Source organism: Aquimarina sp. AU58 (genome assembly GCF_900312745.1).
GTDB lineage: Bacteria > Bacteroidota > Bacteroidia > Flavobacteriales > Flavobacteriaceae > Aquimarina > Aquimarina spinulae.
The window spans coordinates 121,866-179,536 of sequence record NZ_OMPD01000007.1 but is presented as its reverse complement, the minus strand read 5'-3'; the positions used below and the strand labels follow the sequence as shown (position 1 = coordinate 179,536).

Sequence of the window (57,671 nt, the reverse complement as noted above, 5' to 3'; positions counted from 1 at the left end):
TTTTTACATCTTCGAGGCATTCTATATCATTAGAAGAAGTGATATGTGCTACTCCTGATTTTGTAGAATGGGTACTGGCACCTCCTAATTCTTCAGAAGTTACTTCTTCGTTGGTTACTGTTTTTACCACATTAGGTCCGGTAACAAACATATAGCTGGTATCTTCTACCATCATGGTAAAATCTGTCATTGCAGGAGAATATACAGCACCACCGGCGCAGGGTCCCATAATAGCAGAGATCTGGGGGATTACCCCAGAGGCTTGTACATTTTTATAAAAAATATCGGCGTACCCACCAAGAGAGCGAACTCCTTCCTGGATTCTGGCACCACCAGAATCATTAAGTCCTATAATTGGTGCTCCCATTTTTACGGCCATATCCATAACTTTACAGATTTTCTCGGCATGAGTTTCGGATAAAGCACCACCAAAAACGGTAAAGTCTTGTGCAAAAATATAGATTAATCGCCCGTTTACGGTTCCGTATCCGGTAACTACACCATCGCCATAATAGATCTCTTTATCCATTCCAAAATCGGTAGTACGATGTGTTACCAGGATACCAATTTCTTCAAAAGAGCCTTCATCAAGCAAATATTCTACACGCTCACGGGCAGTTAATTTTTTCTTTTGATGCTGTTTTTCAATACGTTGCTCACCACCACCTAATTTTGCCTGAGCAATTTTATCTTGTAATGTTTTTATTTTTGAATCCATAATATTAGAGTGTTGGTATGCGTAACGTTTTTTGATCTTCGATGTATTGTTTCATAGCAATTAAGGCAGCAATTTTGGCTTCTTCTTCCATTGCCGATTGTATAGTTTCGGGGATAAAATATTTCTTCACAAAATGTGTGTCGAAATTACCAGATTTAAAGGCATCATGTTCAAACACGAATTTACCAAATGATAATGTAGTTTGTACTCCTTTAATATCATAATTGTCAATTGCTTTTATCATCAATTGTATCGCTTCTTCACGGGTTTTTCCGTAAGTAATTAGCTTCGAGAGCATGGGATCGTAGTAGATAGGAATATCCATTCCTTCTTCAAAACCATTATCTACTCTAATACCTTTTCCAACGGGTAATTGATAGGTTTCTAAGTTTCCTACACTGGGTAAGAAATCATTAAGCGGGTCTTCTGCATAAACTCTTAACTCCAGAGCGTGTCCTTGTATACTTAGATCTTCTTGTTGTATGGGTAGTTTTTCGCCTCGTGCTACTCTTATTTGTAATGCTACAAGGTCTGTTCCTGTTATAAGTTCGGTAACAGGATGCTCTACTTGTAGTCGGGTATTCATTTCGAGGAAGTAGAAATTGTGATTTTCATCTAAAAGAAATTCTACAGTCCCGGCACCAAGGTAGTCACAGGCTTTGGCTACTTTTACGGCTGCTTCTCCCATTTCGGATCGTAATTCTGGAGAAAGTACAGCAGAGGGAGCTTCTTCAACTACTTTTTGATGTCGTCGTTGTACACTACATTCTCTTTCGAATAAGTGTACTACATTGCCATGGCTATCTGCCATTACCTGTATTTCGATGTGTCGTGGCGAGGCAACATATTTTTCGATAAATACAGAACCATCTCCAAATGCCGAGGTAGCTTCGCTAATGGCACGATTCATTTGTGATTCGAGATCTTTTTCTTCCTCTACCACTCGCATTCCTTTTCCACCACCACCTGCAGAGGCTTTAATTAAAATAGGAAAACCTATTTCTGAAGCGATAGCTTTTGCTTTGGCAACATCGGTAATAGCTTCGTCTATACCAGGAACCATAGGGATATCATAAGCTTTAACAGCATCTTTGGCTGCTAATTTGCTTCCCATCACTTTAATGGCTTTTGATTTGGGACCTATAAAGATGATATTGTTTTTTTCTACTTCTTCTGCAAAATCTGCATTTTCACTAAGGAATCCATATCCGGGATGTATTGCATCTACATGTAGTTGTTTAGCAACTTCAATGATTTTGGATCCTAATAAGTAAGATTGGTTAGAAGGAGCTTCACCAATACAGACAGCTTCATCTGCAAATTTTACGTGTGGAGCGTTTCTGTCTACGGTAGAGTAGATTGCTACGGTTTTGATTCCCATTTTGCGAGCTGTCGTCATCACTCTAATGGCAATCTCACCTCTGTTTGCTACTAATATTTTTTTCATATTAAACTATATTAGAACATATTGTTCTGTTTAATGCCTGTGATAGGCTAAGCGAATTCGATTAATAATTGTCCTTTATCTACTGCATCACCAGTAGTGGCCGAAATGGATTTGATAACTCCATCTCTGGGAGATAGAATAATATTTTCCATTTTCATGGCTTCCAAAATAAGTAAAGGATCATCTTCTTTTACTTCCTGACCTATTTCAACCTGAACATCGAGAAGTAGTCCGGGCATAGGAGCTTTAATCGCATTTACCTGTTTAGAAGACCCAATAGAGAATCCCATTGCTGCAATCCGGGTATCTAATTCATTGGTAATGTCAACCTGGTAGCTGTTGTTATTAACCTTTACAGTATATTTTTTAGTATTGAAATCTGATTGTACAATTTCTGTATGAAAAGATTTATTGTTTTGAAGAATGTGATGGGTTGATTTAGAATTACTTACCATATCTATTTTTGAAATGTCTTCTTCGGTAAATTCAAAATCAAAAATAGTATTTACACTAACTTTATATGTACTACTCATAAATGTGAATATTTGACTTGCAATATAAAAATAGATATTAAAAAGAACCAGATAATAATTATAAGTTTATTCCTTCAGCTTTTATGGGTTTCCACAACAATTCTATTTGATATGAACTTATCTTTATGTATTCGATATATATGGTAATTAAACCATTTGTAATTATAAAAGTCTAAAGGAGAAATAGGATGAACTAAAACTACATATTCATGAAAAAGCCCCAATCAATTTCAATTTTTTTCACTCTCTTTTTACTTTTTATATTCGCATGTATTGCGTGCTCTAATGATGACGATACAACAGCAACTAATGATGGTGATGGCGAGATCGTAACCTCTACAGATTATGACATAAGTTCGATATTAACCAAATTTAATGCGGCAGGATTATCGTATGAGATTAGTGGAGATAACGTGATTTTTACAACAAATAACCTACCTGATCACAAATCTCCGTATTACCTGGATACCGAATGGGAAGCAGAATTATATGAACCTTATACAGGTAGTAATGCAAACTTTTCTCTAAACCCTAATAGAATTGCAGAACAAAATATTACGATCACCATCCCGATACGTCCAGCAGAAGCTACTACAAAAGAAGCAACAGCATTAGGTGCCATGGGTATTGCAATTAACGGAGTGGTTTTTTATAATCAATATGCAGGGCCTAATAACCAACCTTTAACTTCAGAGATTAATTCTTTTGATCAATATCTTGGGCATCCTCAACAGCAAGGAGGATATCATTATCATCAGGAACCAGAATATCTTACCAATACGTTTGGAGAGGACTCGTTTCTTGGCCTATTGGCCGATGGTTTTCCTGTGTATGGTCCTATAGAAAATGGTGAGGAAATTATCAATACGGATCTAGATGAGTATCATGGTCATACGAGTGCTACTGCTGATTTTCCTGATGGGATTTACCATTATCATATTACTTCTGAAGATCCATACATTAATGGAAATGGATTTTTTGGTACTCCCGGAAACATTACAAATTAGGAGATAAGACTAGTATTAAGAAATTTCAGCAATTACTAAAATTTGATGGTGTGAAATGAGTCATAACAATTAAAGTTGATGCCAACTGAGATGTTCAATGGTGAATTCCATCTGACAACTAAAAAACAATAAAAAAGAACAGATGAAAAAGGTATTGAGTTTTATCGTAATACTAGCAATCCTGATAAGCTGTATTTCTGAAGATACTGATCGTGTTGTTGTGACAACAGATACTAATTTGCATCTTGATAATGGCGAGTTGTTTTATAAAACCAAACTGTTTTCGGGAATGTTGATCGATTATTATAAAAATGATCAGATAAAATCAAAAGTAATTTATGTTGATGGAAGAAAAGAAGGAGAAGAACAGTCTTTTTATGAAAATGGAGAGCTTAGAACAAAACGTTTTTATAAAAAAGGAATAAAAGTGGGTACTCATCAAGGATGGTGGCCCGATAACTATCATAAATTCGTGTATCATTTTAATGAAGAAGGAAAATATCATGGTAATGTTATGGAATGGTATGCCAACGGACAGCTTTTAAAATCTTTTCGGTTTAACCACGGAAAAGAGGAAGGTAAACAACAATTGTTTAGATCCGATGGTAATATTAGAGCAAATTACGAAGTGATTAAAGGCGAACGATTTGGCCTTATTGGATTAAAAAAATGCTACACCATAAAGAAGGATTCTACAAAAATTTATTAAAAAAATGAGATTATTTTTATCATTATTTATAAGTATGATTCTTGTATTTTCATGTAAAAAACAAGAAGATAAGGCTATTGTGAAACCTACAGTAGATAAGTTGCCTTATTTTATTGCTTCTGATTTTACACCACAGTGGCTTACCACATCTGACCTTGAAGGAAAACATAAAATATCTCCATTTTCATTTATCAACCAAAATGGGGATACGATTACTAATGATACCTATAAAGGTAAGATATATGTTGCTGATTTTTTCTTTACCATTTGCCCTGGAATTTGCCCCAAGCTGACTAAAAACATGAATTTGATTCAGGAAATGTATAAAAATGATAGTGATATTAAATTATTGTCACATACAGTAATGCCGTGGCATGATTCGGTTCCTGTTTTAAAAGAGTATGCAATAAAGAATACTATAGATGATAGAAAATGGAATTTGGTAACCGGGGATAAAGATGAGATCTATACCATTGCTCGCGAAGGGTATTTTGCAGATGAAGATTTTATAAAGACTCAGGATGAGAATAGCTTTATACATACAGAAAATTTTATACTTGTCGATACACAAGGATATATTAGGGGAGTATATAATGGAACTATACCCTTAGATGTAAAGCGATTAATGCGTCATATAGAAATTTTGAAAAAAGAAAGACTATAATGTCTATCATTTAAGAGAATTTAATAATCATAGGTATTCACATATCGTTTATCGAAAGCTTTACAATAGGATGTTTTAATACGTTCTTTTTATGATTTATTTCCTAACACTCTACTAAATAATTTTTTCAGCAGGGGAGAAGCATCATCCATATTTCTTTCTCTTTCTTTAGCAGTTAGAGTACCATTATCATCATAAAATAGTTCATAGCTAAATACAAATCTATTTGCTTCTTGACCTACTCCCATTTGCCCAAACCTAAGGTCATTAAAAAATAATTTGTCATTCGTTTTTTCGATAGTATACCAACCTTCTGATAATTTAATTAATCTGGGAATAAGAGGATCATCTTTCATTTTACCCAACAAATGATGGTTTTTAGGAAATTCTGAAAAAGTAATAATATCTTCTTTTTCTAATAGAGAATAGTATGCTATTAAAAAAGAATCTTCGGTTTCTACATTAGCAGTCCATAAAATACTATTGAGAGGAGTTGGTTTTGTTTGAATCTCTTTATATCGAATATGTTGATTTTCGAGATTGGTCTGAAACACCCCATATGTATACCATTTTAATCCCAGTGTTATAAACATATAAATACTACTAATGTATAATCCAAGGGTATTGAACTTTCTTCTTTTAGGATGTGTACGCTTATAGAACATTGCCAGGATCACAAACATCAAAAAAGGTATGGTATACAATGGGTCTACGACAAAAATATTTTTAAAAGAAACTTTATAATCAAAAGGCCAGAATAGCTGAGTTCCCCATGTGGTAAATGCATCTAGTATAGGATGTGTAAAAAGGCCCAGAAACATAAGCCTTGACCAATCTTTCCAGTCTGCTTCATTATTGCGATAGAGTTTAGAGATCATCCAACCAAATATTGGAGCAGCAAGTATACTAAAGAGTATGGAGTGCGAAAACCCACGATGCAACTCATTTGCTGTAACAGGATCAACAAAAAGTTTGGATAGTACGTCCAGGTCAGGAATAGTTCCTGCAATGGCGCCCCAAAGCATAGCTTTATTACCTACTTTTCTACCCAGAACAGCTTCTCCTACAGCAGCTCCTAGTACGATTTGAGTTAATGAATCCATTAATCTAATTGAAGTTTATAAAGAATTTCTGATTTCATATTCACTGGGAAAAATCAATTCAATTAAAAGTTTATTTATAATCAGGTAAGTTCGACATCTAAAACCATCAACCGAATGTGTTTCAAATTTACATCTATTTTTAATAGTCTTTATTAAAAGTATGTCAAAACTGATATCGGATAAGGTAATTAAGATTTTTTAAGTCATATATGTGGCTCTATCGATTTTAGAATAGGGTAGAACTCCTCTGCTTTTAATACCGAGAGATTTAGATTATCATTTCAGGAGACAAAAAGTATTATGCTTATAATCAGGTTGTTATGTTTTTTTATTTAAGTGTGAAAACCCTGAAAACAGTGAAGTCTTCGTAAGAATTTCAGAGTATTTTTAAAACTCCTAAAGAATTTAGTATAACTTTTAAAACCTAAAACCATGAAAAAATTATTAGTATTAGTGATGTTATCCATCACATTTACCACATTTGCACAAAACTACCAATTGACCATAAGTGGGTATATTGGTTCGGGTCCATCTTCTTGTGGATCATTAGATGGTCTACAATCGATTAAAGCCATATTCGATGATGGTTCAGAAGATTTCTTGTTTAATAATTTACAAGGAATACGATTCATAAATAGAAATTATTTCTTTTCTCAGATATACAATGAAAGTAAGCGTTTAGTGAGAGTAGAGTTTAAATCTGTTTCTAGAACAAGAAAAGTTTTTAGATGTAGAAGTAGAAGAAGTGAAAAATTTGTAAATGTAAGTTCTCCCTCTTTTTACAAAGAATTTACAAAAAATGAAATCTACGAACAAAGAATCAATAGTGGTTATGCGACTATAACTGTTGCTCAAAGCATAGATGCTGATAAATCGAATGAGAATGTTGTTTTAATAGATAATCAAGAATCATTAAGTATGCCATTGGATAAAGAATCAAAGTTATTTGAAGCTTCAGTTTATCCTAACCCATCATCAAACGGCAGATTTAGTGTAAATGTTTCTTCTGCTAAACCATTACCTGTACTAATACAAATCTTTGATTTGATAGATAAAAGAAAAATACTTGAAGATGTAAAAGCAGGGAATACAGAATATGTTTTCGAATTCAATTCACATAAACTGAAACCAGGATTTTATTTGATTCAAGTCGAATCGGAAGGGAAAAAACAGCTTGAAAAGCTTATTGTAGAATAAAAAATACAGATAAGCTTAAATACAGCCTCTTATTTCTTAAAATAAGAGGCTGTATTTTTTTTGTTAAAATCATATACTTTAATGTATTTGGTATTCGTTTTTTTAAACCATAAATTCCTTTATTTCAGAAAAGTAATTTTAGAAAATACATTTTACCGTTAAATTTGTGTTGTTAAACGAAAACTATTTCATAAAATTTAGTTTTGTTATTGTCATATCAAATAAGTTTATTTCCTTTGAGCGTAATTGGGAAATTAAATGAATACATTGGTGAATTGTGTCTTGTTAATAGATGATGACAAGGCCACGAATTTCTTTAACGAAAGAGTTGTTACCAAACACGAAGACTTTTATCAGGTTAATACTGTGCAAAGTGGTATGGCGGCTCTAGATTATCTTAATGCTGTAGAGAATAATACAGCAACAAAACCTGACCTTATTTTTTTGGATATCAATATGCCTGCAATGAATGGGTGGGAGTTTTTGACCGAGTTTTCTAAACTGGATCAAAAAGTAACAGCTGATATTAAAGTGATTTTATTATCAACTTCTTCTAACCCAGATGATGTAAGAGCATCTGCCAAAAATCATTCGGTCGATGATTTTATCAATAAACCATTATCTATGGATTTATTGGATGATGTGCTAAAAAACCATTTTTGATAATGAAAAAATTAAAACGTTTTCTTCTCATTGATGATAGTAAAGCAACTAACTTTTTTAATAAAACAATTATTGAAAAAGTACAATGTGTAGAAGAGGTTTTTATTGCCGAAAATGGACAACAAGCACTAGATCATATTCAATCCGAAATTGTTCCCGAAATTATTTTTTTGGATATTAATATGCCTGTCATGGATGGTTGGGAGTTTATTGCCGAATACCAGAAATTAGATGATAAGTATAAGGGATCTATTATAATACTTATGTTGGGAACAGAGTTAAGTAAAGAAGATCAGGAAAAAGCAGAGCGTATTCTAGAAATAAAAGAATACGCACAAAAAATGTTAACTAAAGAGATTGTTTGTAAGATTGTGACAAAATATTTTAAATCGTCAGAGTTGGATTCTTGCTCAGAATCATATAAAAAGATACTATAACTTCAGATATTGCCCCCATATATATTTGTATTTTGAATGAACTTATGATAGTTTTGAATGCGCACAAAGCAATTTATTTAAAATCTAAATAAGTAAACATATTAAGACACAGATTAAAAAAGACCCTTCTATTTTGTTAGTTCAGTATAGGTTATGCCTTACTGGTATACTATTTCTTTGTTTTATTTTTGGGGCATTTTCTCAATCGAGAGCAGTAATATCAGGTAATGTCTCTGATCAATTTGGTAATCTGCCAGGAGCAAGAGTAGTTATAGAAGGTACAGATAAAAATACTACAACAGATGTTAATGGTAATTATAGCTTTGATGTTGATGAGGGAGAGTATATAGTTACTTCAGAATTTGTGATGTACACTTCTGTTTCTAAAACAATACTGGTTAAGGTTGGAGATACTGCAAAGGTAGATTTTATCTTAGAAACGGGATTCTCGATCGATCAACCCGTTTCTTTGGGGTCAAGGGCTAAACCAAAATCAATTTTAAAGAATACTGCAGCTGTAGATATTATTTCACCGCAACAATTAACGAATTCGTCCCAGGTAGAATTGAGTCATATTCTTCATTATTTAATTCCTTCTTTTCATTCTACACATCAAACCATAGCAGATGGTACAGATCATATAGATCCAGCCACACTTAGAGGATTAGGGCCAGATCAGGTACTTGTGTTGGTTAATGGGAAACGCAGGCATAATAGTTCTTTATTAAATGTTAATGGTACTGTGGGTAGAGGATCGGTAGGTACCGATTTTAATGCGATACCCATAGCATCTATAGAACGCATTGAAATATTACGAGATGGAGCGACTTCTCAATATGGTTCTGATGCTATTGCAGGAGTAATTAATATTATCTTAAAAAAGCAAACAGAAATTATTCAACTCGATAATAGAGTAGCAATAAACACCAAAGGAGATGGACTTAATATATATTCTTCTGCAAATTTTGGATTAAAAATAGGAAAAGAAGGATATATAAATGTTACAGCAGAATATAGAGATAGAGAGTCTATTAATAGATCTGGAGACTATACAGGTACAGTATATTCTAATGATAGTACAACCGATCAAACACTAATCGAGGAAAACAATTTTTTTGCACAGACAGGATATTCTGGTAAACGAGTAATGGAGATCGGAAGTGCAGAAACCCAAAATCTTGCATTATCATTTAATGGAGAAATAATAATGTCTGACTATGCAACATTTTATATGCATGGAGGCAGAAATTACAGAGAAGGAACCTCAAAAGGATTCTATCGTTTTCCTAAAGATGAGAATAGGGTAGTTTTAGAGTTGTTCCCAAATGGTTTTTCTCCAGAAATTCTTACCGATATTCAGGATGATGCAATTACAGGAGGAATACGAGGAATTAAAAACGAATGGAATGTAGATTTTAGCCATTCTATTGGAGTTAATAGATTAGATTATACAGTAAATAATTCTAATAATGCCTCCTTAGGAGTAACATCGCCCAGAACATTTTATGCAGGAGGGTTTATCTATAAGCAAAATACGACAAACCTTGATATCTCAAGAACATTTGATTGGCTAAGTGGTGTAAATGTAGCCTTTGGAGCAGAACTGCGAGTAGAGAATTATGAGATCGTTGCAGGAGAAGAAGCTTCTTATGTTGATGGGGGAAGTACCTATACCGATACTTCTGGGGTAGAATTACCCAGAATTGTTGGAGCGCAGGTTTTTCCTGGTTTTCAGCCAGAAAATGCATTAAATCGTTTTAGGACAAATAGTTCTGGATATCTGGATATCGAAGCAAATATAACAGACAAACTTTTAATTAGAGGAGCCGCCAGATATGAAGCATATAATGATTTTGGAGGTCAGGCGATCTGGAAACTATCAGGTAGGTATAGAGTTAGGGATGAAATTAGTATTAGAGCAGGATTTTCTACCGGGTTTAGGGCACCTTCTCTTCACCAAGTATTTTTCCAGAATATAAGTACCCAGTTTATTAATGGAGAAAGTGTACAGGTAGGTACTTTTAATAATGAAAGTGCTGTTGCTACAGAGGCTTTTGATGTCGGAAACTTAAAACCCGAACTATCAAGTCATTTTAATACTGGTTTCAGCGGAAAACTAAACGATAATATTACGTTTAGCTTCGATTATTACTTAATTAATATACGAGATAGAATTGTTCTTTCGGGAAGATTTGCAGAAGGATATGAAGAAATATTAGAACCTTTTAATGTTGGTGCCGCTCAATTTTTTACGAATGCAATAGATTCTAGAACCTCTGGCGCCGATCTATCACTATTTTTTAAAACAACTCTCGGTACAGGAGAATTTAATGCTTCTCTTGGAGGTAATTTTACAAAGACCAAAGTAAAAGGACCAATTAACGTTTCGCAAACATTAGAAGGGCAAGAGGAAGTATTGTTTAATAGAGAGGAAATTGCCAGAGTAGAATTTGCACAACCTAGTTATAAAATAAATTCACTGCTTTCTTATGACTTTGAGCAGTTTGGATTTCAGGTGGTAAATACACTTTTTGGTAAGGTTAAATTTATTCACCCAAATGATGGAAATTCTCTAAATTGGGTAGTAAATGATTTTACGGGAAATGTAGAATCCAGAGATCAGGTATTCTCTCCTAAGCTTGTAACAGATATGGCTATATCGTATCAAGTTAGCGATTATATAAAATGTACCCTTGGAGGGAATAATGTTTTTAATGTCTATCCAGATAAACATAAACATGCCGCTAATACAGAAGATGGAAATTTTATGTATAGTAGGAGAGTGCAACAGTTTGGTGTTAACGGATCGAATTATTATGTAAGACTATTACTTAGATTATGATGTATAAGCATCAATATATATCGACCGTATATACTAATGTAATAGCTATACTTTTATGCATTCTTACCACGAGTTTTTCTGTAAAAATAAAGGCTCAGGAAACAAATAATGAAGAAGTAAAAAGATTACAGCGCGCTATATTTGTTTTTAACTTTGCACAACAAATAGGTTGGTCAACTATAGAAGAACAACCAAATTTTAAAATAGGTGTACTTGGACCCGATCGAACGATACTAGACTTAAAGGCAATGTCTCTAAGGCGTATGATCCATGGTAAGCCGGTAGAGATTGTTCGATTTCAATTTGTTAAGAATGTAAAAGATATTCAGTTACTATATGTAAATCATAAGTATAACTATGATATGCATTATATTCTTAGTAAGATTTCAGGAAAAAACATAATGCTTGTTGGAGAGGATTATAACTTTAATGCTTCTATGATTAATATGGTTAATGTAGGAGATTCTTTTGAATATGAGATTAATGAAAGCCGAATAGAAAAAGAAGGGTTTACCATTGCTCCTACATTAGGAAAACATGCGATCACTTCTTCCGAAAAATGGAAACGTTTATACCGAAAAACAGAAAGAACTCTAAATAAGGTACAAGAAGATAAAGATAAGCAAGAGGCGATATTAAAAGACAAAGAAAAACAAATACAATTTCAGGAAGAAAAAATAACAGATCAATTAGAAAAAATTGATAGTAAAGAAGGAGAGATTAACAGAAGAAATAAAAAGATAGAAAGTCTTTATTCTGAGAGTGAAATACAACAAAAAAAATATAAAGAAAAGGTTGTAATCGAAAGAGAACTCGAAAAAAATATCCAGGAACAAGTTGCTTTTATAAAAAGTCAGGAAGAAAAAATTATACAAAGCAACAGGGAAATTAGTAAGCAAAATGAGTTTCTGGAAGAGCAGAAAGAAAAAATCAAAGAACAAGAGAACGTATTAAATCAACAAGCTTCAGAACTTTATACTCATAAAAAAGTAAATATATTACTTATTGCCTTGGTACTCCTTACTCTTATCATTAGCTTTTATATATATAGGAATTATCGGGCTAAGAAAAAATATAATCAAGAGCTGAAGCATAAAAACCAGGAAATATACAAGCAATCTGTAGAGCTGGAGGCAAAAAATAAAGAATTAGAACAATTTGCGTATATAGCAAGTCATGATCTTCAGGAACCTCTAAATACAATATCGAGTTTTATTGGGTTATTGGCAGAAGATTATGGAGAAAATTTTGATGAAGCCGGAAAAGAAAGTATGACTTTTATTCAGGACGCCAGTGTGCGAATGAAAAAATTGATTGATGCATTATTAGAATATTCTCGATTAGGAAGAAGTAAAGAGTATGATACTGTTGATTGTAATACCCTTATACAAGAGTTAAAAAAGGATTTAAAAGTTGTTCTTGAAAAAACAGGAACAAAAATTAGGGTAAAAGATCTACCTCTAGTTAAAGGTTCAGAAATAGAACTTCGGTTATTGTTTCAAAACCTCATTAGTAATGGTATTAAATTTAGTGCTCCAGATACTATTCCTGAGATAGATATTGCATGTGTCGAAAAAAATGATCCAGAAGACGCATCAAAAGGTTTCTGGGAATTCTCTGTAAAAGATAATGGTATTGGGATACCAAAAGAACACCAGGAACGAATATTTGCAATTTTTCAAAGGTTACATTCCAGAGATAAGTATGAAGGTACAGGTATTGGTTTGGCGCATTGTAAAAAAATTGTAGAAGCCCACGGGGGTAAAATCTGGCTTACATCTAAAGAAAAAAGTGGAAGTACGTTCTATTTCACAATTCCGTTTTAAAAATAAAAACAATACCTTTTTTATATTCAAGTAGTTAGGGGGGATTATGCCTAAATATAAAAACCCCTGAAAACCGTGAGTTTTTCTTAAACATTCCAAAGTATTTTTGAACCATATAAATAGTATGGTAAACCATCATCTAAAATAATGACTTGTTAATAAGGTATATGTTTACGCAGTTAAGTAATATATCTAATCGGGTAAAGTGTTATGCGTAATTGAATGGTTATAAGTTGGTTAATTGGTGCGTACTAAGGATATGAATAGTTTTAAGAAGTTTTACTAAAAGTATTTTAGCTTTTTGGATACCCCATTGAAAAAGGATAATGTCGTAGGTTTTTTATTAGGAAAATATTGTTATTTGGTCCCAAAAATACTCTGTTTTGCTTTTTTATTTTGCTTCTCAACTATTGTATTTGGCCAGGATTTAGGTCAAATAGGAAAAGCAAAATTATTTAAATTAACTGGAGGCGTGGCAGCAAATGCAATCTTTTATGATGGACAATCTAGTAGGGAACCATTTACATACTTCCTTACAGGTAATGTTAATTTAAATATTAGCGGAGTATACAATATCCCTTTCTCATTTTCATATTCTAATCAAAAGTTTCAAAGCAGTAACCCTTTTTCTTTTAATAGATTAAGCATACACCCATCATACAAATGGGTGACCACACATATTGGGGATGTAAGTATGACATTTTCACCATATACTTTAAGCGGACATCAATTTACAGGTTTGGGAGTAGATCTTACACCAGAAGGGCCTTTTAAGATTAGTGCAATGTATGGACGATTGCTTAAAGAATCAGAATATAATCTTGATGATCCACAATCCCAACCTGCATATAAAAGGATGGGATATGGAGTAAAAGCGTCCTATGATTTTGAAAAATTTTCTATTGGAGCAATCTTTTTCAAAGCTTCTGATGATAAAAATTCTATTGAGAAGCCCGTGCCAGTAGAATATGAGTTACAACCCAAAGATAATGTAGTTGTAAGTTTAGAAGGAAAAGTAAAGCTTTTTGGTAAAGGAGAGATTCGTGCAGAAGTGGCTTCATCTGCAATAACCGAAGATATAAATGCAAAAGGGGAAGAAGGAACCCCATTTGTATTATCTGCATTAATAGATAATAATATTACTACACAGCATTATAAAGCTTATAATGCCAATTTCTCTTACCCTGTAGGACATGGTACAGTAGGTATTGGATATGAATATATAGATCCCGAATATAAAACATTGGGAGCTTATTTTTTTAATAATGATCTCGAAAATATTACGCTAAATGCTACCCAGAATTTATTCGAAAATAAGGTTAATATCGCTTTTAACGCAGGCCTTCAAAGAGATGATCTTGATAATACAAAGAATACACAATTACAGAGAGTAGTAAGTGCCGTTACTATTGGGTACACTGCTTCAGAAAAACTAAATATAACAGGAGGGTATTCTAACTTTCAATCCTATACTAATATTAAGAATCAGTTTGATTATATCAACGAAGTCTCCCAAAACGATAATCTGGATACATTAGATTTTCAGCAAATTTCACAAAATGCAAATCTTAATGTAAATTATCTTTTAAAGGACACCGAAGACCAAAAACGAAATATTAACGTTGGACTATCTTTTCAAAATGCTACAAACAAGCAAGGTGGTCAAACTGTAGAAAATGGAGATTCTAATTTCTATAACGGAAATGCATCGTATACTCTGGGATATCCTAATACTGATTTAAATATTTCTGCTGCTGTTAATGTTAGTTATAATACAGTAGGAGTAGATAATAGCCTTACTTATGGTCCTACATTATCTGCAACCAAAAAGTATTTTGACAAAAAACTAAGAACGACAGCTTCAGCAAGTTATAATCAAAGTAATAGTAACGGAGAAAAGCAAGGAGAAGTTATCAATATAAGAATGGGAGGAAATTATACCTACCTAAAGAGACATAATTTTAACCTTAACATCTTAACTCAGTTTAGAAATGCCGCAACATCGGGCAGAGATTTTACAGTAACCTTTGGTTATAATTATACTTTTGGCAAGTTTAACCCTCAAATAAAATTACCTAAGAGAAAAAGAAAACAAAAAGCCAGTAAGTTAAAAAGGCGTAGAAAATCGAGAGGGCAGGAGATACTCGATTTCAGATACAGAGACTCTTTGTATCATGGTACTATGGATGAGATAGACATCCTTTTAGAGAATGTTCAAAATCATCCTCATTTTAACCATATCCCCGAATATAAGAAAGAAGAACTTACGGTGTTACGATTGGTAGTAGCCGATGTAAGAAAGGCAAAAGAGTATAAGCCAGAAGCAATTAATTTCCTAAAAGAATTATACAAATACGAAGACTTTCTTGCAGGGTACAATCAATTGGTTTTTGAAATCCTTACAGAATTAAGAAAGGATATGCTACGTCTTGATTATGCATTTGAAAAAGCTTTTGTAAGGGCAAAAATTGCAGTAGATAACCATAGTATGCACAAAAGAACAGAAGAACAACGCCAGAAAGCTTCACCAGAATTAAAAAATAGATACAAAGAATTGCAACAAAATTCTGAAACCGCCCTGGCTCGATTGATAGGACATCGATGGACATTGCCTATCATAAAGAGTTACAATACTATAGAAAAAGTAGAGCATCCTGATGCGTTCCTCAAAGAAGTAATGGAGCAGGAAAAAGATAATATATTCCGTATGGTAGATAAAGAGGAAGATGATCAGAAAATAAAATTATATATGATCACCCAGATCATTGATTTTTATCTGAAAAAATCTCTGAATTATACCGACCCGGATAAGTTTGATTTAAAATATATAGAAAAGAACTAACCTATGAAAAAACTGATACTTACCCTGTTTATTATATTGTATGGTTTTGGTCAAATGATGGCACAACGATTCCCTATTACTGTTGTTCCACAAGTTAATCCACCGGCTCCCGTAAATTTTTATAATTATGCAGATCAGGCTACAATCAATAGTCCGTTGCGAGTACAATTGCTACTTAGTGATATTACTATTTCTAATGAGCAAATTCGATTAAAAGTATATTTTGAAGGCAATGGTATTGCTTTCGAAAGCAGGGATGTTGTTATAGGCGCTTCCCCATTATTTATTGATGGTGGAGTTCCTTTGGTACTAACCAATACGGTATTAGCACCCTATTTCGAATTTCAAAATATAAAAGGTATCAATTCGAATATTTATGGTAGTACTATTCCCGAAGGTAGCTATCAATTTTGTTTTGAAGTTTTTGACTTTTCTACCGGTAATCGTTTATCATCAAAGACATGTGCAAGTGCTTTTATATACAATAATGAACCTCCGTTACTAAATCTGCCTTTTAAAGGGACCAATATAGAACCAACAGAAGTAGAGAATATTGTTTTTCAATGGACTCCAAGACATATTAATGTAAGTAATGTAGCGTATGAACTTAGTATCGTAGAGATTTGGGATGATCAGGTAGATCCACAAACTGCATTTTTATCTCAGGTTCCTGTTTTTGAAACTACTACCAAATCTACCTCATTTGTATATGGCCCCGCACAACCGCAGTTGTTACCAGAAAAGCGATATGCATGGCGTGTAAAAGCAAAAGCGTTACAAGGTATTGAAGAGGTTGGTCTCTTTAAGAATGAAGGAAATAGCGAGATTTTTTGGTTCTCTAAAACGTCACCATGTAGTATGCTAGATAATGTAACTGCAGCACCCAAAGGGATTTCAAAAATCAATGTTTTTTGGGGGGAAGATCCTTCAGAATATAGCGAATATACTATTGCATACAGAGAAGCCAACAGACCTAATGCCTACTGGTTTACCAAACGTACCAATAGTGGTTGGACAACCATATGGGATCTTAAACCTGGTACCACATATGAATATAAAGTAAAGGCAAAATGTAAATATCAGTACGGAGAATATTCTGATGTACAGGAGGTCACAACGGATACAACACAAGATGAAACTGCAAATTATGATTGCGGGATTACACCAGACCCTATTGCTATAGCTAATCAAGAAGGACATCCAGGTCTAAAGATTGGAGATAGAATTACTGCAGGGGATTTTATTGTTCGAATAGTAGAAATTGATAATCAGGCCAATGGCCGTATTACGGGAAGAGGTTATGTAGGGATACCATATTTGAGGTCAACCCACTATGGAGTGAAATTTAATAACATTCTGATCAATACCGAGAATCAATTGGCTGCAGGGGAGATTGTAACCTTATATGATCCGGTGTATGGAGAAAGTGAAACCATGACTGTAGATATCAATACAGATGTAGTAGAAATTATTACAGGTGATGAAGGAGAAACTAGCCAGGTAGAGGTTGGATTTGTTATAGAGAGTATCACAATCAATGAGCATGGAGCGGTAATTATTACAGGAACCAATGGTGAGGAAGCTCTGGTACCAGGGGGGAGAGATTTACAGATTTCTGGTAGTGATGGTAAAGTCTGGAAGGTAGAAGAAAACGGTACAGTAACAGCACTAGATGGCGTGATGGCAGAAGATGGGCCAGCTACAGATGATAATACAGAAGGAGTAGAAGACAATGAGATTATGCAGATCTCAGAAACAGGGGTCTTGGTTACATTTATAGAATCGGGATACTATAACTTTGATGCACTACCAGACAGTGCCAAAGATAAATTAGGTACAGAAGAATTCTATCCTTCTATTCCTGTAGTGGGAGGAGGAACGTATACTCCGGCCTTTAAAGCAATATCTAATATAAGCGGAAATGATTTTGTTAAAGCCGTAGCAGATTTTAGTGACGATTCGATTGCTAACGAAGATATTGTATTTAAAACAAAAAGCGGAGTAGAAATTCCAGCTAGTTGGGATCAAAATGTAGCGACATTAACACTTAAAAAATCATATGATTATGCAGTAACCAAAGTACTGGCAACTGTAAAAAAAGGAAAAGGTGAAAAAAGTACGATTGCAGGAGTTCTTAATGTAGTGCATTTGGGTAGCAAAGCATTTACCGATGTTAATATAGTATTGATTCCTGTAAATAAAGCTAAGGTAAACCGGGTCGAAGGAGAAATTAAAAAGATCTATAGTAAGGTTGGTGTTAATTTTAATATTACTGTAGGACAACGATTTCAGGTGCCAGAAAGTATTTGGGATAAAGAAGAACCGTATGGTGTGCTTAATGCAGGAGATAGTGGGTTGTTATCTCACTACAGTGCAGAGGAAGCGGCGATCAATGCCTATTTTAAAACGACTAGTGAGTATAGGCAAGATGCATACTATGTTTTTGTCACAGACTTAAAAGGAGTAAACTCTAATGGGAACAGAGAGATAGAAGGGTTTATGCCACTCAAAAGTCAGTTTGGGTATATATTTCAAGGTGCTACAGATGATGCCAGAACTATAGCTCATGAGCTGGGGCACGGGGTATTTGGGCTCGAACACCCGTTCGAGGAATATGGTACTACAGAAGCAACTACCCATTTTATGATGGACTATAAAGGAGGTACAGCCTTTAACCATATGGATTGGAAAAACATCTTTGCTCCAGGATTTAAATTGTATTGGTTTCAAGGAGATGAAGATGGGGAGAGTAGTAATAGTGTGGTAAAAACTAAAAATGAAAAAGTAAAAATTATACTTGATTATTTTAAGAAACGATATAATGGAGTTGATGAAAACTTAATCTGGAAATCTTTTATTGTTAAAAGAAATGGTAGGGAAGAATTGATTGCAGATTTGAAAGGTGTGTATAATTTTAATTTCCCCGATCATAAATTAAATTTTGAACTTACTAATCATCCTTCTTCTAATAGAATAACAATTAAAGTTGATACTGGAAAGGAAACTTTTGAAATTAAAGAACATACTTTTGGAGGAGTTTATTATGAATTAACCATAAAAACGGATCATGAGGATTTTGTTTTTGAGTTTGATCATCATGATGAGTTAGAAGCATTTTGTAATTATTTTAAAATTGACCGTAAAGAAAGTTTTAATCTACCTTATCTCTCCAACTATTCTAAACAAATAATAGACTATCTCAATACAAATTATTTTCCAGAAGATGGTATTTCTAAAAATACTGATTGTGATAATATCGATACATATTTTGCAGAAATGCCGGCAGGCTACTTGTCTTACATACACGATACTACATTTCTTAGTAAAGATAAGTTATGGGTAGCATTAGAAGTATTATTAAATTGTTCCGTTGATGACAAAGGAGTTTCTGAAGAGGATGCTATAATCAATATTATAGAAGCTCTTGGTAAAGGAAGTGAAACTCTTCTCCTTAAAAGCTTAAGTACTCAAAAGTTTAATGGAGAGAATGTGTTTAGAAAACTGTATGATAAGCTTGATAACTGGGGAGGTAAGGATAATTTTACTAGATTGATTAATGCTTTTTATAATATATGGAAAGAAACAGAATTTACTTCACAACCTGTACATAATATTGCATATGAAAGTAGAAAAATTGGAGTATTTTTTACAAGCCCTTATATTCTTGATTTTAAAGAAGGATCTAGTACTTCTATTACATTAAGTAAAAAAGTACATAAACTTGGAGAAGGAGTTGTTAGAAAGGATTTAGGAACGTATGATATCTATACTCCTATACGATTAACACGGTATGAAAAAATTGCAAAACCAGGTTTTAATATTCAATCGGTAGATGTACCAATATTTATTCTTAAAGCTATCGATGAGAACTATAGCACAAATAATATTGATCAAGGAATCAATCTTGCTTTTGAAGCTGCATTAACAGCTTCTGGTATTGGTAATGTTACTAAGCTAAGACATCTTAAAGACCTTGGTAAGCTTAAAAACCTTCTTGATGGATTAAAAGGAGTAGAAACCATATTAAGTACAACCAATCTAATACTTAAATATTCTGATGCTTGTGCTAAACCTAATCCAACTACGATCACTCAACCTGGTGAGAAAAAAGGAATGACATATTGCCAGATATTGGGGGCTCTTGGTGATGTATTAGGGTTAGGAACTGGATTAGGTGATTTGGCAACGAGAAGTACCCAAATAGCTGAGTTATCCCGTAAACTAGAAAAGAAAATAGTAGAAAACCCTAGGCTAATTGAAGATGGAGCAGATAAAGCAAGAATTCTTAAAGGGCTAAAGCAAATCGTTAGTGAGCTTGGTGATACTGTAAATTTAAGTGACCTTAAGAAGATTTATACTAATGGTACACTAAGAACGATACTTTATGATTTTGAGAATGTAAAACTGGGATTATCTACGATTGACGTTTTGCTAAAGCATTCAGAAAAATGTGATGCAGATGAAACATGTAAAGCGATAAAATTATATTTAGGTTTTATTCAACAAGGAATAAAAGCAAAAGACCTGGGATCAAAACTGAAGCAGCAAACAAGTGTCTTGTTAGGTAAAATAAAAAATGATCCAAAATTTCTTCAGGATAAGCCAGCAGAAAAGAAAAGATTAGTTGAAGGACTTGAGGTTGCAGAAGGTACTAGAATTTCTAAGCTTAAAACTGTTTTATCTGATTTACCAGAGAATAAACATCAAAATATTAAACAACTGTATGACAATGCATCACCTGATAAAAAGGCAAGCCTTGAGAAATCATGGGAAATATTAGAGCCTTTTAGAAATATTCGTTTTGCAAACGATGGCAAAAATCTAGAGATTCTTGCTAAAACCCATGATCGTTTTACTTATGATGATCAGGATTCATTTCTAGGGTTAAAAAAATTGATGGTAGAAGGATCTACTGCTAATAAACAAAAATTAATAGATGGGCTCGAAGAAGCAAATAAGATATTTGATTCTAAATTAGAGTTACCAATTAAGTTTTCTGGTATTAAGAAGGGAGAAGTAAAAATAGTAGATAGTGAAAATACAGAAATAGCACGTATAGATACCGAAGGAAACCTAATCAAGAAAAAATTCCTGGATGAGGCAGATGGAGCAGAAATTGTCGGCAAGTATAACGAAGATGTCATCTTAAGAAAAGGAAAAGAAGTTGGGTTTAAGAAGATTAATAAAGGACCTGTTACAACTGTGTTTTTTAAAAATGTAGATGAATTTGCTGCAACCTTTGATAAAACAGGAACAGTTAATCAAACTGTAAGAAAACAAGCATTTGATTTATATAAAAAAGGCAAATGGGGAGAGTTAGAGGATTTATTTAATAAACATAGTTTAAATGATGGTTGGCCACCTGCAAAAGGAGGGTATAATATTGTTGATAATGTTCCAATAAAAAAAGGACAAAAATTTGATAGATATGGAGGAGCATTTGGTAATACACCTAATGGAAACCCGAATTTAGGAGGAAGCTTTACCAGTCCAGTGAACAATAATAAACCATACAATTTTGGACAAAGAGCTTTAGATAAAACAAGAGACAAGTTTGATTTTTATTACGAAATAGAGGTTTTGAAGGATTTATCTTTTACTTCTCAAAATGCAGATGTAATACCTTGGTTTAGTTATATTGGAGGAGGAAAGCAAGCATTGTGGGATATTCCAAAAAATCCAAATTCTGCCGATGGTCATTCTTACACTCTATCTGAATTAGCAGAAATGGGACTAATCAAAATTACGATTAAGGACTCACCAAATGGCAAATATTCTGAACTAATTAATACAGTTATTGAAAAAAAATAAGTTCACTGTGGTTATGTGAGTATATTTTTACGCCAAAGTAGTGTGAAAAATATTTTAAGACCTTCGAGGTTTTCAAAATCTCGAAGGTCTTCATTAAAGACAGAATATATTAATAAAAAACATTTTATTTTTAAAACTCAGGATACTATTATTTTGAATAGAGATAATTTTAATTATATTTTTGATTTTTAGCTACTTTAGAGTTTTTCTATGTTATCTAAAGCCTCATTTTTTGGAAATATGGTAACTGAAATTAGAATTGAAGATTAACAAGATAGTAAAAAGAAATAATCTGATTAATGAATATAGTTGTTGACAAAAAATAGGTTTACTATGAGTATTAAAGAAGGATATATAGATTTTTTTGGAAAAAAGCTCATTGAGACGACTTTACAAATTGATAAAAAAGCAGGTCAGAAATTAGCTTTACCTTTTCAATTCAATTTTAATAGTGGGTGGAAATTTACACATTCTTGTTGTAATTGTAAATCTGATGTATATATATCAGAAAACTTTGAAACGAAAAATAAAAATTTTAAAATAATACCAAATATAGATTCTTCAAACTATGACATCTCATTTGTAAAACGGATCGCCTTATTATTTAAATCTCTAGATGCTATTAATGTTGATGGTATATTTTATCTAAATAGAAATGATTTTGATTATACTTTTGATTTTCAGAGACAATCTTCAGTACATTTAACTTGTTATTATTGTTTTGATTGTCGAACTGAGTATTTGGGAGTGATTAGAATAGGATATCCATTGATGCCTGAAAAAAATATACCTCTTGGTAAATTAGGGCAGGTACATGTTATAGAGGTTGTTTCTCTTGAAGCCAAAGATGGTTTATCAAGTGTATTAGATAAACCTGCTGGTTAGCTTACGACATACTACAAGTAACCTATTTTACATTCTTATCTGAAAAACTAATGTTCTGCAAAGTTTCTTAACTTCACAAAACCAACCTCAACAACAAAAAAGCTCTACATAAGAGCTTTTTTTGCTTTAATACAGCATGAAGTGATTTAAACTTTTTTCAATTCGCTATAAAAATGCTCTTTTTTACTCAATTTTTGTCTTTTTCTTATTTCGTAGCGCTGCTATGAAGAGCAAAAAACACTTTAATTGATCAAAAAACATCTATTTTTCGCCAGAATCAAAAAAGTTTAAACCACTTCAATATGCCACTCCTAAGTTCTGCCATTTTTTTAAGGTGAAAATGTTTTTTGTGCTGATAGTTAGGTGTTTAATTGTAGTTTTTTGTAAAAAAAGTAAGGTAAAAACGTAAAACCCCTGAAAACCGTGATATTTCCTATAAGGCTTATTAATAAACTTGCATAATGTTAATCAACTTATAAAAATAACTGTGTTTTTTAACAACGGGTTAGCAATAGAAAAACCTGTAAAACATACATTTTTTAAAAGACAATTTTGCCCCAGAGCCTATGAATAAAGTACTACGATTCGCATTAGTATTATGTCTTTGTTTATCTACAACAAGTTTGTTGGCAAATGACATGTTATATGCTACAGAGAAAAAAACAGAAGATACTAAAAAGGAAAAAGCAGAACCGGTTAAGGATAGTTTACATAACAATACCACGGTTACCCATACCAAAATAGCACCGGCACAACCAGTTAAAACCTTTAGAGAATTTAAATCTCTCGAGAAATTTGATACTCCCGTAGTAAAGGAAAAAATATCTGATTTTGGGATTGCAGAAGGCTACCAATTTAATGGGCCTAATGCCGAACAAGACAAGAATTGGCTTGAGATAGCTAATGGTGTATTTGAAACCATTGACAATACAAAGAATTACATTGAAGAACTTACTAATGATGAGTTAAAAGAACTACCTGTTGCGATAGAACCGGTTACTATTAGTAATGTAACCTATACCGTTGGGATCGCCAAAGCTGTTTTTAAACCAGAATTTACAGAACTTACCGTTTTTCTTAGGGTAGAATTACCAGAAACCACAACTACTTCAACAACCACAGCAGAAGGAACAACCACGACAACAAAAAATAAAAAAGATGTATTGATTTTAGGAGCATCTAATATCAGACTATCACACGATGGTGGGATATATAGTGATATAGCTAATGGGGAAGATGATGAGGTCAAACTACATCTGATTTCACAATATACCATGAACTTTAATAGTGGTGCTATTTTGTTTACGTTAAAAGGAAGTTTTGAAAACCCTGGCACCTATGCAGTAATCGACTGTTCTGGTTTTAAGGAATTGGGGATAGATGCTAATATCAAATTCACCGATGGATTATTGTTTCCGGTAGATAAAGATGGTAAAAAGAAAACCGGCTATGTTGATAGTGATTTTAAAATAGTAGCAAAAGATTGGAATGATATGATAGTCAACATATCATTACCCGAATTTGGGATCACAGGAGCAGCAGAAGGTACTACTTTTAAACTAAAAAATGCAGTACTGGATTTTAGTGATCTACATAATGACGAGTCGATGCCATCGGGATATCTAAATACATATTATGGCGAGAACCCCAATTTGTGGAGAGGAGTATACGTACAAGATTTAGAAGTTGTTTTACCCAAAGCATTCGAGAAACAAAATAATGATGAAAGAGTTGCTTTTGGAGCGCATAACCTGATTATCGATGGCCAGGGAGTAACCGGTAAATTTACAGGAGATAATATTCTTACACTTGATGAAGGATCAGCTTCGGGATGGGCATTTTCGTTAGATCACTTTTTACTGGATATTGAAGTAAATAAGCTAAAAGGAGGAGAATTTGAGGGACAGATCATATTACCTGTATCCGAAGTTGATAAGGTAAATTATACCGCAATAATCCAACCTGATGAATATACCCTTAGTGTATCTAATACCGAAGATATCAATTTTGATGTATGGAATGCAGAAGTAACCTTAACACCAGAATCTTATATAGAACTAAAGGTTAAAGATGACAAGTTTAGGCCCAAAGCAAGCTTAAACGGATCTATAAATATTGCATCCGGGTTAAAAAAAGAAGAAAGTACATCGACAGATACTAAAAAAGATAAGACTGTCGATTTTAAGGGAATTGTATTTAAGGAAATGGTCATACAAACCGAATCTCCAAAATTTTCGGTTGGTTATTTTGGGTATAGAGGAGAAATGAAAATTGCTAATTTCCCTTTAACAGTTAATGAAATAGGATTAGAAACCCCTTCTGATAATAAAGCAGCACTTGTTTTTAATTTTAATATCAATCTTACCTCAGAAAGAGACGGGGCTAATGGTGGAGGAGCCAAACTAAAAATTAATGCGCTCTTAGATCAAAGTGAAGGTAGAGATCGTTGGAAATATGATGGCATAGATTTAAATAGTGTCAATGTGAAAATGTCTGTGGCGGGGATAGAGCTAAAAGGAGCCATTTTTATTTTTGAAGACGACCCAACTTATGGTACCGGTTTTGCTGGTGCAGTAGGGGCCAAGTTCACTACAGGAATGGAGTTAGAGGTCGAAGCCAAAGCATTATTTGGTAGAACCGATAGTTTTAGATATTGGTATACAGATGCCAGTGTGACTTTACCGCAGGGGATTCCTATTTTTCCCGGGTTTGAGATTAATGCGTTTGGAGGAGGTTTCTATAACCGCATGCATATGGCAGGGACTACAAAGCAGAAAGATGCACAATACACTCAGATAGGAGCATCAAAATCGGGAGTTATCTACGAACCCCACAAAGAAAGTGGTTTAGGGATGAAAGCATCGGTAGGGATTATCACAGCAGGATCTCCAGACCTGTTTAATGCAACGGTAGAGTTTGGTATGACATTCCTTAAATCAGGAGGTTTAGGCGAAATCTATATGAAAGGCAAAGGTAGGCTTATCGCATCAATACCTGGTGACTTTTATGAAACAATCAATAAGCAATTAAGTGATATAGCAAATGGTTTGGAGGTAGAGGTACCATTTGTACCTGATGGGGCAATTACTGCAGATGTATATACCAAATTCGATTTTAATAATAAAATTTTTCATTCTACATCAGAGGTATATGTGAACCTTTTCGGAATCCTGGAGGGTGTTGGAAACAATGGACGAGCAGGATGGATGGATTTTTACGTAGATCCAAACGAGTGGCATATTTTGATAGGAACTCCTGATGATCCTATTGGTGTAGCATTAAATCTGGGATTTGTTAAAATGAACACAAAAAGCTACTTCATGTCGGGAGATAATATCCCGGGGCCACCATCGCCACCTGATATAGTTACAAGGCTCTTGGGAGTAGATGCGACAGAAATTGATAATCGCGATCTTGGATTACTTAGTGGTGGTAAAGGTCTGGCATTTGGATCCAGTATAAGCCATAGCTCAAAGCATAAATCTTTAATATTCTATGCGCAATTTGATTCAGGGATAGGGTTTGATGTTATGATGAAAGATTATGGAGAAGCACGTTGTAAAGGCTCTTCGGGACAAATAGGGATGAACGGTTGGTTTATCAATGGGCAATCCTATGCTTATCTGCAAGGAAAAGTAGGGTTAAAAATCAAAGTATTTGGATTTAAAAAGAAAGTATCCATTTTTCAGGGAGGAGGAGCTATATTAATGCAGTCCCGATTCCCAAATCCGGCATGGTTTAAAGGATATCTGGCAGGCCGTTACAATATATTAGGAGGCATGGTCAAAGGAAGCTTTAGATTTAAAGTAGAGTTTGGAGAGAAATGCGAAATAGAAGGCGATAGTGTACTGGATGGTATGGTGGTTATAAGCGATATGACCCCAAAAGAAAGTTCGGTAGATGTAGATGTTTTTGCTGCACCACAAGTCGTATTTAATATGCCGATCAATAAAGTGTTTGAAATTCCTGATGATGAAGGGGATCAGAAATATCGTATCCTTATGGATAAATTTGAGGTGAGTGATAATGGAAAACCACTACAAGGGGAAATAGAATGGAACAATAGTAATGATGTGGCAATGTTCTATTCTCATGAAATATTGCCGCAAAATGCCCAACTTAAAGCATTTGTACAGTTACATTTTGAAGAATATAAAAATGGACAATGGCAGATCATCAAAGAAAATGGTAATGTATCTACAGAGGCCAAAGAAGTGAATTTTACTACAGGAGAAGCCCCTAAAACGATTTCATTACAAAATATCAAATATATGTATCCGGTGATAGAGCAAAAGAACTTCTTTACCGAAGAATATAATGTTGGATATGTTAATCTAAAACGAGGACAGAAGCATCTGTTTGATCCGGTACCTAACTGGAATAAAACCATGATAATGAGTACAGATTCTGGAGAAGAACTGGTGGTGAACTTCACATATAATGAAAATAAAAAACAACTCACCTATGCTATTCCGGAAGGAATAAGTACTCAGACAGCGTATCATGTAGCGATTAAATTGATTCCTCCAAAAGAGGATAACCCGGGTAATATAACCGAATCCTATACTAAAACAGAATTAGGAGATAAAGGTTCTGGAAATGATGTTGAAATAAGAACCCGAAAAGCCGAAGGAGTGGTCACCCAGGGAGAAGAACGAGAATTGCTGACCTATGATTTTAAAACAAGTGAGTATACCACTTTTAAGAAAAAGATGAAAGCAATGAATATAAGTGATCACCTATATACCTTGGATGTAAAACCTTATGGGATAGTGCTCACATCAAAAATAAATCGTCAAGAACCTTTTGACCTGGTAGAATTAACAGGAAACCAATATTCTGGAGGGGTTCCTCTGGTAAAAGCTGTAGCAAGGCTTAATGATTCATATTATAGAAAAAAGGTTAAACCTTTACTTTATGAAAATTACCCGTTAGGAGGTCTTACAGTAAAAAGAGATATAAGCAAGGTAGGCGTTCCTCCAATAGAAGGTGTAGAAGCTAAATCATCATACTTAGCATATTTAGAAAATGATCTTGAGGATGAGATTACCGGGTTTAACCCGTATCGATATGATTTAAGTCTGTACTATTACAGAGACTATGTAGATTTAAGCTATCAATTGATCAATTCGGATCTCCCATGGGAAACAGATAAACAATATTTAAACTTAGTTACAGGCAAATTTCCAGTAATGGAAATCGACAAAACTTATCAGGCGGAGTTGAAATATATATTGCCGGGGCAGATAAGTAGGAGTAATCATGTACTATCATATGAGTATGGAAACTAATAAGGCCAAAAATATGCGTAACGTAGTATTGGGGATAGTATTGTTGTTATCGTTCCCGATATGGAGTCAAAAACCTATTGGTGAAGATCCTCCATCAGTACAAGTGATGAGTAGGGTGACCAAAGAAGCCATTATGTTGCGATGGGCAGTTACCACCCCTACGGCTTGGAAACATGCTAACAAATACGGATTTACTATAGAACGTAAAACCATTGTGAGAGCAGGAGAGATTCTTAGAGAACAAGAAATAAAAAAAATAACACCAACTCCTATACTACCAAAACCAATAGAGGCATGGGAAGAGTTTGCCAGCCAGAATGATTATGCAGCTATTGCTGCGCAGGCCATCTATGGCGATGACTTTGATGTAGAACTAAGTGAAGGAGGTACAGATATGATGAGTATTGTGAACCTGTCTCAAGCTCTGGAGCAACGCTTCTCTTTTGCACTGTATGCAGCAGATCAAAATTTTGAGGTGGCAAAGTATTCTGGATTGGCCTATGTAGATACAGATGTAAAACCTAATGAGAAATACCTATACACCATAAGAACTGCAATTCCTGAAGAAAAAATAGCTGTAGCACATGGTGGAGTATATCGTGGATTGGTAGACTATATCGAGTTGCCCACACCAAGAGATCTTGTTGGGATATTTAAAGATAAAAGTGTACTACTAAGCTGGAATTCTACCTCACTGGCAGATTATTATAATAATTATATCATAGAACGATCAGACGATAATGGTAATACGTTTACGTCTTTGAGCGATGTACCCATAATTAACATGGGAGAAAAAGAAAAGAAGACTACAGATCGTATGTTTTATATCGATAGTTTACCACAAAATAATAAAGAATATCAGTACAGGATAAAAGGGATATCGCCTTTTGGAGAAACAAGTCCATCATCAAAAGTTGTTTCCGGATCAGGAAAGAAAGCTTTGACATATAATCCGGCAATACAAGAAGCAAAGTTGCAATCTGATAATAGCACGGCAATAATCACATGGGAGTTCCCCGAAGAAGGATTAGAAACCCTTAGTCATTTCGAGTTAAACAGATCAGATGCCATCAAAGATAACTACCAGGTAGTGGTTCCTGATATTGCTAAGACCACAAGAAGTATTGAGTTCAAAAATTTAAGTGTAATTAATTACTTTACAATAACAGCAGTTGGAGTAGACGGTACAAAAAGAGCTTCGTTTCCGCAGATGGTACAACCCGTGGATGATACGCCGCCAGTAACTCCTTTTGGACTTACGGGAGTTATTGACTCTACAGGAATAGTACAATTACAGTGGAATGCCAATACTGAACCCGATTTTTTGGGATATCGTGTGTTTAGAGCAAATCTTGAGAACGAAGAGTTTACACAGATTACTTTTCGTACCATACCCCAAAATACTATGGTAGATACGGTAAACATAAAAACCCTGAACAATAAAATCTATTATAAAGTTCAGGCTTTTGATACGCGGTATAATCCCTCAGGGTTTTCTGAAGTAGTGGCGCTTAAAAAACCCGATATCATACCACCTACAAAGCCGGTTTTTAAATCATTTAGTGCAGATAATGGAGTAGTAGAATTACATTGGATAACCAGTAGCAGTGTTGATGCTTCAAAAACCCTGGTGTACCGTAAAGAAAAAGGCAAAGAATCCCCCTGGCAGTTGGTATCAGAAACCGATATCCCCCAGAATCGGTATCAAGATGCTACTGCAATACCTGCGTTAACCTATCTATATACCCTGGTAACTGTGGATGAATCTGGATTAGAATCAGAACCGGTAACTCCTTTAACGATTAGCTTACCGGATAACAAATCCAAACCAGAAATAGATAGGTTTACCGCAGTTGTAAACCGTGAAGAAAGACAAATAGGGATAAACTGGAGATATACTGCAAAAGGAGTTAAAGAATTTTTATTATATAAGGCAGAAGAAGGGAAACAACCCACACGATATAAGATATTTTCGAATACAGAAACCAAATTTACGGACCATCAACTCACCGTAAATACAAGATACACCTATCTATTACAGGCAGTATTCGATTCGAGGGCTAAATCCCCAATTAAAAAAATTGAAGTAGAATATTAAAGAAAAGATATGAAAAGGATTATATTCATCATACTATTAGTTTTAAATTTCTTTGAAATATCAGCTCAGAATACAGCAGATAATATATATACAATTACTGTATTTGGTGAAATAGGATTAGGGAAAGAAGCTTGTGGGAAGACTCATGGTTTACAAGCTATCAAACTCTTCTTTGAATCGGGAGATGAGCATTATATTTTTGGTAACGCTCCCTATCCTGGAAAGGAATGGAAGTGGTCGAATAAAATGTTTTCTTCAACTTTATATGAGTTTAAAGGAAATAATAAAGTAACTCATGTAGAATTTTATAGCCATGTTAGGAGTAACAACCTTGGTGGATGTGGTAGTATCGATAATCATGATAGGCAGAAAATTCCTATAGCCAATATAACGGGGTATTCAAGAAAGGATTATACATATAAAGAAGTTTTTCCTAGCCATACAAAAGGTAGAAAAGGTTATGCTTCTATAATTATTACACCAAAACCTAATATAAGGTTTTCTGATCCTGATGCTGATATCACTTCCAACTATACAATTTGTAAGAGTGCTGCTGTAGATATTACAGCTTCTTCAGGGTTTACACCTAAAAATGTAATATATACTTGGGACTTTTTTGATGAAGTTGGCACCAAAGAAGTGAGACCTCCAGAATTAGAAGAGTTGATTGAAAAGAGAAATACAGCATTAAATAAATTGAACACTTGTAAAGAACTGAACCCAAATGATTGGGAAAGAAGATGTTTTAGACAAAAACAAGAATATGATGAGGCTAATGCTGCATATAATAAATACATAAATGACCCCACCAAACCAGAGTGGATAACAGTACCCTATGGTTGGAGGCCAATAACAGATACTAGCATTAATGGAAAGGCTAATATTTCATTAGCATTAAAGAATTTATATCCTAATAAAGGTGATCAAGATACAGCGATAAATAAGCAAATAAAGGTAAGAGTTAATCCTAGTTGTAATATTCATGATAATGATGCCTCTAATATACTCTTCATTGTCTATATGCCAGATTTACCAAAGATGACTATGGTTACTCCAAAAAATCCTAGTTGTGCTACTACCAATGATGGACAGTTTACCATTACATTCAATAGACCATTAAATAGTAATGAGAGAATCAACCTTTCTTTAGAAAAGAAAAATTCTTTAGGAGAATATGAACCTGATGATAAAGCTGGGGTTAATAAAACCAATATGCCGGGAACAACATTTGTTTGGGAAAATATAGAAAAAGGAGACTACAGGGTTACCTTTACCGGAGGGAAGATAGGTCCAGAAGATGTGGCCTATTGTCATGATGACAATTCTGAGGAGTTTACAATAACCAGCCCACCTGCAATTAATTTTACAGCATCCCCAACTCATCAAAAATGTTATGGTATTAATAATGGTAGTATAAAAATCAATATAACCTCTGGTGGGTCAGGAAAGTATACATATTCATTAAATGGGGGAGCATGGGAAGACTTTGCCAAACCCACTAATACTGTTATCAATGGTCTATCCCCTGTAAATCATACAGTACGAATAAGAAGAAATGGTAAATGTGAGGTATCTAAATCGATAAAAATAAACCCTGCAATACAAATCCAGCATGAAGAAGGTGATATTACCCCTCCTGGAAAACCTGGAGACACAGATGCAAGTATTCGTGTAAAAAAAGTATGGGGAGGTACGCCCAAAACAGATGGTAGTGGTGCGTATTATGATGCTACTATTTTTATTAATGGGTCATCTACCAATACAAAGACACAAAGAGCTGGTGCCAAAGGTTTTGATATAATGAGTTTACCAAAAGGGACGCATGAGATCGAATATACAGATGCCAATAATTGTAAACAACGATATACGTTTACAAAAATAGAAGATCCTTTACCGATACAATTCAAAATAAAAAAACAAGATCCGAGTTGTTCTGGTGCAGCCGATGGAATACTAGAAGTGATTGATTTGATAGGAGGGTATCCATCTCGAACCATCACATGGAAGAAAAATGGTAATGCTTATGGAGTAGGTGCTTCTATTACAGGAAATCAGGGTAATTATGATGTGGTGATTACCGATAACCGATCTGGTAGGGCAGAGCAAACAGGAATTAAATTTGATAATGTTCCTTTACCAATTACTATTACCAATATTAATATTCAACCTATATTATGTAATGGAGATAAAGCCAAAGTAACCATTACAGCTACAGGTGGAGGTTCTGGATCCTATCAATATGCAGTATGGACAGGAGCAACAACTTCAGTGTGGCAAGACAGTAATGTGTTTGCATTAGATGCCAATACAATGCCGGGATATCGTTTTAGAGTAAGGGATCGAAATGCAACTGATTGTGATTCAGATATATCAGGTAGGCAGCTTATAGATCAGCCCGCTAAGATCGATATCGAGACTGTTAAAGTGGTTCATAATAAAGTTTTTAATGATAACAAGGGAGCAATAGAGATTAATGTAACAGGAGGGAAGCCAAATTACACTATAACATGGGAGAAAGACGGAACTCCTGTTTCTAATACAGGTACCTCTATTTCAGATCTGAAAGCAGGTGATTATGTGGCTATTGCAAAAGATGATAATGGTTGTGAGGTAAAATCAGTAGTTATACCAGTTGAAGAACCGGGAGAACTTATCGTTACCATAGAAGAAACAGTTCCTATACCATGTTATAATGGCGTAGGAACATTGAAAGCAGATGTTAAGGGAGGATCTTTAAGTTATACCTATCAATGGTATAAGGATGGTAAACCAATAGCAGGAGAAGAGTCTAATACGCTTTCAAGTATAGAAGCAGGTAGTTATAGTGTTCATGTAGAGGATGGATATACCAATGTAGATACTTCTACCGATTTTGAAGAGCCAAAAGAGTTAATTTTGACTATAGATAAAACAGAAAATGTTTCATGTTTTTCGGGTAAGGATGGAAAAATCTTTACCAAACCTCAAGGGGGTACTCGTCCTTATTATTTTTCTATAGATGATAAAAAGACGTATATCTCAGAGGATGATTTGACCAATCTAACCATAGAAGGATTAGAAGCAATATCATATACTATTTGGTTAAAAGATGCTAATGGTTGTGAAATAGCAACCCCTCAAACCGCTAAACTGAACTCACCCGATGAGATTATCATTACAAAAAAGACTATAGTGCATGCAACTACAGTAGACGGTACTAATGGTAGTATTACCTTGGAAGATGTTATAGGAGGAGTAGGAACATATACGTATAGCTGGAGTAAACTAGGAGATGCAAGCTTTATCAAAACAACGAGGGATATAGATAATTTATCATATGGGATGTATACGATTTCTGTACAAGACACGAATAGTTGTGTGGTCGAAAAAACCTTTGAAGTAAAACAACCTCTTCCTATGTTTGTAGAGATAAAGATAAAAAATCCTATCCTATGCCATGATGATGCTTTGGGAGAACTTGTGGCTACCGTAGAGGGGGGATATCCTATAGAATCAACCCCGGCAGATTTTGAATATCGATGGTATAAAATAGAAAGTAGTGGAGATGTTTCTATCAATACAGATCTTACACTTGATAGGTTAGAGAGATTAAAAGCAGGAAAATATAAAGTAGTAACCAATGATTCTCAGGGAGCTACTGCCGAGGCTACTATCGATCTTACTCAGCCAGAAGATCTTGTCGTTAAACTTAGCAGTGCTTCTACAAAGATTCTTTGCCATGGAGATACAACGGGAGCTATTGATATCACAGTAGAAGGAGGTCCAAAAGATCCGGGAACAGGAGCTTATCTGCCCTATACTTATAGATGGACAAAAGTTGAGGATCCGGATTTTGAAGCTACTACCGAAGACCTGCAAAACATGCCAGCCGGTACTTATGAAGTAGTTGTTATAGACGACAATTTATGTACAACATCCCTTAGTGAAGCTATTACTATCGAACAGCCGGATGCTGCATTAGAAATTTATGATGTTGTGGCTGTTAATTTAACAGGTTTTAAAGCAGGAGATGGAAGCATATCCTTAGAGGTAAAAGGAGGAACAACTCCGTATAGTTATGCATGGAAAAACCTGGATGACCCTTTATACACAGCTTCGAGCCAGGATATTAATGGGCTTCAGATTGGAAGATACGAATTAGTGGTTACCGATGCTAATGCCTGTAGTGTATCAATAACCCGGGAAATCACAGAACCTAACCAATTGATAGTTGCTATTATACCATTATCAGAAGGTGAAGGAGTTCAATGTTATGGAGAAGATACAGTAGTACCCTTATCTACAACTACGCAAGGAGGTATAGGAGACTATACATATCAATGGTATGAGCAAAAAGATCCGACAGATATTCTTTTTACAACACCACAAACCACAGTCGTTGGTGCCGGAACCTATACAGTTATCGTAACCGATGCCAATGGAAATACACATGAGGATACTTATACAGTAGAAGAACCCGAAGCTCTAGATATTGATCAAAATGTAACTCATTTGTTGTGTAGAGGAGATGCTAATGGAAGCATAGATATAACTGTTAAAGGTGGGGTACAACCATATTCATATAGATGGAGCACAGGAGAGAATAGCGAAGATTTATCTTCATTACAGGCAGGTAATTATAAAATAACGGTTACCGATGCCAATAACTGTATAATAACAAAAACAATTGAAATTAATCAACCTCCGGGATTATTTGTTAATGGAGATATTATTAGAGTGAATCCTTCATCAAGTGGAGCAAGAGATGGAAGTATAACAGTACATATAGCAGGAGGAACCCCTTCTTATCGCTACGAATGGAGAGATTCTGGTAATGTATTGCAAAGCTCTACAACAAATGTACTTAGTAACATCGGGTCGGAAAAGTACTCTTTAACGGTTATCGATGCTAATGGATGTAGTTTGCATATCCCAGATGTTGATGTATACGATCCCCCGATCTTAAAAGTAGAAGTAAAACAGGTAAATGTGATTTTATGTTATGGAGATGCTACAGGTAGTTTAAATGCCAGAGCAGAAGGAGGTACACCATTTAGCGGAGCAAAACAATATACCTATCAATGGTTTGATGCTGATGAAAATAGTGTTGTTGGTTCAGATAGTTTTTTACTAGAGGGCATTACAGAAGGAAACTACTATGTTATTGTTACCGATGCCATGGGGGTCAAAGTAACTAGTGCAGATTTTTCACTAACAGAACCCAAAGAATTAGGATTAGAGCTAGATGTAGATTTTAAAAATTGTGGAGATGGAGAGGATTGGGTAATTATAGCTCAGGTAGATGGAGGAACGGGACCATATAACTATTTGTGGAATACAGGAAATACTGGCGATAGAATAGAAAATGTTGTAGGAGGTACATATAGTGTCGAGGTTACAGATAAACGAGGATGTTACGTTACAAACCAGACTATTACGATTGCCCCAGAAGCATTAGAAGTGAATCATTCGCAAACGATTCCTACATGTTATGAAGGGTGCGATGGTACTATTATTTTAGAAACATTAGGAGGAACCGCTCCATATAATTACCAGTGGAGCAATGGCCAGACAGGAAAGAATCTAACCAATATCTGTGCTGGTACATATTCTGTTCGTATTACAGATGCTAAAGGATGTCAGATCACAAGAGAATATATTCTGGATAACCCCGCAGCACTACTAGTTGATGTAGGAGAAGATGTTACATTATGTAAAGACCAGAGTATTGTATTAGATGCAACGATAACAGATCCCGATGCAACGTATTTATGGACTTCAGAAAATGGGTATAGCAGTACAGATGCTGTTATTGAAGTAAGTGAGTCAAGTATTTACCAGGTAGTTGTTACCGATTCTAAAGGATGTGTAGGATCTGATAGTATTTTTATAGATAGTTCTACAGAAGATATCACGGCTAACTTTTTTGCCTCTACTCAGGTGTTTGTTGGAGAGAAATTTGTTATTGTAGATAATAGTGATCCAATACCAGATAATGTAGATTGGATATTCCCAGAAGAAGCCGTTGTAACTTATGAAGATGATAATTATGCAGAGGCGATTTTTGAGACTCCGGGGGAATATGAAATTACACTGCAAACTTACCGAGGGTTGTGTACTGCCATGACTACAAAAACAGTTATTGTTGTAGAAAAAGAAATTGAAAACGAGGGTGAAGGAGAAGAAAATCCAGATATCCAGAGTTTTATTGATTACCTGGTGTATCCAAACCCCACTACAGACGGAAGGTTTAAAGTAGAAGTAGATTTACAAAAATCACAACCTATCAGCGTTAAGATTTTTAATATGATTAATAATACCCTTATCGATTCGAAATCGGGAGAAGGCAATGATACCTATACATTCGACTATGATATGTCGATATTACCATCAGGAATATATTTTGTCCTATTAGAAACTTCATCTGCGAGCCAGGTGAGAAAATTGGTCATAGAATAACAAAAAAACATAATTAGGTTTGAATAGAGCTGTTTGTTTCATCGAAATAAGCGGCTTTGTTTTTTATGGTATAAATTACCGGGTATATATTATACCATTTGCACTTTGAATCTACTGGAATAAAATGTTCTTTTTTCATCTCAGTTTCAGAATAAAAATAAACCGTAGCTCTGCTATGCTTGATTTTTCTTCTTTACTGAAACAAAAAAATCTTAATTTTCTTTGCTAGTAGATTCAAAGTGCAAATAGTATTACATATTAGTTATTAAATGAGTTCATTATCTTTGGTGAAAAGATTCAAACAATAGTATACATTTATTTAAAAAATCAGGGGTATTGGAAATTTCTTTAGCATATCTTGACATCCTTAAAAAAGAAGGGAATAAAGCATTGGCAATTTGCCAAAATTTAAATACAAATAATGAATTTCGAAATACAATCACCTCTATTGTAGATGATAGTTTTCAGAGTGTAGATTATAAAGCAGAACATATACTTTTACATGATATTGTTAAGGTATTTGATGATTTTGAAGATATACATGCTAATGCTGCTAAAGTATCAGCAAAAGTGAAATTTATTCTGGTGTATTTTTATGAAAAATTACAAGGAAAGGATTTAAGTAAGACTTATGACTTAAAAAAGCTAAATGAACTTCCTTCATCATCTCAGTTTAGTAAAAATGTAGCTACAATCAGAAATACTTCCTTTTTTGAACCTATTGATGAGGTTAAAACCGAATTTGCCTTACCTGTTATTTTGGCAAAATTCAAAAATAACCATTCACTAAGTATAGGTTCATTTCTAAGTAGAATAGCCTCACTGGTTGTTAATGCAGATCGAATAATTACAGAAAAAGAACGAGATTTTTTAAAACGAGTATCGCATAAGATAAATCATCCAAAAATAGTTGTAAAAGAAGCCAGGTATAATGAAGTACCAGAAAATGATACTCTCGAGATTGTACTTCAGGAACTCAATGAACTTATAGGTCTTAATGATATCAAAAAGAATATTGATGATCTTACTAATTTTCTAAAGGTTCAAAAGATAAGAAAAGAAAAAGGCTTGAAGACTTCTTCTAATTCATTGCATGCAGTTTTTATGGGGCCTCCGGGTACTGGTAAGACTACAATTGCGCGTATGCTAGGAAGAATGTATAAACACCTTGGTTATCTGGAGAAAGGACATTTGGTAGAAACAGATAGAGCAGGTATGGTGGCAGGCTACGTAGGGCAAACGGCAATCAAAGCAGATGAGATTATAAAATCAGCTATTGGCGGTGTTTTGTTTATTGATGAGGCATATTCACTTACTTCTGGAGGATTTAATGACTTTGGAAATGAAGCGATAGAAGTTCTACTAAAACGGATGGAAGATCAACGGGATGATTTAGTTATTGTTGTAGCAGGATACCCAGACGAAATGCAGGAATTTATACAAGCTAATCCAGGGCTTCAATCTCGATTTAACCGATATTTTGAATTTGATCATTTTACCGCAGAAGCACTGTTAAGCATTTTCAAACTTTTTGCAAAAAAAGCTGATTTTATTCTTACCGAAGATGCAGAAGAAAAACTAATGGAAATTCTAGATAGAATATATGAAAAGAGACACAGAGGTTTTGGAAATGCAAGAACAATACGAAATCTGTTTGAAAAAATTATAGAACGCCAGGCTAATAGGATTGTTTCGATAACTCCGATTACTGAAGAAATATTGATGACGTTAACCGAAGAGGATATCCCAGAAATATTAAAAACAGTAAAAGAAATTATTCTTTTTGAAGAAGACTAAAAGTGCTCATCTTATTATTTTCTAAGTTTTTAAACTCTTCTTTTTGCTTTAATTTTTCTTCACGAGTCGTCGTTCATGATTTTTTCGAGATCATTCATTGCTTCAGAATAAATAATCTTGGGGACATTCTGTAATGCGATAAGACGATGATCTGCTTCATTTCGAGGTTCTGAAAACCAAAAACAATCAGTTTGAACAAATCCCAGGGGAGTGAAAAAGCATTTTCCTAAAACCATCTCTTCATCAAACACCCCTTGAATTTGTAAATTATTAGTTTCTACAAAAACTTCTATTCTCCCCTCCTTAAACGCTTTTTTATATGATAATATACTTCCGCCACCTCCGATACTACCTCTTCTCCAGCCTCTTTTTTGTGCCCTGGTTTTAAACTTTCCTGCCGTTAAGGTTCTGCCTTTAAAATTTGTAGATAATGTTATCTTATATAACTTCCTGGGAAGTTGGATTATATTTCTGTCTAGTTGTTGAATAACTGGAATTATTTTTTGATTTTCTAAATATTTCTTCCATTTTATTTTTATTTTAGAATTCAGGAAAATAGGGTGTGCCAGTCGTATTTGATCATCATGATTAATATCTACTGATTCTTGTTTATAGTTTTTTAATTCACCACTTGCAGTTATGATGAAGGTGTCTTCATCATTTTGTTGCCAAATCAGAGTTTGTCCGCAGGCAAAAGCAATGGGGTGATTGAGAAATAATTTTTTCCAATCTTTTGTTTTCCAAAACTTCTGTATAACCAGGTAATTTTCTAAGCTATTCTTAAAATGGTGTATGGTATGTTTACGTATAGCATTTAAGTTTTTTAGCGTTTTCTTAATATCTTCAGATGTTTCGATAATTGATTTTACCTGTTTTCCCTGTTTATTTTTAAAACTAAACTTAAGCTGTGGGCCTATACATATTACATATCCGTTACTTAATACTTTTTTCTGATTTATAAAATTGAAATCAGGAATCATACTATCTTTCAATTCGAAATAAGTAAGTCCCAATTGCTCTGCTATAGATTCAAGCGCTTCTTCTGCTGCACAGCGAATATTAGGATGCTTCTCATAAAAGTGCTGAATGATTTGATTTAATGCTAATGCAGCTCTTCGTGTTCCTATAACTCCCAGAATAATACAGGCGTTTACATTTTTATCATGTATAGCAATATTTTGCAGAGGCACGACCAATCGGTGATCTCCCAATTTCCCTAAAATAGCAAAACCAGGTTTTGCAGCTACTTTCATACTTGTGTCTTCTGCCATATTTTGAAACAAAGTATAAGCAAAGTCAGCACCTTTTTTCTGATCGAGTAACGCATACATGGGTTCTGCTTCTATATCTACATCAATTTTTTTAGAGCTGATTTGTCTGTAAAACAGATAGTATATTTCCGTTTTTGATAGTATAGTACCATCCTGCCATTGTAATTCGGGTAAAGTCCCGGCCCATTTTGGGATAGGGTTATCTAGTTTCCCTCTTTGCAATGCTAGGTGAATACGTTTTTTTATATCTTCAATAGATATTTTATTCTGATTCTTGTGACTATAAAATGAACACACGGCAATATTACGTACATCTTCTAAAACCTCTTTTTCGACTATAGGTTGTAACGAAGCGATTGCTTCTTCACATCTTATTTTACTTAAGACAAAAACTCCGGCTTTTCTTTCCTCTTTTTTTTCTGACAGGGTTAATTCTTTTGCTTTGTAAAAAATATCATTTGTTGGATATCTAGATAATAAAGAAGCAGCTATATCTGCCAGATCCTGATATTCAGAACATGCGATATCCCATATCAGATCGTAATATTTTGAGAAGTCTAACCCCTCGAGCAATGTAAAAGCCTGCCTGTAATGTACGATAGTATTATTACCCTTTATGTTTGTTTTTAAGGCTTCTATTGCAATTTCTATGGCATCTTGTTTGTAACAATCAACAATATGCTGAACAACCTCAAGATTTAGCTGTTTTGTGTTTTTTACAAATGAGAACAATTCGGTTTTTGTTTCTTTTCGAAAATGTTTACATACCCAACCAATAAATTTAGGGATGTCATCCCTAAATAATCCTGTAGTAGAAGGCCAATTAGAAGTACAACTATTTTGACTTGAATTTTTGTGTTCTGAAATATAGGGTAGCACTTTTTTTATGTGCGCTACAGTTGGTTTCCTGTATTTTTTTCTGGCATTGGTAAATAAAATTCTATAACATTGCATCACAGAACAGATACAATCAGAACCTTCCATTTTTTCTACTACGAAGGATTCGAATTTTTTTAGATTGATTTTATACAATTCTTCTAACCAACTAAAGCGAATATGTTTTTGAGCTTCTTTTCCTGCATAGTATAGAGGAAGCTTTTCTAAAAGTGTATCGAGTAAACTTTGCTCTGCGGTACCTAGTAATGACAATAATGGTTTTATGTAATTTTCGTTTTCTAATAATTGTATAGTTCTTGTTTCATCTTCTTTTATGAGTTTGAGTATTACTTTTCCTACAGAATTAACAGTTTTATCTTCTCTTAAGAAGGATGCTTGTTCTGTTGCATTTAAATACGCAGAAAGAGAAGTCCACGTATCTATATTAAAAGGATCCAAAACTTTTAAAGTCAAACCAAAGAGGTCTTCTTCTTTTTTTTCTGTTTTTAGTTGAGGTAGAAACCATTCTTTAAAAAAAACCTTGTAATACCCTTCGGCATAAGTATCTTTTATATAAAAAAAAGTATGATTACATATAAATGCAAGAAGACGTTGATCGATACAATTCCATTCTTGTATTGGATTAAATAAGACGGGTAAACGATCAAAAATAGATATTTTTGATCTTGTTATTTGTGGTAACTCATCAGATTCTCCAAAAATATACTTTAAGATGTTTTCAAAATTTGCGCTATCACAGTCATTGTACATTTTTTTACGAAAAACATGAAGTATGTCACCCCATTGTTTTTTTCTTTGAGCAACTAGTTCAATTTTGTTTTCATTCATTCTTTAGAAAATCTTTAATTGATTCTAATCCAGAATCTAAGATGTTTTCAGGGATGTTTTTTATGTTTTTTTGTGTATCGGTAAATACGCTAAACTTGAATTCTTTCAGAGCAGTTAATTTTAGAAAATCAACTTCTATTTTTTCCAGGAAATTATAACCGATTTCTAAGTATACAAGACTACTTAATTCATAGACTCCAGCAGGAATACATTCTAACTTGTTCTGATAAAGTTCGAGTTTGGTAAGTTTTTTTAATTCCTTAATAGACTTTGGTAAACTTTTAAGCCTGTTATTGTTCAGGTTTAGAGACTCAAGACGTGTTAAATTTCCTATTTCCTGAGGGATTTCATCTAGATTACATTCTTCAATGGTAAGTTCTTTAAGGTTTGCTAATTTTCCTATTTCCTTAGGAACTACAAGACCAGATTCTTCCAGAAAACCACTTTTACAATCCTTTATTTCTAATAACTCTAATTTTTGAAGTTGACCAATATTAGTAGATAAAGTTTGTAACTTCTTCAAATTAGAAATTCGTAATTCTTTTAAGTTTTCTATATCAAAAATAGCATCAGACAGTTCTGTTAATTCATAGTCTCCGTATAAATGCAGAGATTCTAATTGTTTTAGCTTTGCTATACTATCAGGAATAGAAGCAACTATGTTTTCACTAAGCTCTAATTTTTTTAGTGCAGTAAGAGTTTCCATCTGATCAGGCATAGATTGATCAGAAGAAATCTTTAATTCTTCTAAAGTTGATAATCGACAGACTTCTTGTAACACTATTGGGTTGGGTTTATCTCTAGAAGTAATTTCTAAAGAATGAGTACGTCCCAATTTTATCTCATGAATTGCAGCTAGTAAGCTTAATTCTACTCCCTCTATATCAATTGAGAGCTCTTCATATCCACTCTTTAACTTAGAGCGAATTATTTTTTCCTTTTCTTTTTCGCACTTTTCTTCTGAATCAAACTTTTTTGTAGATGTTCTTAAATTATAATCATAATCACCATATTCTGTAGTAAAAGATTTTCCTTTAGATTCTATAAACCATACTTTGTTTTTATAGATAAATTTCTGTTTCATAGGCACACTTTTATTGCTTTTTTGATAGATCATCAAAAAGCGGTTTTGCTCATCATATGATAAAAATAAAGAGAATTCAATATTAGTTTTTCACTGTTTACAGTGAAAAACTAAAGAATGATGAGATATAGAATTTTTTAAGTATAAATGTTTGAATTTTAAATAGATATAATGAATTCGTTTCATCATTTTTTACAAAGGTCAATCTAAATTATAACATATCATTTGATCTATATCAAATTCGGTTTTAGGGCTTTCGTATCCTGTTTAATGATTAAAATTAGTTGTTTGGTTTTAATGTTTTAAACCTATTTAGAAGTGAATATCGTATTGTTTAAAATACATTTTTAGAAATAGATTGAGGCATTTGTAATCCTTTTTATTGTAATAATAATGTAAAAAGACGTATTTTAGAATTTTAAGAGTATCGTATATGAGTTGTAACAAATTGTGTTCTTATTACACTAATATAATGAAGTCTATTAATCAATAAGGAAATCATACAAGATCATTTGTTTTGTTAAATGCTTTTAATTTATGGCTTGGTAAGGTTAAAAAAAACAATAATATTTATAAGAATTTATATAAATTTACCTCCTGGATCAGTATTTTAGCAATAATGAGCTCATCAAAAATATTTTAAATGGCTAAAGAAAAATTTAACTGGAAAGGTCTTTTTATTAACGACGAAACTTCAGAAGGAGAAAAACCAATAGAAACAACTTCAGCACCACCTAGTTCTAATTCTTTTCCAGAATCAGGGAAATCGGGTTCTAAATTTCCAGTACACCCTCCAAAGGCAACTTTGGTAAGTGATAGTGTGCTTACTACAATTATAGAAATGTACGAATCTGGCTTTGAGTCTCTTAATAAGCCGGGATATGATTTTTATGAATTTTTTAAAGCGATCAAAGCAGTTGGGTCTAATGATCCATCGGTATATAAGATGGCTTTTACAATGGCTCAGGGAGTAGATTCGAATGTATCTAAAAATTCACTTCTTACACAAGCCGATTTTTACATTAAAGAAATCGAGAAAGTACATAAGCAGTACCAGAATCAAGGAAGTTCTAAGAAATCTAAGATTTTGAGTACTCAAAAAAATAGAAAAGACACCCTTAATACTGAAATTTCTGATTTAGAAAAAAAATTAATAGAGATTCAGAATCAAATCAGCGTAAAAAAAGACTTACTTCAATCGGTTGATGCAGATATGATTTCTGAAGTATCAGAGATAGACCAAAAAATTGTTGCTAACGATAAAGCAAGATCAAAAATTTTGGAAACAATATCAGCAGTTGTAGAGGGCATTAAAAATAATATATAAGCAATACATTAATGGATCAAGAATCAAAAAGCCACTTATTAGACTTACCTATTTTAAAACATTTTGATGATGAAAAAGGGGAAATTTCTTTAAACCCTAATAATTGGAGAAATGGAGAAAAGGGACTAAATGCTTTTCTTAAAATAGCATTGTTTGCTGGTTTAGGGTATGCTGCATGGGTGTATGTATTACCTCCTTTATTTACAGCATTGGGACAGGTAATTGCACTTGCAGGAGTAGCTGTATTCGTGATATTTTTTATCATGATGTTACCAGTAATATTAAAATTCTTACGTAGAGTTACAAGAGGAATTCATAAGTCCTTAATAAAACATGACCCTTTCGGAGAATTGCAGGAGCAAAAACAAAAAATGCTCATGAATAGAAAGGTTTTTAAAGATTCAAAAGCCAAAATAAGAGCATTAAAAAGTAATATGGAGCTTGAAGCTTCTAAAGCAGAAAAAGAATCTAAAGAATTTCAGGATCATGTAGTGACATTACAAAAACAGGCAGAGAAGATCAGAAATAAAATGCAAGCGATAGTGTCTGAAAAAGGTAGTGCAGGTAAAGATACCGATGAATATGTAGAGCTGCATAGTGCTTTAGCAAAAAAATTATCGCAATCACAGCAAGTTGCTCATCAATTAAAGCAAAGTAAAAGTTTTATCCAAAAATATGGTAGTAGAGCTAATGTAATGGGTAAACTGGATAGAAAACTAACACTTGCCGGTACGGCAATAGATATTAAGATTTCTGATTTTGAAGTAACGATCAAAATGCTCGAAAAAGAATATCAATTTGCAAAGTCAGCAAAAGCAGCAACAGATGGGGCAAAATCAGCGATGTTGTTTACCAAAGACTGGGAGCTAGAATATGCACTAGATGTGATCACAGAAACTATTGCTATGGATATAGCAAAGACTCAGGAAAATCTAACAGATATCGATATGCTAACCTCTAAGTATGATATGGATAGTGATGAGCTATACTCGCAATTAGATACTTTGGCAGATAATATTAAAACAGGGAAAGACTATATTCCTGATTCTGAAAAATATAAAAATCCTAACTACAAGCTAACTGCTGAAGATAAAGAGGCGAGCGGTGGTTTTGGGAATATGTTTGATTAACTAACCGAAATAAAAACTATAATAAAAATTAAAAAATGGGTAAGATTTTAAGAACAAAAAAACTCACTACATTATCCGAGCTTATCATTGTAATTATTTTACTTGGAGCAATCTTAGGTGCGGTGTATTATTTTGCTCCAGGTTTGCGAGTAGGAGAAGCAAAACAATTAGATGAGTTAAATATAAATAAAGAAGAAGTAGATAATGTTACTACATCAGAAAAACTAGAATTGCCTTCTAATAGCCTTTCAAAAAGTGTAAAGGATAAACCTCTTGTTAGAATGGCGGCATATGCATGGAATGCTCAGTCGGGTATTATCGTTTCTAACGGAGGACCAAAAACAACCAAAGGTTCTTTGATGGAGAAGAACGGAGTGAATTTAGAGATAATCCGTCAAGATTGGCTTTCTGAATTGAGGAATATGCAAATGAAATTCATTGAAGAATTTGATAGAGGAGAAGAGTTCCCAGACGCAGATAAAAGCGCATTTGCAATTATGATGATGGGAGATGGTGCTCCTTTTTATATCAGTACCATGCAACAGGCTTTAGATGATAAATTTGGGAAAGACAAGTATCATGTGCAGGTAGTTGGTGCTGTAGGACTTAGTTATGGTGAAGATAAACTTATCGGTCCACCAAGCTGGAAAGTTGATCCAAAAAGTATGAAAGGAGCTTTAATCTCTGCAGTATTAGGTGATGGAGATTGGGTAACTGCCCTAAACTATGCCTTTGCTAATGGTTTAAAAGTAAATCCTGATGTTACCACTTATGATCCCGATGCTGTGAATTTTTATCCTTCACAGGATGATGATTATATTAAGTCTGCAGAAGAGCTTATTAAATCTCAAAAAGCAGGGTGGACAGTTCCTCTTAAAGAAGTGAGAAACGGAAAACTAACAGGAAAAACAATTAATAAAAAAGTCGATGGATGTGCTACCTGGACTCCAGGAGATAAAATGGTTTTTGATGAGTTAAACGGTTTCACAGATATTATATCTACACGAGAATTTAACAACCAAATGGCAACTACAGTTATTGCTGTAAAAGAATGGTCGGTAAAACATCCCGAAATCGTTAGTAATATTTTAAAATCAGCGTTAACCGCCTCTAATCAAATGAAGCAATATGACGAATGGAGAGTTAGAGCATCTGAAGCAGTTGCCAAAACATATGATTTAGAAACTCCAAAATATTGGTATGATATGTTTAAAGGCCAAAAAGGAAGTAAAAATGGTATCGATTATAACATGGGAGGATCACGAGTATTTAACTATGCAGATGTAATGCAATATTATGGTATTACAGATGGAACCAATCGATATAAGGCAGTATACAATCAGGTATCTTCTTATCTAAGTGAACTTAATCCATTCGGCTTTAATGAATCGGTTAAGAGGATTGTTCCTTATGATGAAGCGGTTAACCTTTATTTTATTAAAAATATTAATGATATTGATGCTGGTTCGGCTTATAAACCAGATTATACCAAAGAAGCCGAAGAAGTTTTAGCTTCTGGAGAATGGAATATTAATTTTGATACCGGAAGTGCAAATATTTCTGGATCATCTGCAAATACTCTAGAAACTATATATAATCTTCTTATTCAGGCAGAGGATACAAAACTTAGATTAGAAGGACATACCGATGATACAGGTTCTGCAGAATCTAATTATGATTTATCACAAAGACGTGCACAATCTGTAGTTAACTTTTTAAGAAGTAAAGGAATCCCTCAATCCCGTTTCCAATCTGTAATCGGAAAAGGTGAAGATGAACCAATCGAAACGAATACTACCAGTAGCGGTAGAGCCAAAAACAGACGAGTAGTTATTACATTATTGAAATAACATGACATCCAATTAATAAGAGCCGTCTTATCTTTGTAAAATATTGATTTTACATATTAGACGGCTTTCTTTTTTATTAACCAGTGTATTATGAAGTATTTATTTAAACCGTTCGAAAAGGTTAGCAAAAATAGCCGATTACTTATTATAGGTATATGGGTAGCATTAGTGTTGATTTTCTGGTTCGTTTCTAGTATGGGAGAGAGACATTTATTCCCTTCTCCACAGCAAGTACTAACAGGATTTACAGAGCTTTATAATGAAGGACTGGTGGTACATATTGGTAGCTCGCTATTACTTTGTATAAAAGCAATACTTATAGCAGTTATTATTTCTTTAATTGTTACCTATTTATCTACAATTCCTGTAGTAACACCAATAGCAAAAACATTAAGTAAGCTACGTTATCTTCCGCTTACGGGTATATCTTTTTATCTGGCGATCCTTATTAGTGATGCCAGAACCATGCAGGTTTGGGTATTGGTGGTATTTATGACCACATATCTTACCACATCATTATTAAGTATGATTAGCTCTATACCACAAGAAGAATTCGATCATGCACGTTCTTTACAATGTAATCGATGGGAAGTACTATGGGAAGTTGTTGTAAAAGGAAGAATAGATCATGTTATAGAAGTAATCAGGCAAAACCTGGCTATCGTTTGGATGATGTTGGTAACCGTAGAATCAATACTTGTAGCGGCTGGTGGTCTAGGATTTTTAATCAAAAACTCTGATAAATTCATGAATCATGGTAGAATTATAGCGTTACAAATAGTAATATTATTAGTAGGCTTGTCGATAGATTTTGTTTTAGATTACTTGAGAAAAGCTTTTTTTAGATACTCCAAAATATAAGTAGAATGAACTATAGTACGCATAATACATTATTGTATGTAGAAAACTTAAGTGTCGCCTATGGTGATAAAACTGTAATAAAAGATGTTAATTTTGTAGAAAAAGATGTTATTAGAGAAAACAATATTACAGGTCAGGTTATTGCTTTTGTAGGGCGTTCTGGTCGAGGTAAATCTACATTGTTTAGAGCAATGACAGGCTTGATCAAACCAACTACAGGAAAAATACTGATTGCCGATACAGAAACAGATTCAGAAAATGATGCCAAAGAAGTACATGAAGGAGATATTGGTTTTGTAGATCAAAAATACACCTTATTTAGAAATAAAACAGTGTATCAGGCATTACTGTTTGCACTTCGTAAAAAAGATATTTCTAAAGAAGAAAAGCATACCAAAATAATGAGTTACCTGTCTGATTGGGGTTTAGAAAAAGTAAAAGACCAGTATCCCTGTGAGTTATCCGGGGGACAGAGGCAGCGTACAGCAATAATCGAACAGATACTTTGTTCTGGTCATTATATGGTGCTGGACGAACCTTTTTCGGGCCTTGATGTAGGAAATATTGAAGATGTTAAAAATGCGTTTAATCTAATTACGTCTACACACGAATTTAATACGATTATTTATTCTACACATGATATAGAATTAGCAGTAGAACTGGCAGATAGTATTTATGTGATTGGCTATCCTACCGTAGATGGAAAACGTGCTGATTATGGTACCATTGTTAAACATTTTGATATGAAAGAATTGAATCTTGCCTGGAAAGATTTTGGATTAGATCATATCGAAATTGTTAAGCAAATAAAGGCAACTATGCTTAATTCGTAGTAATTTACTAATCTACATTAAAAACCATGTGTTAAACTTGTTTTTAGCACTTGGCAGTATCTAATCAAATATTTAGAAGTTTGCTTACGGGTGAAACTTTAAGATTCTTTATTTTGTAATTCTTTTCCAGGCGATTCTTAGAATCAGAAGTAATGCAAGAAAGAATACTAATAAATATTGAAATCTGCCAACAAAAAAAACTCCAAAAAACATGCGTTGCAATATATAAGTAATGATAAAAGTTATAGCAACGATGACAAATAATCCTGAAAGTTTTTCAAAACCCGGAATTCTAGACATAGGTACCGTTTTATTAATAATAAATAAGGTAACAAACATAGAAACAACGGGAACGAAATAGGCCAATATGTTGACCTGTAGCAGGTTAATCTTTAAGAAGAAAAAACTGTACAAAACAATAATTAAAGCCAACAATCCGGGAATAGTTACTGCATAAACTAAGATTCCATAAAAATAATTTATCGGAGATCGAAAATTTCTTTGATTTACAAATATTAGCCCTAGTAAAGATATAGCGATAATAATAGCAAAATACCCAAGTATTAGATTTGGATTATTTGCAAACCAGTTGATCATATCTTGTATCGTCATAGATCTTAATTTATTGAGGGGTGTTACGTTGTAAGATGATAAATGTATAATATATACAGCTAATATAAAAGAAGAGATTAAAAGTTCTGTTTCTTACGATTTCAGAACTTAGATATGACTACTATTTAGATACCCTGTTTTCAGGGTGTTCTTTTTTCACTGAAAAGGGTGTTTGGCAACCCTTCCAAATGCATCAAATTTGTGATGTCAATACGAATAGAAATCATAAATAATTAACACATAAATAAATCATGAAAAAAGTAATCTTAAATCTCTCATTAGTAATAGCGATACTAGCAGTATCATGTAAAAACGAAACTAAATCGGATTCATCGGTTTCTAAAGACGAAGTAGAAAAAGTTGAAGAAAAAACAGAAGAGAACACTTCTTCGCAATCTGCTAACGGAGTGCCTAATTTTAGTGATGATAAAGTTCAGGAGTATGTGAATTCTTATGAAGCTTATATCGAAGAGTATAAGAAGATTGTAGAAAGTAAGGATATGACAGCTTTTGCTTCTCTTGGAGAAAAAGGACAAAAATTAGGACAACAAGCTCAGGAAGTAATGGGGAATCTTTCTGGGGAAGATGTTAAAAAACTAAATGATTACATGCAGAAAAAATCTGAGCAGTTACAAGAACTGTCTAAGAAACTAATGCAGTAAGCTTTAGTGAATTTATTAGTTTAGTTAGTGGGTTGAGTTTGGCAGGCCTTATTCTATACGTAGAATAGGGCCTGCCTATTTATATATTCGGTATGAGAGTTAATCCCCATCATTATCTGTAGGTGTAATGATAATAGATAATGTACTTCCTACATCGTTATTTAATAATACAACCAGGGTTTTGATTTCGGTATAAACTTCTTCTACAGCTTGTTTTTGTTGATCTATTGCAAGATGTAAAGGCATTGTAATTTTGTTTATGGCTGTATAAATTAGAGTAAACTGAGTTTTAATACGATCATTAATAGTCGAATTTTTGGTAATGAATTCTACATTATCAGAAATCCCTAATCCAGAAGAGGTAAAATATACACTTTCGATGGTTTTAATATTATTTTCTATCAAATCAAGAGAAATTTCACTTCTAAAAGCTTGTAGAATCTGTGGGTTAGTACTTGATGTGTTTTCAAGGCCTGCTGGTTTTCCTAATTTTGCTTTTTTAATAGTTTCAGCAACATTAAACATACCATTAAATATCATATTTAATGAACCATTTAATCCAGTTTCTGTATTTGTTATAAAAGTGTTCGAATAATTTTCTCCATTTTCATTCCATATCTCTGAAAGTAAAATTGCTTTTTCCTTAAGATTGGTTGTGATACTTGTTAAGTATTCGGTTCTTCTTGAGGTAGAAGAGAAAAGAGCTACTATATCTGCATTAGATGTACCAGTATCTGCAAATAGTAAATATTCAATCCCTGTAAGTCCTTTGGCTCTGGTACTAATTGATTCTGCAATTATTTCGGTATTTTGTGTAATCGAATTATCTATAGCTTCCGTAAACGTAGGCCAGTTAAATAAAAGTTCGTGCATGAATAGTTCTTTGGGTCTTCCGATATTAAAGACATATATATTAGCATAAGATCTTGCAGCTTCTTTCCATTTTTTTTGTGCAATTAGTAGTTTTTCTTCAGATTGATCCGAAGCAAAATTAGATACACTTTCTTCTAGTTCTATTGCTTTATCTTTAAATAATGATATAGAAGGCAGAATACTACCCGAAGAGATATCGGATAACATTTGTGAAGTATTAAATTTATCATCAGGATTTTCATTCGTATTCTTATCATCACTACTGCAAGAGAGGATAACAAGAACTGAAAGAATAATAATGATAGTGTTAGCTATTTTTAGATATATTTTCATTGTTATAGAGAGTTTATAAATGCAATAAGTTCTTGCCTTTGTGACTTAGGTAATTTTTTAAATTCATTAAGACTATTTTCAGCTTCTCCACCATGCCATAAAATGGCCTCTTCAATATTTCTTGCACGACCGTCATGAAGAAAAAAAGTATGGTTGTTTATAGTCTCGATTAGGCCTATACCCCAAAGAGGTTGTGTTCTCCATTCTCTTCCGTTTGCTTTAAAGTCCGATCTATTATCAGCCAAAGCTTCTCCCATGTCATGTAATAAAAAATCTGAATATGGATTGAATACAACACCTTCGATTAAAGGCGTAGAAGGCGAATTACCTGCTGTGTATTTGGTTTGATGGCACGATATACATTGCAAATCATTAAAAAGCACTTTACCTTTTAATACATTTTCATCTTCAAAATTTCTACGTATCGGAACCCCTAAAGTTCTTTGGTAAAATAGAACTCTTTCTAATTGTAAATCTGTTACTTCTGGCTCTCCACCATTAGCTGCATCTACACAATCTACCTGGGGAGTTGGACAGTTATTTTCTGGTAGAAAGGAAGTTGTAAGCCCCATATCCCCATGAAATGCACTAAAAACTTGTTGTTCTAAAGAAGGTTGATTTGCTTTCCAGCCATATTTCCCAAGTCTTAATTGATTTTCTTTAACATCCCATACATAGTTAGGTTTACCAGAGATTCCGTCGTTGTTGGCATCATTTTCATCGGCATGTGCCAAAATAGAGGTCTCTGATAAAGCATCAATTAATCCCATTCCAATAGTTTGAGTACCTACTCTTGGAGAGGTTAACACGCCTTGTAGTGATCCAAACTGCTCATCATAGATTTCATATATAGGTTTTTGAAGTGTATATGTTTCTCCATCTGGATATGACCCTTCTATAATTTCATAGGTTGCCCTTATTTTTGCCTCATGCAAAATACCACTATTGGCTTTATCCTGTATTTGAGTTCCATAATTGGTAACAGGGTTGGGGCCTCCATTTTCATCTGTTCCTGGCATGCTTATTCGCATTAAAAAACCATTTGAACCTAAAAAATTATCTGTAATTGGGAGCCCTCGACCATCTTTACTGTGGCAACTGGTGCATGCTCTGCTATTAAATGTGGGGCCTAGGCCATCTCTAGCTGTAGTAGATGCAGGAGAAGATACCCATGCTTGATTAAATAAAGAATTTCCTATACCAAAAGCGATTTGTTCTTCGTCAGAAAGGCCAGGGATTGCTCTTCCGAAAGCATTACTGGTTTGTGAGTTAATAGTAAGTCTACCAGCCAAGAGTTCTTCTCCTTCCTCGTAAACAGCTCGGTTGGTTGGAGTAGGGTCAGTGTATTCATCATCACTACATCCAAAAAATGATAGTGAAGAAAAACTGAAAAGAGTAACATATAAAAACTTTTTTTTCATAAAAGTAGTAGTGTGGTTTTTTTAACAAGAAAAGCCCCATGCATATGCATGAGGGACTTTTCCACTTTTCAAAACAATAGCATTAATATTGAGTGGCTCTTATAATGTAATGTTTAATTTAGATGCCGAAGCACTTATTTCTTTAGCTTGATCTCTTAATGCAAGAACAGCTTGAATAACAATACCACCAGAAGTTAGTGTTTCTTCTCCTATAAGTTGATCAAACTTTTTGGTGTCACTAATATTGCTAAGAATTGTATTTATTCTTGATATTGATAACGCTGCAGCAACTTTAAGTTTTTCTGCCTGATCCGAATCAACTTGCTTAACCAGATCATATAATGATGGACCACTAATGTTACCATATTCTCCAAATAACACATTGTTTACGCCTTTGGCATTAGTGTAAATATCTCTATGTGTATTATCAGAAAAACAAGAGTGCTCATCCTCTTGATTTTGTTCTACAGCCACAGCCATTCTTTCTGTAGATAATTCTTCTCCTGTCATAAAAAAGATACCAGCCATCATGTTTTTTAAAGCTTCATCTTCTGGTAATGCCAGGAACGTATTTCTATATGCACCACCTTCTACCCATGTATCAACAAGAGATTTAAGATCTTTAATCAAAATACTTGTCACTATTTTAAGGTAAGCACCTCTTCGGTCTTGATTTTGATTCGTACCAGAACTACCTGTTACATAATCGGTATAAGCTCTTTGTCCTGGTAACCCGTTAGACGGATCTGCAAAATCCTGACCCCAAAGTAAAAATTCTATAGCATGATAACCGGTACTGATATTTTTATCAAGTACACCATTACCGCCAGCTCCTTCATTTAAACCAATTAGTGCAGTTTCATCTATGGTTATAGAAGTGTTATTGATAATCCCCTCTGAAGTAACACCTCCAGAATTATCACGAACATAGTCTATATAATTTTCATCAAGTGGCCATGCGTTAAGTTGTCCTTCAGTTTTTCCTTCATCTATTGGCCCGTTAGATTCTCGATAAGCTTCAGTTTGGCCATAAGGTTCTCTAGCTGCAAGCCATGCATTTTTGGCAGTCCGAAATCCATTCTCTGTTGGAGTATCTAAAAAAGCATTAATAGCAGTTTGCATTTCTAAAGCTTTGTCGTAAGAATCCTTATACGATTGATATACAATATTAGCGTAGTTTTTTATTACAGCAGATTTTGATACAGTTTCGTTACCGTTAGCTGGAGCATCATCATCACTACTACAACTTACAATACTTAGGATAGCACCTGTCATTAAAGCTATCACTTGAACATTAACTTTCATTTCACATTAATTTAGACTAGTTATAAATAAGAAGCAAATCTAAATGTTAGAAATTAAGTAAACAAATTTTATTTAGATTAAATTTAAATAAAATAGTATGAACCAAAACGAATTAATACAATAGTACATATTGTAGCTACTCAATATTCTATTTTTTAATAATCTCTTTTCTGTGATTAAGTCCCCAATCTATAATTTCTGCTATCAAATTATCTAACGTTTTTCCGTGTTTTGTTAAGGAGTATTCAACAGTAATAGGTTTAGTATCTTTTACTGTTCGGGTGATTAGCTTATTTAATTCGAGTTCTTGTAAATCATTTGATAATTTTTTTGGAGCTATTCCATCTAAAGCTCTCTTTAATTCCATAAATCGCATGGTTCCACCTCGAAGCAAGGTACCTATTATTTGTATTTTCCATTTACCAGATAGCAATTCCATAGTGTCTTTAATAGCTCTTAACTGCTGTACGCATTCTTTTGATAAGGGTTCTTTTTGCTGCATTTTAATTTAATAGTTTCCTAAAGGAAATTAGTATCTTTTTGTAAATAAGTATCAAAAATAAACTATATATTCTAATTTTGTAGTGTAAAATAAAAAAGTATGATATGAGTACTAAAACATTTTTGACAATTCACGGAGTAATTTATATAGTCTTTGGCCTGGGTTTATTTTTTATTCCGAATCTATTATGGCCAAACTACGGACTTGAATTGAACGATAAATATTCAGTTTTTTTGTCACAGCACACTACTATTTTTTTAGGAGGAATTGCGATTATTAGTCTTTTATTTAGAGATGTAAAAGAAAAAAGTGTGTATGCAAAAAAGATCTTAACGGGTTTGTTATGGACAAATATATTGGGAGTAATTATAACACTGTATGCAATTTATACTGGTGTTTTTTATGGTTTTGGTTGGTCTGATCCAGCATTTTTTACTTTACTATCTATAGTAAGTTATATAAAATTGAAACATAATCAATAAAAATAAAATAGTAATTAAAATTTTAGAACAATGAGTATACTAAAAATTTGGGACCTCCATTTAAAATATGATGGTCCGGTAACACAGGAGTTTATGGAAGGTAATAAAAATCTGGCAAAAAGTATTGCTGAAGAAGAAGGTGTTATTTGGAAAATATGGACTCATGAGGAAGGAACAAACCATTTTGGGTCGACTTATTTATTCAAAAATGAAGAGTATCTAAAGAAATATAGAGAAATGCATATTAAAAGACTTAATGGAATAGGTATAACCGAAATAACAGATTATACTTTTGATGTGTTAGAGGATTTAAGTAAAATTAACAACGCACCTTTAGGGTAAAAAATGATGAATTACTTTTGTTTTTAGTCTTTAAAAATAGAGGGGTGACATATGTCTGTAAATTGTTCAACATCTTTTTCCGTAAGGAGTGTTGGGTACGACATTAATAGTAATTGTAAAGGTTTTTGACCTTCTGTCGAAGGCGGTACTTCATAATAATGTTGATTAAGTTTAAACCCGACTCTTTGGTAAAATTTTACTCTGCGTTGGTTGATGGCAGTATTAGGCAATTCAACCTCTAACAGAATTGGTTTGTCATTACTATTCATAAAGTTTTCAAGGATTAATTTTCCGAATCCCTTATTTCTTTGTTCAGTAGATGTTGCAAAATGATCGATGTATCTAAGTGTTTCAAAATCCCACCATAAGAGAAACCCTATCAATTTATTTTCATCAACCACGATATCAAAATGATAATTTGATTTCTTCATCACATGAGCCTGAGCATCCAATATTCTTCGCTCTTCCACAGGAAATGCATTCTTATAGAGTTCCCAGGCCTGGTGGAAATAATTATCTGAAATATTTTTAAGCCTTATTTGGTTCATTGTGTGACTTGTTGCTAGCTGTGCTTAGTTGTTCCAATTTTGAAGCCTTTCAAGATATAAATAACTTATGACAAACTTTCTATGTTCGAGACTGGTCATTTTTTCTAATAAATTCAATGCGGAAACATAACTAGCCAGATTACCATTTGAGGAACTGAATTTTCCGTCCTCGACAAAAGTTACTAAACTATCATTCTGTACTTTTAAATTCGGATAATCCTTTTGTAGTTGTATGCCACCACCAATCCATGTTACGATTTTGTGCCCGTCTGCAATTCCAGATTTACCGATTAGTTGGGCTCCAGCGCAATTACTCACGATATATTTAGTTTCGTTATTTTTCTCTTTTATAAAATCTACAATTTTATCATTATGAACCTGTGCGTACATGTCATAGGCACTTGGTATAAACAGGGCTGTTAGTTTCGGACAATTCTGGAAAGAGTAATCAGGTACAATTCTAATTCCTTCTTCTGTTATTATTGGATTTTCAGTTTCGGCTATGGTAATGACATTGAAAATTTGTTCTCCATCTACGGTCGGTTTTGCAAAAACATCTGATGTTGCAATAACTTCACCTTGAAGTACTCCGTTATACATTAAAAGTCCAATGGTTGGCAGATCCGATTTAAAAGGCTTTAGGTATTTGGCCTGGGTATCTGGTTTTTTTTCGGTGTAATTTGTTTCTTGATTTTCGGCCTTAGGTTTTGATTTATCTGTATTGCAACTCATCAGTATAGTCACAAGAATTATTGTTGTTATAATTCCAAATTTTTTCATTTATCTCGGTTTTTCTTGTAGTGTTGGTAGATTATTATCTATTACTTCTTCTTTGTTTCGTATAGCTGATACTTATTAGGCCAATGGAAGATGTTATTATTATTCCACTTAAAACTAATTTAAAACAAAGGTATGAGGACACTAGTAGATATTTCTTAATCTTGATTAAGAAATTGAATTATTTTCGTTTTTCTTTAATTTTTAGAGGTATAAATAAGATCGAAATAGATTAATTCCAATTTTTGAAACTTTTGTATAACGTTTAATGTATTCTCCAAATTTGGATTCTCTTATACTGAGTTATTTTTTATTGTTGGCAATGGCTTTGTGTCTGAAACGTAGTGTGTGAAAAAGTATTAGTTTTTAGGATTAAAACAGAGTCAATTTTTTTCATTTTAATTACTATGTTTTTTACGCGTTGTTCCCTTCAGCTATTTTCCCTTGTTTATTGTTTTTTCGGATTATGAATATTGATAAAACAATGATAATTATATAACCTATTGCTAATAAAGTAAATACATAAGACTTATTGCGTTGCATTACTACGTAGTCAGCAATTCCTGATTTCCAAAAAATCCATTCATCAGCTATTGATGAAGCCAAATTGTAATTACCTGTTTCTAAAATTATGATTCCATTTTTCGATTTGAGATCAATTCTTGCTGCTGTATTAATAGCATTATTTCCACTTCCATCGTGTCCTATTATTTTAGAGTTCTGATCATTTTGACTATAAAGATGGGGCCCTAATCCATAAACACCAATATCATTTATAAACGTTTCGGCTGCACTCATTTTTGTAATGGTTTCTTTAGAAAGAACATTATTACTAGAAATATTTGCTAACAAAAACTTTGATAAATCTTCTGTACAGGTAACTAATGCTGCTGCTGCAAGTGCTGTAAATTTGTTAAATTCTCTTTTTGTTCCGTCTTCTTTATAGATTTGAGTTAATTGTAGATTAGGTTTTTCAGATAAGACAAAAGTAGAATTTTCCATTTCCAGAGGTTCAAAAACCTCTTGCGTCATATAATCCTGAAAAGATTGATCTGTAATTTCTTCAATTAGTAACTGTAATATGGTATAACCTGCTCCCGAGTACATATACTTACTGCCAGGTTCATAGCCTACTTTTGCTACTCCTTCAGAATAAGGTGCATCAGCTGCTTTGGTTAATGATTCTTCAATGGTTTGTACAGTTTCATTAGATGTAAAACCGTTATAACCGAGGTCGTCAACTAAACCTGATGAATGAGAAAGTAATTTTCTAATGGTTACTTTTTTATTATCAAATTCACTTTTGGGAAGATGCCACCTTGTAAGATAGTCGTCAATTGGTTTATCCAAATCCAATTTACCTTGCTCTACCAATTTTAAAACCCCAAATGAGGTAACCCATTTGCTAACTGAAGCAACTGGGAA

37 protein-coding genes (2 of these 37 cut by a window edge) are annotated in these 57,671 nt (G+C 33.6%); 23 read left to right on the top strand and 14 right to left on the bottom strand.

The genetic code is table 11. The features are described 5' to 3' along the window. The 3 genes in view from DK441_RS03285 to DK441_RS03275 are tightly spaced (at most 47 nt apart) and all read right to left on the bottom strand, a layout consistent with a single transcriptional unit that may run on beyond the window. Window positions 1–718, bottom strand: the 5' portion of a protein-coding gene (locus DK441_RS03285) for an acyl-CoA carboxylase subunit beta (protein ID WP_109097465.1). It extends 824 nt beyond the left edge of the window; the window shows 718 of its 1,542 coding nt (coding positions 1–718); the start codon lies at window positions 716–718; its stop codon lies beyond the left edge, outside the window. A 4-nt stretch (window positions 719–722) separates the two neighbouring features. Next, entirely contained in the window at window positions 723–2,165 is a 1,443-nt protein-coding gene (accC, locus tag DK441_RS03280) for an acetyl-CoA carboxylase biotin carboxylase subunit (RefSeq protein WP_109097464.1), read from the bottom strand. Between the two features lie 47 nt (window positions 2,166–2,212). Beyond that, entirely contained in the window at window positions 2,213–2,698 is a 486-nt protein-coding gene (locus DK441_RS03275; protein ID WP_109097463.1) for an acetyl-CoA carboxylase biotin carboxyl carrier protein subunit, read from the bottom strand. 209 nt (window positions 2,699–2,907) lie between these two features. On the opposite strand from DK441_RS03275, the gene DK441_RS03270 reads away from it, so the two are divergent. From DK441_RS03270 to DK441_RS03260, 3 genes are all read left to right on the top strand, one after another. Continuing rightward, window positions 2,908–3,705, top strand: a complete 798-nt coding sequence (locus DK441_RS03270; RefSeq protein ID WP_109097462.1) for a YHYH protein — start codon at window positions 2,908–2,910, stop codon at window positions 3,703–3,705. 142 nt (window positions 3,706–3,847) lie between these two features. Then, complete coding sequence (locus DK441_RS03265; protein ID WP_109097461.1) at window positions 3,848–4,414, top strand: toxin-antitoxin system YwqK family antitoxin; 567 nt, start codon at window positions 3,848–3,850, stop codon at window positions 4,412–4,414. Between the two features lie 4 nt (window positions 4,415–4,418). Beyond that, window positions 4,419–5,078: an SCO family protein gene (locus DK441_RS03260; protein ID WP_109097460.1), complete on the top strand. Its 660-nt coding sequence runs from the start codon at window positions 4,419–4,421 to the stop codon at window positions 5,076–5,078. Between the two features lie 89 nt (window positions 5,079–5,167). Here the strand turns inward: DK441_RS03260 and DK441_RS03255 are convergent, their stop codons facing one another. Next, window positions 5,168–6,181, bottom strand: a complete 1,014-nt coding sequence (locus DK441_RS03255) for a metal-dependent hydrolase (protein ID WP_109097459.1) — start codon at window positions 6,179–6,181, stop codon at window positions 5,168–5,170. Window positions 6,182–6,613: 432 nt separating this feature from the next. Between DK441_RS03255 and DK441_RS03250 the strand changes: the two genes are divergently transcribed. From DK441_RS03250 to DK441_RS03195, 12 genes are all read left to right on the top strand, one after another. After that, window positions 6,614–7,378: a T9SS type A sorting domain-containing protein gene (locus DK441_RS03250; protein ID WP_109097458.1), complete on the top strand. Its 765-nt coding sequence runs from the start codon at window positions 6,614–6,616 to the stop codon at window positions 7,376–7,378. Between the two features lie 258 nt (window positions 7,379–7,636). Next, window positions 7,637–8,041, top strand: coding sequence for a two-component system response regulator (locus DK441_RS03245; protein ID WP_025664175.1), 405 nt, complete (start codon window positions 7,637–7,639; stop codon window positions 8,039–8,041). A gap of 2 nt (window positions 8,042–8,043) precedes the next feature. Then, window positions 8,044–8,478 (top strand): response regulator, encoded by a 435-nt coding sequence (locus DK441_RS03240; RefSeq protein WP_109097457.1) that lies wholly within the window; start codon window positions 8,044–8,046, stop codon window positions 8,476–8,478. 133 nt (window positions 8,479–8,611) lie between these two features. Beyond that, the gene (locus tag DK441_RS03235; protein WP_235015698.1) at window positions 8,612–11,320 is read left to right on the top strand and encodes a TonB-dependent receptor domain-containing protein; all 2,709 of its coding nucleotides are present in this window, start codon (window positions 8,612–8,614) and stop codon (window positions 11,318–11,320) included. Beyond that, on the top strand, window positions 11,317–13,146 hold the full coding sequence (locus DK441_RS03230; RefSeq protein ID WP_109097456.1) for a YfiR/HmsC family protein: 1,830 nt from the start codon (window positions 11,317–11,319) through the stop codon (window positions 13,144–13,146). The genes DK441_RS03235 and DK441_RS03230 overlap by 4 nt, the downstream gene beginning before the upstream one ends. A 301-nt stretch (window positions 13,147–13,447) precedes the next feature. Next, window positions 13,448–15,988, top strand: a complete 2,541-nt coding sequence (locus tag DK441_RS03225; protein ID WP_109097455.1) for a hypothetical protein — start codon at window positions 13,448–13,450, stop codon at window positions 15,986–15,988. Window positions 15,989–15,991: 3 nt separating this feature from the next. Continuing rightward, window positions 15,992–21,799, top strand: a complete 5,808-nt coding sequence (locus DK441_RS03220; RefSeq protein WP_109097454.1) for a fibronectin type III domain-containing protein — start codon at window positions 15,992–15,994, stop codon at window positions 21,797–21,799. Window positions 21,800–22,132: 333 nt separating this feature from the next. Continuing rightward, the gene (locus DK441_RS03215) at window positions 22,133–22,684 is read left to right on the top strand and encodes a hypothetical protein (protein ID WP_109097453.1); all 552 of its coding nucleotides are present in this window, start codon (window positions 22,133–22,135) and stop codon (window positions 22,682–22,684) included. 566 nt (window positions 22,685–23,250) lie between these two features. Beyond that, window positions 23,251–27,975, top strand: coding sequence for a hypothetical protein (locus DK441_RS03210; protein WP_160111940.1), 4,725 nt, complete (start codon window positions 23,251–23,253; stop codon window positions 27,973–27,975). Next, window positions 27,965–30,073: a fibronectin type III domain-containing protein gene (locus tag DK441_RS03205; RefSeq protein WP_160111939.1), complete on the top strand. Its 2,109-nt coding sequence runs from the start codon at window positions 27,965–27,967 to the stop codon at window positions 30,071–30,073. Before DK441_RS03210 ends, DK441_RS03205 begins: the two co-directional genes overlap by 11 nt. A gap of 9 nt (window positions 30,074–30,082) precedes the next feature. Beyond that, entirely contained in the window at window positions 30,083–36,511 is a 6,429-nt protein-coding gene (locus DK441_RS03200; RefSeq protein WP_109097450.1) for a T9SS type A sorting domain-containing protein, read from the top strand. A 336-nt stretch (window positions 36,512–36,847) separates the two neighbouring features. Next, the gene (locus tag DK441_RS03195) at window positions 36,848–38,308 is read left to right on the top strand and encodes an AAA family ATPase (RefSeq protein WP_160111938.1); all 1,461 of its coding nucleotides are present in this window, start codon (window positions 36,848–36,850) and stop codon (window positions 38,306–38,308) included. A gap of 59 nt (window positions 38,309–38,367) precedes the next feature. Here the strand turns inward: DK441_RS03195 and DK441_RS03190 are convergent, their stop codons facing one another. Together DK441_RS03190 and DK441_RS03185 are read right to left on the bottom strand one after the other, a co-directional pair. Further along, a complete protein-coding gene (locus DK441_RS03190; RefSeq protein WP_109097448.1) occupies window positions 38,368–41,304 on the bottom strand; it encodes a DUF4132 domain-containing protein in 2,937 nt (978 codons plus the stop codon). Continuing rightward, entirely contained in the window at window positions 41,297–42,388 is a 1,092-nt protein-coding gene (locus DK441_RS03185) for a leucine-rich repeat domain-containing protein (RefSeq protein ID WP_160111937.1), read from the bottom strand. The genes DK441_RS03190 and DK441_RS03185 overlap by 8 nt, the downstream gene beginning before the upstream one ends. A gap of 643 nt (window positions 42,389–43,031) precedes the next feature. Here DK441_RS03185 and DK441_RS03180 point away from each other — a divergent pair. The 5 genes from DK441_RS03180 (at window position 43,032) to DK441_RS03160 (ending at window position 48,389) form a co-directional block, all read left to right on the top strand. Next, window positions 43,032–43,715, top strand: a complete 684-nt coding sequence (locus tag DK441_RS03180) for a hypothetical protein (protein ID WP_109097446.1) — start codon at window positions 43,032–43,034, stop codon at window positions 43,713–43,715. Window positions 43,716–43,726: 11 nt separating this feature from the next. After that, window positions 43,727–44,845 (top strand): hypothetical protein, encoded by a 1,119-nt coding sequence (locus DK441_RS03175; RefSeq protein WP_024771352.1) that lies wholly within the window; start codon window positions 43,727–43,729, stop codon window positions 44,843–44,845. A gap of 35 nt (window positions 44,846–44,880) precedes the next feature. Continuing rightward, window positions 44,881–46,695, top strand: coding sequence for an OmpA family protein (locus DK441_RS03170; protein WP_235015697.1), 1,815 nt, complete (start codon window positions 44,881–44,883; stop codon window positions 46,693–46,695). Between the two features lie 90 nt (window positions 46,696–46,785). Continuing rightward, on the top strand, window positions 46,786–47,556 hold the full coding sequence (locus DK441_RS03165; protein WP_025664190.1) for an ABC transporter permease: 771 nt from the start codon (window positions 46,786–46,788) through the stop codon (window positions 47,554–47,556). Between the two features lie 5 nt (window positions 47,557–47,561). Further along, complete coding sequence (locus tag DK441_RS03160; protein ID WP_109097445.1) at window positions 47,562–48,389, top strand: ATP-binding cassette domain-containing protein; 828 nt, start codon at window positions 47,562–47,564, stop codon at window positions 48,387–48,389. Window positions 48,390–48,497: 108 nt separating this feature from the next. Here DK441_RS03160 and DK441_RS03155 read toward each other — a convergent pair whose 3' ends face one another. After that, window positions 48,498–49,001, bottom strand: a complete 504-nt coding sequence (locus DK441_RS03155) for a hypothetical protein (RefSeq protein WP_109097444.1) — start codon at window positions 48,999–49,001, stop codon at window positions 48,498–48,500. A 251-nt stretch (window positions 49,002–49,252) separates the two neighbouring features. On the opposite strand from DK441_RS03155, the gene DK441_RS03150 reads away from it, so the two are divergent. Beyond that, window positions 49,253–49,663 (top strand): hypothetical protein, encoded by a 411-nt coding sequence (locus DK441_RS03150; RefSeq protein WP_109097443.1) that lies wholly within the window; start codon window positions 49,253–49,255, stop codon window positions 49,661–49,663. A gap of 99 nt (window positions 49,664–49,762) precedes the next feature. Here the strand turns inward: DK441_RS03150 and DK441_RS03145 are convergent, their stop codons facing one another. The 4 genes from DK441_RS03145 to DK441_RS03130 form a co-directional block, all read right to left on the bottom strand. Further along, window positions 49,763–50,869: an imelysin family protein gene (locus tag DK441_RS03145; protein ID WP_109097442.1), complete on the bottom strand. Its 1,107-nt coding sequence runs from the start codon at window positions 50,867–50,869 to the stop codon at window positions 49,763–49,765. Window positions 50,870–50,871: 2 nt separating this feature from the next. Next, window positions 50,872–52,290, bottom strand: coding sequence for a di-heme oxidoredictase family protein (locus tag DK441_RS03140; RefSeq protein ID WP_109097441.1), 1,419 nt, complete (start codon window positions 52,288–52,290; stop codon window positions 50,872–50,874). Window positions 52,291–52,389: 99 nt separating this feature from the next. Beyond that, complete coding sequence (locus DK441_RS03135) at window positions 52,390–53,595, bottom strand: imelysin family protein (protein WP_109097440.1); 1,206 nt, start codon at window positions 53,593–53,595, stop codon at window positions 52,390–52,392. A 148-nt stretch (window positions 53,596–53,743) separates the two neighbouring features. Further along, window positions 53,744–54,097: a helix-turn-helix domain-containing protein gene (locus tag DK441_RS03130; RefSeq protein WP_109097439.1), complete on the bottom strand. Its 354-nt coding sequence runs from the start codon at window positions 54,095–54,097 to the stop codon at window positions 53,744–53,746. A gap of 104 nt (window positions 54,098–54,201) precedes the next feature. Here DK441_RS03130 and DK441_RS03125 point away from each other — a divergent pair, with 104 nt between their 5' ends. Further along, window positions 54,202–54,579 (top strand): hypothetical protein, encoded by a 378-nt coding sequence (locus DK441_RS03125; RefSeq protein WP_109097438.1) that lies wholly within the window; start codon window positions 54,202–54,204, stop codon window positions 54,577–54,579. Window positions 54,580–54,609: 30 nt separating this feature from the next. Then, window positions 54,610–54,921, top strand: coding sequence for a monooxygenase (locus tag DK441_RS03120; protein WP_109097437.1), 312 nt, complete (start codon window positions 54,610–54,612; stop codon window positions 54,919–54,921). Between the two features lie 23 nt (window positions 54,922–54,944). Here DK441_RS03120 and DK441_RS03115 read toward each other — a convergent pair whose 3' ends face one another. The 3 genes from DK441_RS03115 to DK441_RS03105 form a co-directional block, all read right to left on the bottom strand. Continuing rightward, a complete protein-coding gene (locus DK441_RS03115) occupies window positions 54,945–55,469 on the bottom strand; it encodes a GNAT family N-acetyltransferase (protein WP_109097436.1) in 525 nt (174 codons plus the stop codon). Window positions 55,470–55,493: 24 nt separating this feature from the next. After that, window positions 55,494–56,249, bottom strand: coding sequence for a DJ-1/PfpI family protein (locus DK441_RS03110; RefSeq protein ID WP_109097435.1), 756 nt, complete (start codon window positions 56,247–56,249; stop codon window positions 55,494–55,496). A 411-nt stretch (window positions 56,250–56,660) separates the two neighbouring features. Then, a protein-coding gene (locus DK441_RS03105) for a serine hydrolase (protein WP_109097649.1) crosses the window boundary here: on the bottom strand, window positions 56,661–57,671 show its 3' portion. Its footprint extends 258 nt past the window's final position; 1,011 of the gene's 1,269 nt are visible here — the last part of the coding sequence; its start codon lies off the right edge, out of view — the gene reads right to left on this strand; the stop codon is at window positions 56,661–56,663.

Coding starts and splice junctions, on each gene's coding strand:
- accC (WP_109097464.1), bottom strand. CDS start 2,165: ATGAAAAAAATATTAGTAGCAAACAGAGGTGAGATTGCCATTAGAGTG.
- DK441_RS03275 (WP_109097463.1), bottom strand. CDS start 2,698: ATGAGTAGTACATATAAAGTTAGTGTAAATACTATTTTTGATTTTGAA.
- DK441_RS03270 (WP_109097462.1), top strand. CDS start 2,908: ATGAAAAAGCCCCAATCAATTTCAATTTTTTTCACTCTCTTTTTACTT.
- DK441_RS03265 (WP_109097461.1), top strand. CDS start 3,848: ATGAAAAAGGTATTGAGTTTTATCGTAATACTAGCAATCCTGATAAGC.
- DK441_RS03260 (WP_109097460.1), top strand. CDS start 4,419: ATGAGATTATTTTTATCATTATTTATAAGTATGATTCTTGTATTTTCA.
- DK441_RS03255 (WP_109097459.1), bottom strand. CDS start 6,181: ATGGATTCATTAACTCAAATCGTACTAGGAGCTGCTGTAGGAGAAGCT.
- DK441_RS03250 (WP_109097458.1), top strand. CDS start 6,614: ATGAAAAAATTATTAGTATTAGTGATGTTATCCATCACATTTACCACA.
- DK441_RS03245 (WP_025664175.1), top strand. CDS start 7,637: ATGAATACATTGGTGAATTGTGTCTTGTTAATAGATGATGACAAGGCC.
- DK441_RS03240 (WP_109097457.1), top strand. CDS start 8,044: ATGAAAAAATTAAAACGTTTTCTTCTCATTGATGATAGTAAAGCAACT.
- DK441_RS03230 (WP_109097456.1), top strand. CDS start 11,317: ATGATGTATAAGCATCAATATATATCGACCGTATATACTAATGTAATA.
- DK441_RS03220 (WP_109097454.1), top strand. CDS start 15,992: ATGAAAAAACTGATACTTACCCTGTTTATTATATTGTATGGTTTTGGT.
- DK441_RS03215 (WP_109097453.1), top strand. CDS start 22,133: ATGAGTATTAAAGAAGGATATATAGATTTTTTTGGAAAAAAGCTCATT.
- DK441_RS03210 (WP_160111940.1), top strand. CDS start 23,251: ATGAATAAAGTACTACGATTCGCATTAGTATTATGTCTTTGTTTATCT.
- DK441_RS03205 (WP_160111939.1), top strand. CDS start 27,965: ATGGAAACTAATAAGGCCAAAAATATGCGTAACGTAGTATTGGGGATA.
- DK441_RS03200 (WP_109097450.1), top strand. CDS start 30,083: ATGAAAAGGATTATATTCATCATACTATTAGTTTTAAATTTCTTTGAA.
- DK441_RS03190 (WP_109097448.1), bottom strand. CDS start 41,304: ATGAATGAAAACAAAATTGAACTAGTTGCTCAAAGAAAAAAACAATGG.
- DK441_RS03185 (WP_160111937.1), bottom strand. CDS start 42,388: ATGAAACAGAAATTTATCTATAAAAACAAAGTATGGTTTATAGAATCT.
- DK441_RS03180 (WP_109097446.1), top strand. CDS start 43,032: ATGGCTAAAGAAAAATTTAACTGGAAAGGTCTTTTTATTAACGACGAA.
- DK441_RS03175 (WP_024771352.1), top strand. CDS start 43,727: ATGGATCAAGAATCAAAAAGCCACTTATTAGACTTACCTATTTTAAAA.
- DK441_RS03170 (WP_235015697.1), top strand. CDS start 44,881: ATGGGTAAGATTTTAAGAACAAAAAAACTCACTACATTATCCGAGCTT.
- DK441_RS03165 (WP_025664190.1), top strand. CDS start 46,786: ATGAAGTATTTATTTAAACCGTTCGAAAAGGTTAGCAAAAATAGCCGA.
- DK441_RS03160 (WP_109097445.1), top strand. CDS start 47,562: ATGAACTATAGTACGCATAATACATTATTGTATGTAGAAAACTTAAGT.
- DK441_RS03155 (WP_109097444.1), bottom strand. CDS start 49,001: ATGACGATACAAGATATGATCAACTGGTTTGCAAATAATCCAAATCTA.
- DK441_RS03150 (WP_109097443.1), top strand. CDS start 49,253: ATGAAAAAAGTAATCTTAAATCTCTCATTAGTAATAGCGATACTAGCA.
- DK441_RS03145 (WP_109097442.1), bottom strand. CDS start 50,869: ATGAAAATATATCTAAAAATAGCTAACACTATCATTATTATTCTTTCA.
- DK441_RS03140 (WP_109097441.1), bottom strand. CDS start 52,290: ATGAAAAAAAAGTTTTTATATGTTACTCTTTTCAGTTTTTCTTCACTA.
- DK441_RS03135 (WP_109097440.1), bottom strand. CDS start 53,595: ATGAAAGTTAATGTTCAAGTGATAGCTTTAATGACAGGTGCTATCCTA.
- DK441_RS03130 (WP_109097439.1), bottom strand. CDS start 54,097: ATGCAGCAAAAAGAACCCTTATCAAAAGAATGCGTACAGCAGTTAAGA.
- DK441_RS03125 (WP_109097438.1), top strand. CDS start 54,202: ATGAGTACTAAAACATTTTTGACAATTCACGGAGTAATTTATATAGTC.
- DK441_RS03120 (WP_109097437.1), top strand. CDS start 54,610: ATGAGTATACTAAAAATTTGGGACCTCCATTTAAAATATGATGGTCCG.
- DK441_RS03115 (WP_109097436.1), bottom strand. CDS start 55,469: ATGAACCAAATAAGGCTTAAAAATATTTCAGATAATTATTTCCACCAG.
- DK441_RS03110 (WP_109097435.1), bottom strand. CDS start 56,249: ATGAAAAAATTTGGAATTATAACAACAATAATTCTTGTGACTATACTG.